This is a genomic window from Nocardia sp. NPDC004604 (assembly GCF_040609795.1).
GTDB lineage: Bacteria > Actinomycetota > Actinomycetes > Mycobacteriales > Mycobacteriaceae > Nocardia.
In genome coordinates this window covers 1-57039 of sequence record NZ_JBEXLC010000029.1, presented here as the reverse complement: position 1 = coordinate 57039, position 57039 = coordinate 1, and the positions used below count along the sequence as shown (strand labels likewise).

The 57039-nt window shown below is 66.2% G+C and carries 58 protein-coding genes and 1 riboswitch; of the genes, 36 read left to right on the top strand and 22 right to left on the bottom strand.

The genetic code is table 11. From position 1 onward, the window contains the following. Positions 1 to 53 precede the first annotated feature (53 nt). The gene (locus ABZW16_RS13615; RefSeq protein ID WP_354955546.1) at positions 54 to 326 is read right to left on the bottom strand and encodes a GlsB/YeaQ/YmgE family stress response membrane protein; all 273 of its coding nucleotides are present in this window, start codon (positions 324 to 326) and stop codon (positions 54 to 56) included. Positions 327 to 549: 223 nt separating this feature from the next. Between ABZW16_RS13615 and ABZW16_RS13610 the strand changes: the two genes are divergently transcribed. Beyond that, positions 550 to 1578 (top strand): beta-ketoacyl-ACP synthase III, encoded by a 1029-nt coding sequence (locus ABZW16_RS13610; RefSeq protein WP_354955543.1) that lies wholly within the window; start codon positions 550 to 552, stop codon positions 1576 to 1578. A gap of 18 nt (positions 1579 to 1596) precedes the next feature. Here the strand turns inward: ABZW16_RS13610 and ABZW16_RS13605 are convergent, their stop codons facing one another. Together ABZW16_RS13605 and ABZW16_RS13600 are read right to left on the bottom strand one after the other, a co-directional pair. Continuing rightward, positions 1597 to 2289 carry an SIMPL domain-containing protein gene (locus tag ABZW16_RS13605; protein WP_354955541.1) on the bottom strand — a complete coding sequence of 231 codons (693 nt, stop codon included), beginning with the start codon at positions 2287 to 2289 and terminating at the stop codon, positions 1597 to 1599. 54 nt (positions 2290 to 2343) lie between these two features. Then, positions 2344 to 2799 (bottom strand): SRPBCC family protein, encoded by a 456-nt coding sequence (locus ABZW16_RS13600; RefSeq protein WP_354955539.1) that lies wholly within the window; start codon positions 2797 to 2799, stop codon positions 2344 to 2346. A gap of 190 nt (positions 2800 to 2989) precedes the next feature. On the opposite strand from ABZW16_RS13600, the gene ABZW16_RS13595 reads away from it, so the two are divergent. The 13 genes from ABZW16_RS13595 (at position 2990) to mnhG (ending at position 17398) form a co-directional block, all read left to right on the top strand. Beyond that, on the top strand, positions 2990 to 3181 hold the full coding sequence (locus tag ABZW16_RS13595; RefSeq protein ID WP_354955537.1) for a hypothetical protein: 192 nt from the start codon (positions 2990 to 2992) through the stop codon (positions 3179 to 3181). 21 nt (positions 3182 to 3202) lie between these two features. Next, a complete protein-coding gene (locus ABZW16_RS13590) occupies positions 3203 to 4870 on the top strand; it encodes an FAD-dependent oxidoreductase (RefSeq protein ID WP_354955535.1) in 1668 nt (555 codons plus the stop codon). 14 nt (positions 4871 to 4884) lie between these two features. After that, positions 4885 to 6390 carry an ATP-binding protein gene (locus ABZW16_RS13585; RefSeq protein WP_354955533.1) on the top strand — a complete coding sequence of 502 codons (1506 nt, stop codon included), beginning with the start codon at positions 4885 to 4887 and terminating at the stop codon, positions 6388 to 6390. Then, complete coding sequence (locus tag ABZW16_RS13580; RefSeq protein ID WP_354955531.1) at positions 6387 to 6740, top strand: UBP-type zinc finger domain-containing protein; 354 nt, start codon at positions 6387 to 6389, stop codon at positions 6738 to 6740. Before ABZW16_RS13585 ends, ABZW16_RS13580 begins: the two co-directional genes overlap by 4 nt. Before the next feature lie 132 nt (positions 6741 to 6872). After that, positions 6873 to 7319, top strand: coding sequence for a hypothetical protein (locus ABZW16_RS13575; RefSeq protein WP_354955529.1), 447 nt, complete (start codon positions 6873 to 6875; stop codon positions 7317 to 7319). A 229-nt stretch (positions 7320 to 7548) separates the two neighbouring features. Further along, on the top strand, positions 7549 to 9816 hold the full coding sequence (locus tag ABZW16_RS13570) for an AAA family ATPase (RefSeq protein ID WP_354955527.1): 2268 nt from the start codon (positions 7549 to 7551) through the stop codon (positions 9814 to 9816). Positions 9817 to 9917: 101 nt separating this feature from the next. Beyond that, entirely contained in the window at positions 9918 to 11249 is a 1332-nt protein-coding gene (locus ABZW16_RS13565) for a hypothetical protein (RefSeq protein ID WP_354955525.1), read from the top strand. Positions 11250 to 11359: 110 nt separating this feature from the next. Then, a complete protein-coding gene (locus ABZW16_RS13560; RefSeq protein ID WP_354955523.1) occupies positions 11360 to 14212 on the top strand; it encodes a Na+/H+ antiporter subunit A in 2853 nt (950 codons plus the stop codon). Continuing rightward, positions 14209 to 14592, top strand: coding sequence for a Na(+)/H(+) antiporter subunit C (locus tag ABZW16_RS13555; protein WP_354955521.1), 384 nt, complete (start codon positions 14209 to 14211; stop codon positions 14590 to 14592). The genes ABZW16_RS13560 and ABZW16_RS13555 overlap by 4 nt, the downstream gene beginning before the upstream one ends. Next, on the top strand, positions 14589 to 16208 hold the full coding sequence (locus ABZW16_RS13550; RefSeq protein ID WP_354955519.1) for a Na+/H+ antiporter subunit D: 1620 nt from the start codon (positions 14589 to 14591) through the stop codon (positions 16206 to 16208). Before ABZW16_RS13555 ends, ABZW16_RS13550 begins: the two co-directional genes overlap by 4 nt. A gap of 28 nt (positions 16209 to 16236) precedes the next feature. Continuing rightward, complete coding sequence (locus tag ABZW16_RS13545; RefSeq protein ID WP_354955517.1) at positions 16237 to 16812, top strand: Na+/H+ antiporter subunit E; 576 nt, start codon at positions 16237 to 16239, stop codon at positions 16810 to 16812. Then, complete coding sequence (locus tag ABZW16_RS13540) at positions 16809 to 17069, top strand: monovalent cation/H+ antiporter complex subunit F (protein WP_354955515.1); 261 nt, start codon at positions 16809 to 16811, stop codon at positions 17067 to 17069. Before ABZW16_RS13545 ends, ABZW16_RS13540 begins: the two co-directional genes overlap by 4 nt. Next, entirely contained in the window at positions 17066 to 17398 is a 333-nt protein-coding gene (gene mnhG / locus ABZW16_RS13535) for a monovalent cation/H(+) antiporter subunit G (RefSeq protein ID WP_354955513.1), read from the top strand. The genes ABZW16_RS13540 and mnhG overlap by 4 nt, the downstream gene beginning before the upstream one ends. A 6-nt stretch (positions 17399 to 17404) precedes the next feature. Here the strand turns inward: mnhG and ABZW16_RS13530 are convergent, their stop codons facing one another. From ABZW16_RS13530 to ABZW16_RS13510, 5 genes are all read right to left on the bottom strand, one after another. After that, positions 17405 to 18709, bottom strand: coding sequence for a DUF5933 domain-containing protein (locus ABZW16_RS13530; protein WP_354955574.1), 1305 nt, complete (start codon positions 18707 to 18709; stop codon positions 17405 to 17407). Positions 18710 to 18870: 161 nt separating this feature from the next. After that, positions 18871 to 20016: a glutamate--cysteine ligase gene (locus ABZW16_RS13525; protein WP_354955511.1), complete on the bottom strand. Its 1146-nt coding sequence runs from the start codon at positions 20014 to 20016 to the stop codon at positions 18871 to 18873. A gap of 14 nt (positions 20017 to 20030) precedes the next feature. Next, positions 20031 to 20717 carry a superoxide dismutase family protein gene (locus ABZW16_RS13520; RefSeq protein ID WP_354955509.1) on the bottom strand — a complete coding sequence of 229 codons (687 nt, stop codon included), beginning with the start codon at positions 20715 to 20717 and terminating at the stop codon, positions 20031 to 20033. 207 nt (positions 20718 to 20924) lie between these two features. Beyond that, a complete protein-coding gene (locus tag ABZW16_RS13515; protein ID WP_354955572.1) occupies positions 20925 to 21461 on the bottom strand; it encodes a LytR C-terminal domain-containing protein in 537 nt (178 codons plus the stop codon). A 118-nt stretch (positions 21462 to 21579) separates the two neighbouring features. Next, complete coding sequence (locus tag ABZW16_RS13510) at positions 21580 to 21924, bottom strand: DUF3263 domain-containing protein (RefSeq protein WP_354955507.1); 345 nt, start codon at positions 21922 to 21924, stop codon at positions 21580 to 21582. 179 nt (positions 21925 to 22103) lie between these two features. Between ABZW16_RS13510 and ABZW16_RS13505 the strand changes: the two genes are divergently transcribed. The 7 genes from ABZW16_RS13505 (at position 22104) to fahA (ending at position 28333) form a co-directional block, all read left to right on the top strand. Continuing rightward, positions 22104 to 22694, top strand: a complete 591-nt coding sequence (locus tag ABZW16_RS13505) for a peptide deformylase (protein WP_354955505.1) — start codon at positions 22104 to 22106, stop codon at positions 22692 to 22694. Then, positions 22687 to 23718: a GNAT family N-acetyltransferase gene (locus ABZW16_RS13500; protein ID WP_354955503.1), complete on the top strand. Its 1032-nt coding sequence runs from the start codon at positions 22687 to 22689 to the stop codon at positions 23716 to 23718. Before ABZW16_RS13505 ends, ABZW16_RS13500 begins: the two co-directional genes overlap by 8 nt. A 54-nt stretch (positions 23719 to 23772) precedes the next feature. Further along, entirely contained in the window at positions 23773 to 24588 is an 816-nt protein-coding gene (locus ABZW16_RS13495; RefSeq protein WP_354955501.1) for an exodeoxyribonuclease III, read from the top strand. Beyond that, positions 24576 to 24803, top strand: coding sequence for a type II toxin-antitoxin system prevent-host-death family antitoxin (locus ABZW16_RS13490; protein ID WP_354955570.1), 228 nt, complete (start codon positions 24576 to 24578; stop codon positions 24801 to 24803). Before ABZW16_RS13495 ends, ABZW16_RS13490 begins: the two co-directional genes overlap by 13 nt. A 271-nt stretch (positions 24804 to 25074) precedes the next feature. Continuing rightward, a complete protein-coding gene (locus ABZW16_RS13485) occupies positions 25075 to 25701 on the top strand; it encodes a TetR/AcrR family transcriptional regulator (RefSeq protein ID WP_354955499.1) in 627 nt (208 codons plus the stop codon). Positions 25702 to 25898: 197 nt separating this feature from the next. Next, a complete protein-coding gene (locus ABZW16_RS13480; protein ID WP_354955497.1) occupies positions 25899 to 27155 on the top strand; it encodes a homogentisate 1,2-dioxygenase domain-containing protein in 1257 nt (418 codons plus the stop codon). Then, a complete protein-coding gene (gene fahA / locus ABZW16_RS13475; RefSeq protein ID WP_354955495.1) occupies positions 27152 to 28333 on the top strand; it encodes a fumarylacetoacetase in 1182 nt (393 codons plus the stop codon). Before ABZW16_RS13480 ends, fahA begins: the two co-directional genes overlap by 4 nt. A gap of 205 nt (positions 28334 to 28538) precedes the next feature. On the opposite strand, the gene ABZW16_RS13470 is transcribed toward fahA, so the two are convergent. Together ABZW16_RS13470 and thiC are read right to left on the bottom strand one after the other, a co-directional pair. After that, complete coding sequence (locus tag ABZW16_RS13470; protein WP_354955493.1) at positions 28539 to 28973, bottom strand: VOC family protein; 435 nt, start codon at positions 28971 to 28973, stop codon at positions 28539 to 28541. Between the two features lie 165 nt (positions 28974 to 29138). Further along, positions 29139 to 30797, bottom strand: coding sequence for a phosphomethylpyrimidine synthase ThiC (thiC, locus tag ABZW16_RS13465; RefSeq protein ID WP_354955491.1), 1659 nt, complete (start codon positions 30795 to 30797; stop codon positions 29139 to 29141). Further along, positions 30790 to 30916, bottom strand: a riboswitch (TPP riboswitch). Its footprint overlaps the gene before it by 8 nt. Positions 30917 to 31023: 107 nt before the next feature. Between thiC and ABZW16_RS13460 the strand changes: the two genes are divergently transcribed. Next, a complete protein-coding gene (locus tag ABZW16_RS13460) occupies positions 31024 to 31218 on the top strand; it encodes a hypothetical protein (protein WP_354955490.1) in 195 nt (64 codons plus the stop codon). 3 nt (positions 31219 to 31221) lie between these two features. Here ABZW16_RS13460 and ABZW16_RS13455 read toward each other — a convergent pair whose 3' ends face one another. Then, positions 31222 to 31629, bottom strand: coding sequence for a VOC family protein (locus ABZW16_RS13455; RefSeq protein ID WP_354955488.1), 408 nt, complete (start codon positions 31627 to 31629; stop codon positions 31222 to 31224). A 58-nt stretch (positions 31630 to 31687) separates the two neighbouring features. On the opposite strand from ABZW16_RS13455, the gene ABZW16_RS13450 reads away from it, so the two are divergent. After that, positions 31688 to 32149 (top strand): MarR family transcriptional regulator, encoded by a 462-nt coding sequence (locus ABZW16_RS13450; RefSeq protein ID WP_354955486.1) that lies wholly within the window; start codon positions 31688 to 31690, stop codon positions 32147 to 32149. Between the two features lie 206 nt (positions 32150 to 32355). Here ABZW16_RS13450 and ABZW16_RS13445 read toward each other — a convergent pair whose 3' ends face one another. Then, on the bottom strand, positions 32356 to 33846 hold the full coding sequence (locus ABZW16_RS13445) for an MDR family MFS transporter (protein ID WP_354955484.1): 1491 nt from the start codon (positions 33844 to 33846) through the stop codon (positions 32356 to 32358). A 128-nt stretch (positions 33847 to 33974) separates the two neighbouring features. Here ABZW16_RS13445 and ABZW16_RS13440 point away from each other — a divergent pair, with 128 nt between their 5' ends. Together ABZW16_RS13440 and ABZW16_RS13435 are read left to right on the top strand one after the other, a co-directional pair. Next, a complete protein-coding gene (locus tag ABZW16_RS13440) occupies positions 33975 to 34559 on the top strand; it encodes a helix-turn-helix domain-containing protein (protein ID WP_354955482.1) in 585 nt (194 codons plus the stop codon). A gap of 538 nt (positions 34560 to 35097) precedes the next feature. Further along, on the top strand, positions 35098 to 35574 hold the full coding sequence (locus ABZW16_RS13435; RefSeq protein WP_354955480.1) for a DUF1772 domain-containing protein: 477 nt from the start codon (positions 35098 to 35100) through the stop codon (positions 35572 to 35574). Positions 35575 to 35665: 91 nt separating this feature from the next. Here the strand turns inward: ABZW16_RS13435 and ABZW16_RS13430 are convergent, their stop codons facing one another. Further along, positions 35666 to 36226 (bottom strand): TetR/AcrR family transcriptional regulator, encoded by a 561-nt coding sequence (locus tag ABZW16_RS13430; protein WP_354955478.1) that lies wholly within the window; start codon positions 36224 to 36226, stop codon positions 35666 to 35668. A 39-nt stretch (positions 36227 to 36265) separates the two neighbouring features. On the opposite strand from ABZW16_RS13430, the gene ABZW16_RS13425 reads away from it, so the two are divergent. The 3 genes from ABZW16_RS13425 (at position 36266) to ABZW16_RS13415 (ending at position 40315) form a co-directional block, all read left to right on the top strand. After that, the gene (locus tag ABZW16_RS13425; protein ID WP_354955476.1) at positions 36266 to 37510 is read left to right on the top strand and encodes a KasA/KasB family beta-ketoacyl-ACP synthase; all 1245 of its coding nucleotides are present in this window, start codon (positions 36266 to 36268) and stop codon (positions 37508 to 37510) included. Between the two features lie 90 nt (positions 37511 to 37600). Further along, positions 37601 to 38392, top strand: coding sequence for a thioesterase family protein (locus ABZW16_RS13420; RefSeq protein ID WP_354955474.1), 792 nt, complete (start codon positions 37601 to 37603; stop codon positions 38390 to 38392). A 411-nt stretch (positions 38393 to 38803) separates the two neighbouring features. Next, positions 38804 to 40315, top strand: a complete 1512-nt coding sequence (locus ABZW16_RS13415; RefSeq protein ID WP_354955472.1) for an SH3 domain-containing protein — start codon at positions 38804 to 38806, stop codon at positions 40313 to 40315. A gap of 50 nt (positions 40316 to 40365) precedes the next feature. Here ABZW16_RS13415 and ABZW16_RS13410 read toward each other — a convergent pair whose 3' ends face one another. Beyond that, a complete protein-coding gene (locus ABZW16_RS13410) occupies positions 40366 to 40773 on the bottom strand; it encodes a VOC family protein (RefSeq protein ID WP_354955470.1) in 408 nt (135 codons plus the stop codon). A 77-nt stretch (positions 40774 to 40850) separates the two neighbouring features. Then, positions 40851 to 41498: a TetR/AcrR family transcriptional regulator gene (locus ABZW16_RS13405; protein WP_354955468.1), complete on the bottom strand. Its 648-nt coding sequence runs from the start codon at positions 41496 to 41498 to the stop codon at positions 40851 to 40853. Positions 41499 to 41582: 84 nt separating this feature from the next. Between ABZW16_RS13405 and ABZW16_RS13400 the strand changes: the two genes are divergently transcribed. Beyond that, the gene (locus ABZW16_RS13400) at positions 41583 to 42668 is read left to right on the top strand and encodes an epoxide hydrolase family protein (protein ID WP_354955466.1); all 1086 of its coding nucleotides are present in this window, start codon (positions 41583 to 41585) and stop codon (positions 42666 to 42668) included. A 400-nt stretch (positions 42669 to 43068) separates the two neighbouring features. Next, positions 43069 to 43692: an SDR family oxidoreductase gene (locus tag ABZW16_RS13395; protein WP_354955464.1), complete on the top strand. Its 624-nt coding sequence runs from the start codon at positions 43069 to 43071 to the stop codon at positions 43690 to 43692. An 82-nt stretch (positions 43693 to 43774) separates the two neighbouring features. On the opposite strand, the gene ABZW16_RS13390 is transcribed toward ABZW16_RS13395, so the two are convergent. Beyond that, positions 43775 to 44923 carry a GTP-binding protein gene (locus tag ABZW16_RS13390; RefSeq protein ID WP_354955462.1) on the bottom strand — a complete coding sequence of 383 codons (1149 nt, stop codon included), beginning with the start codon at positions 44921 to 44923 and terminating at the stop codon, positions 43775 to 43777. Between the two features lie 54 nt (positions 44924 to 44977). Further along, the gene (locus tag ABZW16_RS13385; RefSeq protein WP_354955460.1) at positions 44978 to 45880 is read right to left on the bottom strand and encodes an LLM class flavin-dependent oxidoreductase; all 903 of its coding nucleotides are present in this window, start codon (positions 45878 to 45880) and stop codon (positions 44978 to 44980) included. A gap of 43 nt (positions 45881 to 45923) precedes the next feature. Here ABZW16_RS13385 and thiD point away from each other — a divergent pair, with 43 nt between their 5' ends. Beyond that, complete coding sequence (gene thiD, locus ABZW16_RS13380; RefSeq protein ID WP_354955458.1) at positions 45924 to 46766, top strand: bifunctional hydroxymethylpyrimidine kinase/phosphomethylpyrimidine kinase; 843 nt, start codon at positions 45924 to 45926, stop codon at positions 46764 to 46766. Positions 46767 to 46922: 156 nt separating this feature from the next. Here thiD and ABZW16_RS13375 read toward each other — a convergent pair whose 3' ends face one another. Next, positions 46923 to 47645 carry a TetR/AcrR family transcriptional regulator gene (locus ABZW16_RS13375; RefSeq protein WP_354955568.1) on the bottom strand — a complete coding sequence of 241 codons (723 nt, stop codon included), beginning with the start codon at positions 47643 to 47645 and terminating at the stop codon, positions 46923 to 46925. Positions 47646 to 48146: 501 nt separating this feature from the next. Between ABZW16_RS13375 and ABZW16_RS13370 the strand changes: the two genes are divergently transcribed. From ABZW16_RS13370 to ABZW16_RS13360, 3 genes are all read left to right on the top strand, one after another. Further along, entirely contained in the window at positions 48147 to 48803 is a 657-nt protein-coding gene (locus tag ABZW16_RS13370) for a class I SAM-dependent methyltransferase (RefSeq protein WP_354955456.1), read from the top strand. A gap of 70 nt (positions 48804 to 48873) precedes the next feature. Beyond that, positions 48874 to 50181: a bifunctional glycosyltransferase family 2/GtrA family protein gene (locus ABZW16_RS13365; protein ID WP_354955454.1), complete on the top strand. Its 1308-nt coding sequence runs from the start codon at positions 48874 to 48876 to the stop codon at positions 50179 to 50181. Further along, positions 50178 to 52235 carry a glycosyltransferase family 39 protein gene (locus tag ABZW16_RS13360; RefSeq protein WP_354955452.1) on the top strand — a complete coding sequence of 686 codons (2058 nt, stop codon included), beginning with the start codon at positions 50178 to 50180 and terminating at the stop codon, positions 52233 to 52235. The genes ABZW16_RS13365 and ABZW16_RS13360 overlap by 4 nt, the downstream gene beginning before the upstream one ends. A gap of 92 nt (positions 52236 to 52327) precedes the next feature. Here the strand turns inward: ABZW16_RS13360 and ABZW16_RS13355 are convergent, their stop codons facing one another. After that, a complete protein-coding gene (locus ABZW16_RS13355; protein ID WP_354955451.1) occupies positions 52328 to 53110 on the bottom strand; it encodes an NAD(P)H-binding protein in 783 nt (260 codons plus the stop codon). 232 nt (positions 53111 to 53342) lie between these two features. Here ABZW16_RS13355 and ABZW16_RS13350 point away from each other — a divergent pair, with 232 nt between their 5' ends. Both ABZW16_RS13350 and ABZW16_RS13345 read left to right on the top strand, forming a co-directional pair. Further along, entirely contained in the window at positions 53343 to 53735 is a 393-nt protein-coding gene (locus tag ABZW16_RS13350) for a hypothetical protein (RefSeq protein WP_354955449.1), read from the top strand. Positions 53736 to 53775: 40 nt separating this feature from the next. Further along, positions 53776 to 54807: a hypothetical protein gene (locus tag ABZW16_RS13345; protein ID WP_354955447.1), complete on the top strand. Its 1032-nt coding sequence runs from the start codon at positions 53776 to 53778 to the stop codon at positions 54805 to 54807. Positions 54808 to 55092: 285 nt separating this feature from the next. Here the strand turns inward: ABZW16_RS13345 and ABZW16_RS13340 are convergent, their stop codons facing one another. The 3 genes from ABZW16_RS13340 to ABZW16_RS13330 all read right to left on the bottom strand — a co-directional run. Further along, complete coding sequence (locus ABZW16_RS13340; protein WP_354955445.1) at positions 55093 to 55707, bottom strand: TetR/AcrR family transcriptional regulator; 615 nt, start codon at positions 55705 to 55707, stop codon at positions 55093 to 55095. 4 nt (positions 55708 to 55711) lie between these two features. Further along, entirely contained in the window at positions 55712 to 56500 is a 789-nt protein-coding gene (locus ABZW16_RS13335) for an enoyl-CoA hydratase family protein (RefSeq protein WP_354955443.1), read from the bottom strand. Positions 56501 to 56565: 65 nt separating this feature from the next. Further along, positions 56566 to 57039, bottom strand: a 474-nt coding sequence (locus tag ABZW16_RS13330; RefSeq protein ID WP_354955441.1) for an acyl-CoA dehydrogenase family protein, incomplete at its 5' end; no start/stop codon positions are given.

Here is a 57039-nt window from a genome sequence, read left to right as displayed (position 1 = left end):
GGTCCGGCGCAAGCGTTCACACCTTACGGGAACAGAGCCCATGGCACCCGCGCTCAGCGCAGGGCTTTACGGCCGGTGAACAGCTTGACCAGGAACAGCAGAATCACCGCGCCACCGAGGCAGGTGAAGAAGCTGAACCAGAGTCCGCCGCCTTCGACGTCGACACCGAGCAGCTTCAGTAGAAATCCGCCGAGCAGGCCTCCGACGACACCGACCACAACATTGAGGAGGATGCCCTGTTGCGCATCCGTCTTCATGATCTTGCTGGCGATCCAGCCTGCGAGACCGCCGATTATGATCCACCCGATAATCCCGAGTCCGAGCATGGTGTCCTCGAATCACTAGTTGGGCGCAGCGCCGCAGCACAGGGCGTGCTTCGAGGGTATACCCGCCGAATGTGAGAATACGCACGCCCATTCCGCGCACCTCGGGCTAATATGAGGGGGCCTCATGTCTATGCGGACGTAGGCAGTGGGCCGATGAGGGACTCATTTCGATGCTTCGGGGTACAACCCGGCGGCGCCGCCGCAGGTACATAGGAGACGCACAATGGCCGCTCGAATCGCCCAGACAACGGGGTCAGAGCACACGGCGATCCTCGGGCTCGGCGTATACCGCCCCGCCCGAATCGTCACGAACGACGAAGTGGCCGGGCCGATCAACTCGAGTGACGAGTGGATCCGCACCAGGTCCGGCATCAAGACCCGGCGGTTCGCCTCGGCGGAGGAGACCATCCAGTCCATGAGTGTCGCCGCCGCGCGCGGTGCGCTCGAATCCGCAGGCGTCGAGGTCGACCAGGTCGATTGCGTCATTGTGGCCACCTCCACCCACCTGCTGCTCACCCCGGCCGCCGGACCGCGGATCGCGACCGAGCTCGGAATGAACGGGGCGGCGGCCTTCGACGTCTCGGCGGGCTGCGCCGGCTTCTGCCACGCACTCGCGATGGCCTCGGATCTGGTGCGCTGCGGGACCGCCCAGCATGTGCTGGTGATCGGGGTCGAGAAGTTGACCGACACCGTGAATCCGACCGATCGCTCCACCGCATTCCTGTTCGCCGACGGCGCGGGGGCGGTAGTGGTCGGCCCATCGGAGGAGCAGGGCATCGGCCCGACGGTATGGGGTTCGGACGGCACCCAGCACCACGCGATCCGCCAGGACAAGGACTGGATGGAGTACTTCCGGGAAATCGACGAGAAGGGCCTGGACGCGGTGCGGCCCTATCTCGCGATGGAAGGAACGGCGGTATTCCGCTGGGCCGCACATTCACTGGAGAAGGTGTGCCGCGACGCCATCGATCGCGCGGGCCTGTCCACCGATGACCTGGACGCGATGATCCCGCACCAGGCCAATGGCCGGATCATCGAGATCATGGCCCGGGTGCTGAAGCTGCCCGAGCACTGCGCGCTGGCCAACGATATCGAGGAGACCGGAAATACCTCGGCCGCCTCGATTCCGCTGGCCATGGAGGCGCTGCTGCGCAATGGCGAGTCCAAGCCAGGCGATACCGCGCTGCTGATCGCCTTCGGCGCGGGTCTGTCCTATGCCGCACAGGTTGTCACGCTGCCGAACTGGCAGTAGCAACCTCGCGGTAGGAACTCAGCCCAGGCCCCAGGTGACCTTCACGGTGAAGGTCACCGTCTGGGTGCCGGGTTCCAGCTGAAACGACTCGGCGGCACCGGCCTTCGGGTTGGTGTCTTCGCGGCTGCTGGCCTCGTTGATGGTGATGACATCGGTCAGCTTCATCCCGGCCAGCACCGCGTACTGATCGGCCCTGGACTTGGCGTCGGCGAAGGCGCGCGAGCGCGCGTCGGCAACCAGCTTCGAATCGTCCTCGATCGCGAAAGACACCCCGCGCATGCGGGTTTCATTGCCGCCCGCCTTGGTTCCGGCGTCCAGGATCGCCGAACCCTTGGACAGATCGCGGATCACGATATGCACCGAGTTGGTGGCGCGGTAGCCGGAGATGACGTGTCCGTCCGGACCGTACTGCGGCTGGATGGAGACGTCCTTGGTCTGCACATCCTCGCGGGCGAGTCCGGCGGCGACCATGGCATCGGTCATCGCCTTGGACTTTTCATTGGCGCCGGAGATGGCCGCGGACACATTGTCGGCGTTCACCTCGACACCGAGATCGGCGTTCAGGGTGTCCGGGGCACCACGGACCTGACCGGTGCCGACCACCGTGACCTCGCGCTCGGGCGCCGAATCGGATTTACCGCATCCGGTGAGCAGCAGGGCCGAACCGACTACGGCGACAATGACTACCGAATTACGCGTATTGGGTCGCATAGTCGCAACCTACGCATTCAGCGCGGCCGAGCGCGGGAAAACACACTCCGCTGACTAGACCGACGCCTCGACCACGGTCTTGATCTTGTCGAGGGTTTCCCGCATTCCGCGCTCGAGCAGTTCCTCGAACGGCGCCTCGCCGCCGAGCGCGGCATCGATGGCCCGGCGGGAGAACCAGCTGGTGCCATTGGGCACATCGCGGCGTTCGATCAGCCGGGTGCCGGTGGCTGTCGGCTCCAGCGTGTAGCTCCAGATGCTGTAGTTCTCGTTGATGCGAAATGCGAAGGCCTGGTTGGGCTCATAGCGCACAATGCGCGCGGTGGTCGGCCAGTACTTCTTGCCGTCGGTGTTGAGGTTGATCGTCCAAGTGCCCGCCTTCGGCGTGCCGAGCGCGACCATGCGCACACACTGCGGGCTGAACTCCGGCATCCGCTTCAGATCGGATACAACGGCCCACACCCGTTCCGGCGGAGCCGCGATGTCGACGGCGGCTTCGATATTTTTCGGCAACGCTGCCTCCGGGAACCTCTAGCACGACTTGACGATTAGGCAACATCGTAGACGGCGGCTGTTGGAAGACAAATGGGTCACTTTTTCGCGATATGTTTACCGACCCTTGTAATAGCGCGCGCACAATATCGGATAGACGAAGCAACAGACACTGCCACAGGCTTTTCCGTCCAGCGTGAGGTGATCGGCCGTGAAACTGCGCTCGCTCTTACATCGTCGACATGCAGACCAGGTCCCGCTGCTTCCCGCTAACGAACCCGAACGCACAACCGCCAAGGGCATCGCCGCGCCGCGCGGCAGGCGCAAGATCGTGCAGGAAGAACGACTGGAGCGCCTGCTCACCCCCACCGAACTCGACTTGGTGCGCGAACATCGAGTTTGACGAACGTTCCATACTCAATAGGTGACTTCACCCGCTGCTACGAAGCCGGCCATCCTCAGTGTCGACGACGATCCGGGGGTTTCCCGCGCGGTCGTGCGCGACCTGCGCCGCCGTTATGGGGCCGATTACCGGATTCTGCGCGCGGAAGCGGGCACGGAAGCGCTCGACGCCCTGCGTGAGATGAAACTGCGCGGCCAGCCGGTCGCGGTACTCATCGCCGATTTCCGGATGCCGGGCATGGACGGCATCGAATTCCTCGAGCAGGCCATGGATCTGCACCCGTTCGCACGTCGGGTGCTGCTGACCGCCTATGCCGATACCAGCGCCGCGATCGATGCGATCAATGTCGTCGACCTGGACCACTACCTGCTCAAGCCGTGGGATCCGCCGGAGGAGAAGCTGTATCCGGTGCTGGACGGTCTGCTGGAGGCCTGGCGCAGCAATGACCACAAACCCGTCACCGAGACCAAGGTGGTCGGCAATCGATGGTCGCCGCGGTCATCGGAGGTGCGCGAGTTCCTGGCGCGCAATCAGCTGCCCTACCGCTGGTATCTGGCCGAGGAGCCGGAGGGCGCGCGGCTGCTGGAAGCGGCGGGTGCCGACCCCAATATCTGTCCGGTGGTGATCACTCCGGCCGGGCAGGCGCTGGTGCAGCCGAGCGACGGCGAACTCGCCGAAAGTGTCGGTCTCAATACCAATCCGACCGGCGACTTCTATGACCTGATCGTGGTCGGCGGCGGACCGGCCGGACTCGGCGCCGCGGTGTACGGCGCGTCCGAGGGACTGCGCACCGTGCTGGTGGAGCGCACCGCGACCGGCGGACAGGCCGGACAGAGTTCGCGCATCGAGAACTACCTCGGCTTCCCGGACGGTCTGTCCGGTGCGCAGCTGGCCGACCGGGCGCGGCGCCAAGCCGCCAAATTCGGTGCCGAGGTGATCACCACGCGCGAGGTGGTCGGGCTCGAGGTGAACGGATCCGCGCGCACCGTGCGCTTCGCCGACGGCGGGCGGCTCTGCGCGCATACGGTCATCATCGCCACGGGTGTGGACTACCGGCGCCATCCCGCGCCGGGTGTGGACGACTTCACCGGGCGCGGGGTCTATTACGGATCGGCCATGACGGAGGCCTCCGAATGCGCCGACCACGATGTCTACATCGTCGGCGGGGCGAATTCGGCGGGTCAGGCGGCGGTGTTCCTGTCCCGCAATGCGCGCACGGTGCATCTGGTGGTCCGCGCGGATTCGCTGGACAAGTCCATGTCGCACTATCTGATCCAGCAGATCGCCGCGATACCGAATATTCGCGTGCACACCAATACCGAGGTGACCGCCGCCGACGGCGAGGATCACCTGCAGTGGATCGTGCTGCGCAATAACACGACCGGTGCGGAAGAAAAAGCCGAGGCCGAACGGTTGTTCCTGTTCATCGGCGCCGCACCGCAGACCGACTGGCTCGACGGGGTGATCAAGCGGGACGAGGCAGGCTATGTGCTCGCCGGTCCCGATCTGCTCATCGACGGAGCCAGACCGATGGGCTGGGAGCTACCCAGACCGCCCCACCATCTGGAGACCAACGTGCCAGGGGTTTTCGTGGCGGGCGACGTACATGCCGACTCGGCAAAGCGGGTGGCATCGGCGGTCGGTGAGGGCGCGATGGCGGTCATGCTCGTGCACCGGTACCTGGCGTGATAGGAGGCTGGACCATGAATTCGAGGGAGACGGCGGATCGCAGCAGCCATTTGGTCTGTGATCCCGACGAACTGCGCAGTCTCTTTCTATTCGAGAAGCTCAACGATGCACAGCTGGAGCTGCTGTGTACGGACGGGCGCATCGAGATCGTCGAGCCGGGCCTGGTCTTCCGCGAGGGCGATCCGGCCACCTGCTTCTACGTCATGATCGACGGTGAGGTGCAGCTGACCAAGCTCTCCGGCGGTGCGGAGATCGAGATGTCGCGCACCGACTATCGGGGTGCGTACGCGGGTGCGTGGACCGCCTACCTCGGCGACAAGGTCGACCAGACCTACACCAGTTCGATGTATGTGACCCGGCAGTCGCGGTTCTTCGTACTCGATGCGGGCACCTTCGCGCGGATGATGCACGAGTGGTTCCCGATGGCGGTGCACCTGCTCGAGGGCGCGTTCTTCGGTAACCGCAACAATCTCGAGCGGATCAACCAGCGTGAGCGGCTACTCGCCTTGGGCTCGCTGTCGGCGGGCCTGACCCATGAGCTGAACAATCCGGCGGCCGCCGCGGTGCGCGCCACCTCCGGGCTGCGCGATCGGATCGCTGGCATGCGGCACAAGTTGGCGATGATGGCCCAGGGCAAATTCGACACCGCATCCCTGGAGGCGTTGGTGCGCCTGCAGGAGGAGGCCGCGGCCCAGGTCGCGAAGGCACCGGAGCTGACGACCCTGGAGGCCGCCGAGCGCGAGGACATCCTCAGCGAATGGCTGGAGGACCACGGAATCGACGACGGCTGGAATCTGGCGCCGAATTTCGTGCAGGCAGGCTTCGATGTGGATTGGCTGGAACGGGTTTCGGCCACCTTGGACAGCTGCCCCGACCAGGTGTTCCAGGGCGCGATCCGGTGGCTGAACTACACCATCGAGACCGAACTGCTGATGAACGAGATCGCCGACTCGACCACCCGCATCTCCACCTTGATCGGTGCGGCCAAACAGTATTCGCAGATGGACCGGGCGCCGTTCCAGGTGGTCGACATCCATGACCTACTCGACAGCACGCTGGTGATGCTCAGCCGCAAGATCGGCGACGGTGTCAAGGTGGTCAAGGAGTACGACCGCACGCTGCCGGAAGTGCCCTGCTACGCCGCGGAATTGAATCAGGTGTGGACCAACCTGATCGATAACGCGGTGTACGCGATGAACGGCAACGGTAAGCTGACCATCCGCACCCGGCACGAAAACGATTGCGCCGTCATAGAAATCGGCGATACCGGGCCCGGCGTGCCCCCGGAGGCGCGCAGCCGTATCTTCGAACCGTTCTTCACCACCAAGCCGGTGGGCGAGGGCACCGGTCTCGGCCTGGATATTTCGTTCCGGATCGTGGTGAACAAACACCACGGCGATATTCAGCTCGACTCCGAGCCGGGCAACACCAGATTCACCGTGTGGCTCCCGCTGCACCGCCCGGAGGAAACCGACGACATCGAGGCGCAGTCCGTAGCCGATACAGGAGGTCAGCGATGACGCAGGAACTGGATGGCATCGACCCGACGATCGCGCCCAGCGGTCCCGGCTGTATGGAATGTGAAGCGACCAGTGGCTGGTGGGTCCACCTGCGCCGGTGCGCGCAGTGCGGGCACATCGGCTGCTGTGACACCTCACCGCAGCAGCACGCCTCCAAGCATGCCAAGGACACCGGGCACCCGTTCATCCAGAGCTATGAGCCGGGCGAGGATTGGTTCTTCGACTTCCGCTCCGACGAGATGTACAGCGGCGGACCGGAGCTCGCGGCGCCGACGCATCATCCGGTGGACCAGCCGGTACCGGGCCCGCGCGGCCGGGTGCCCGCCGACTGGCAGGAGCATATCCACTGACATCAGGGATCGTTCGGAAAACCGCCAGGGGCGCACCGCACTGTGGGCTCCATGACACCGAACCGATCCAACCCGGTACCCTGCACCGGACGCGCCGGAGACTCCGGTGCCGCGAGTTACCGGGGAACGCACGTGATCAAGCGAGTTACCGCCATCGCCCTGGCCACCGGGGCGGTGGTCTTCGCGCTGGCCGGATGTGGCAGTTCGGACGATTCCAGTACCGACGCGAACGGTCTGCGCAAGGGCACGACGGGCACGAGTACGCCCGCGAGCACCACGGCCGCGCACCCGACCGGTACCGCACCGACCGCGAATACCGACGCACCGACCACCACCAAGACCACGGCGAGCAATTCCTCGCTCGGCCCGGCGTCGAGCACCAGCTGCGGTGAGTTCAAGAAGTTGGATAGCACCGAGGAGAAGGCGCTGATCGAGAAGGTGCTCGCGGAGAATCCCGGCAGCGCGTTCGAGGGCAGCCCGAATGTCGCACTCGGCACCGCCAAACTCGTCTGCCTGGCCCCCACCTACGCCGACACCCCGGTCGCGGTGGCCGCCGGGATCGTCGAAAAGGACAAGTAGGCGCATCAGCGCCATCAGCATCAACACAGAACGCGCGCACACGGTTACGTCATCTCGTCCGCACGGCGACGAAGTAATGCCGTTCTCGGTTCCGTGAGCACATTTCACAAAGGTCGATTGCAGGGCGAAATCAGCGGACCGAGGCACTCAGCCGCCGACTTTCCGCACGTCCAGCCATCGATCCGACGGTCCGGCGCCAACCGCACGCGCGCGCGGGCAGAATGGCACGGTGGCAGAACTGGCGCTCACCGCGCGACTGAACCCCTCCGCCGCCGATGCCAGGCGCGGGGTGGTCCGACTGCATCCGGAGGCGCTGACCGCGCTCGGGCTGCGGGAGTGGGACGGGATCGCGCTGGTCGGGTCGCGGCGCACCGCGGCGGTGGTCGGGGTGGCCCCGGCTGGCACACCGGCCGGGGTGGCGCTGCTGGATGACGTCACGCTGTCCAATGCCGGACTGCGCGAGGACGCGAATGTGGTGGTGTCGCCCGCGACGGTCTACGGCGCCAGACAGATCTCGGTGAGCGGTTCGGTCCATGCGACCAGGACCATTCCGGCCGCGACGCTGCGGCAGGCACTGCTCGGCAAGGTGGTGACCGTCGGCGACGCGGTATCGCTGCTCCCCCGCGATCTCGGCCCCGATATCAGCTCTTCGGCTGCCACCCAGGCGCTTTCGCGCACCTTCGGCATTGCGTGGACCACCGAACTGCTGACCGTCACCGCGACCGATCCCGGACGCGCTCCGGTGAGTGTGCAGCCGAATACCGCGGTCGTATGGGGTGCGGGTGCGGTGGCGGCCCGGGATTCCGCCGATCGGGCAGCGGCCGGGATACCGAGCCCGACCGGTGAGACCGCGCGCGGCGTCACCGAGGCCGCGGCCATGCAGACCATGGCCGCGACCGACGGCGCGGGCGCGGGCTGGGGTACGACGATCGGTGCATCCGCCATCCCGGTCGAGGATCTGGCGGGCGCGCACGGGCAGGCCGCGAAACTGCAGGAATGGCTCAGCCTCGCACTCGATGAACCGGAGCTGCTGAAAGCCCTCGGCGCCACCCCCCATCTCGGGGTATTGATCACCGGTCCGGCCGGGGTCGGCAAGGCCACCGTGGCACGCGCGGTGGCCGCGCCACGGCGCATCGTCGAACTGGACGGCCCGACGGTCGGCGCGGCCGAGAGCGGCGCGCGGTTGCGCGAGGTCGCCGCCGCGGTGGCCGAAATCTGTTCCGGACGTGGCGGAATCCTGCTCATCACCGATATCGACGCCCTATTGCCCACACCGGCCGAACCGGTCGCCACCCTCATCCTGGATCAGCTGCGCGCGGCCATCGCCGCACCCGTCGTCGCCTTCCTCGCCACCACGGCGCATCCGGCCGGTATCGATCCGCGACTGCGGGCGCCGGATCTCTGCGATCGCGAGCTCGCACTCGCGCTGCCGACCGCGGCGGTGCGCAGGGCGCTGCTGGAGCAGTTGCTGCGCAAGGTGCCGACCAAGGATCTGAAGCTCGACGAAATATCAGCGCGCACACCGGGATTCGTGGTCTCGGACCTGGCCGCGCTGTGCCGGGAGGCGGCGCTGCGGGCGGCATCGCGAGCCAGTAAACAGCATTCGGAGCCGGAGCTGACGCAGGCGGATCTGCTCGGCGCCACCGAGGTGATCCGGCCGCTATCACGTTCCGGCACAGAGGAACTCGCGATCGGCAGCCTCGGTCTCGATGACGTCGGCGATATGGTCGAGACCAAAGCGGCACTGACCGAAACCGTGCTGTGGCCGCTGCGTCACCCGGATTCGTTCGCCCGCCTCGGCATCCATCCACCGCGCGGCGTACTGCTCTATGGCCCGCCCGGCTGCGGCAAAACGTTCCTGGTGCGCGCGCTGGCGGGTACCGGCCAGCTCAGCGTGCACGCGGTCAAGGGTGCGGAGTTGATGGACAAATGGGTCGGCGCATCCGAACGCGCGGTGCGCGAATTGTTCCAGCGCGCACGCGATTCCGCACCATCGCTGATCTTCTTGGACGAGGTGGACGCGCTCGCGCCGCGCCGCGGTCAGAGCAGTGATTCCGGTGTCGGCGATCGCGTGGTCGCGGCACTGCTCACCGAACTCGACGGTGTGGAACCGCTGCGTGATGTGGTGGTCCTCGGCGCGACGAATCGCCCGGAACTGATCGATCCGGCACTGCTGCGGCCCGGTCGGCTGGAGCGCCTGATCTTCGTGCCGCCGCCGGATGCCGACGCCCGACTGGAAATCCTGCGAGCCGCGGGAAAGTCGGTGCCGCTGGCCGCCGATGTCGACCTCGCCGCGCTCGCCGCCGACCTGGACGGCTATTCCGCGGCCGATTGCAGTGCCCTGCTGCGCGAGGCCGCACTGGCCGCCATGCGCCGCGATGTGGCGGCCGCCGATGTCACCGCCGCGGATATTGCCGCGGCCATGGCGGTGGTGCGGCCGTCACTCGATGCCGATCAGGTCGAGTCGCTGCGCCGGTACGCCGATAGCCGGCGATAGCCGTTGCCGATGGCAGCAAACCCTCGGTAAGCGGCGCCTTCCTGGCGTTTCCGCAGATCCGACATGTTCGGGCGATGTGAGTGCAATCACAGTATCCCGGGTTGCGCGGGGGTAAGTTCGACGAGGTGCACAAGATCGGCAATGCGGTCGATACGATCACGGCCTGCCTCGGGGCCGCGGTCGCGGGCGTTGCGATGTTCCTGCCGATCAACTTCAGCTGGACCGTGGAGACCTCGCCGTATCGGCTGGCCAGCCTCAACAACAGCGTTCCGCGCGGGGCCGCGATCGGGGTGATCGTGGCGGTCGTGGTCGCGGTGCTGGTGACCACCTACAGCAAGCCGATGGTGGCGTGGGCAGTGGCGCTCGGCGCCGCGTTCAGCATGGATATCAACCACTTTGTCGGACGCCATGTTTCCTCGGCCGACACGCTGACCACGCAGAACTATCTGGATTCGATCCTGGCCGGTGTGCTGCTGGGTGCACTGGGCGCCGCGGTACTCCGACGACCGGGTCCGGCAGCGGGATTCGCGATCGGCGGCGCGGGATTCTTCGTCTACGGTGATCTGGCCGAGTTGTTGGAGTCCACCGATGGCGATCCGTATTCGGTGCTGGAGACACCGCCGCGCTGGCTCCTCGGGGTGGCGGTGGTGTTGCTCATCTTCAGTACGCTGCGCAACCGATCCCAGCCCGCGCATCCGAGTTCAGTGACAACGGTCATCGAACTTCCGGTGACGCCGATCCTGGCCGCGACGGTGCTGGCACTGGTGATCCTGGCGGTTACCGAATGGCTGGCGCGGCAGTATCAGCACGCACCCGATGTCGGTCACGCGGTCGAGATCGGGATGGCGGTGGCCGCGACCCTCATCGCCGCCACCGCCGCGGCCATGCTGCTGCCCGGCCGGGACGGGTCCGGGGTGTATCTCGCGGTGAGTCTGGTCGCCGCCGCCGACGCGGTCGGCGGTGACTCGCGGCCCGGTTGGAGTATCGCCGCGCTGCTCGTGCTCACCGCGCTCGGGCTGCTGGTCGGGCGCCGCCTGCCCTCGATGTTCATCGCCATCTCGCTGATTGCCGGGCTCGCGGTATTCGCGCTGGTGAAATCGGCCAACAACCAGGGCTTTGTAATCGCGGCCAGCAGCGCCGTCGTCGCCCTTGCGGCCGGTTACTGTTGCGGCGCCGCCTGGCCCCGCTACGCGCCGAGCGGCGTACTCGCGATCGCGGCGCTGTATCTGCCCTCGATAATCACCGCACTGCCGCACGACTCCGCCGAATGGCCACCGGCCGGGAGCGCCAACCACCAAACGCTGGCGGGCCGGACCGCGATCGCCATCGTCTGTGGCTCGGCCCTCGGTCTGGTGGTACTGCGCCGAATCCGGCCGCGCAGTCGACGGAAACCGGACCACCCAGTCGAAGGCGAATCGGTAGCGGACATATAGCCCAATCGCGCGGAGATGGCATACGCCATACCCGCTCGGCCGATGAAAGTCCCAGGCCCTGGGTAACATCGTTCGCATCACGCCGCCGCAACTACCCGCCGGAGTGCAGTTTGCTCGCAATCCTGCTCGCGCTCGCGATGGCCGCACTGGCCGCTCCCCTGTGCGTGCGGATGTTGGGGCGCAACGGTTTCTATGTACTCGCACTGGTGCCGTTCGGCTGCCTCGGCTGGGTGATCGCGAATTGGGGTAGTACGCAGCGGGTTCGGGTCAGCTGGGCGCCGAGTATCGAGATGAACATCGATCTGCGCTTCGACACGCTGGCCGCGATCATGTCCGCGCTGGTACTCGGCATCGGAGCGCTGATTCTGGTCTATTGCGCCCGGTATTTCGAGGACGACGAACCCCGGCTCGGGGTATTCGCCGCACAGCTGGTCGCCTTCGCCGCGGCCATGTTCGGGCTGGTCACCAGCGATAATATGTTGCTGCTCTTCGTCTTCTGGGAAATGACGACGGTGCTGTCGTTCCTATTGGTCGGCCACAATGCCGAACAGGCCGTCAGTCGACGGGCGGCGATTCAGGCACTGTTGGTGACCGGCGCGGGTGGGCTGGCAATGCTGGTCGGGATCGTCATCCTGGGGCAGGTCGGCGGCAGTTATCTGCTGTCGAATCTGCTGGCCGGGCCGCCGACGGGCCGCGCGGCGACGGTCGCGGTGGTGCTGCTGCTGGTCGGGGCGTTGAGTAAATCGGCCATCGTGCCGCTGCACTTCTGGCTGCCGGGCGCGATGGCGGCACCGACACCGGTCAGCGCGTATCTGCATGCGGCGGCCATGGTGAAGGCGGGTGTGTATCTGGTTGCCAGGCTCGCACCGGCATTCGCCGGTAGCCCGGCCTGGCATCCGCTGATCCTCACCCTCGGCGTGGCATCGATGGTGCTCGCGGGGTTGCGGTCGCTGCAGGTGACCGATCTGAAGTTGGTGCTCGCCTTCGGGACGGTGAGCCAGTTGGGGTTGCTGATCCTGCTGGTCGGGATCGGCACACCCGATGCGGCCTTGGCCGGAGCGGCATTGATCGTGGCGCACGCGCTTTTCAAGGCGTGTTTGTTCATGGTGGTCGGGATCATCGACCACGGGGCCGGGACGCGTGATCTGCGGGAGTTGTCGGGGCTGGGTCGTCGGGCTCCGGTGCTGCGCGCGATCGCGGTGCTCGCCGCGCTCAGCATGGCCGGAATACCGCCACTGCTCGGATTCGTCGGCAAGGAGAGCGCGCTCGGCGCGCTCCTGGACGCGGATATCCTCGCCGAACCCGCCAGGTTGGTGCTGACCGCCGGTGTGGTGCTCGGATCCATATTGACGGTCGGCTACAGCATCCGATTCATCTGGGGCGCCTTCGCGGACAAGGAGCTACCACCCCTGGCGCCGGATGCCGATAGCGGTTCGCACGGGCGCGGTCACTGGCATGCGCCGGGCGTGACATTGCTGGGCGCGCCCGCGTTGCTCGCGATCGGCAGCCTGGTCGCCGGCCTTGTCGCACCATGGCTGGATCGGCTGCTGAACCCCTATGCGAAAACCCTTCCCGGCGTGCTCGACTCGCATCCAGCACTCTGGCACGGGTTCAATACCCCACTGGCACTGACGATTCTGGTCATCTGCGCGGGCATCGTGTTGTTCCGCATGCGCGGTCGCATCGGTGAATCCGCGACTCTGCTCGGCAATGCCGACCGCGCCTACGACGCCACCCTGCGGGGCATGGACCGGCTGTCGTTGCGGATGACCGGTGCCGTACAGCGCGGTTCGCTGCCGCTGAGTCAGGCGGCGATCCTGGTGACGCTGATCCTGCTGCCTGCGGTGCTGCTCGCGGTCGGTACCCGCACCGGTATTCGCCTGCGCCTATGGGATTCGCCGTTCCAGGCGGCAATCGCCGCGATCATGGTCGCCATGGCGTTGTGCGCGACCGTGCTGCGCAACCGGTTGGCCAGCGTGTTGGTCGTAGGTGTCACCGGCTACGGCTGCGGTGTGATCTTCGCGCTGCACGGTGCGCCCGATCTGGCGCTCACCCAATTCCTGGTCGAAACACTGACTCTGGTGTTCTTCGTGCTGGTACTGCGCGCCTTTCCAGCCGAGATCGAGGCAAGCCGCACGGCCGCATTCAAAATACGCAGGGCCATCCTGTCCGTGCTGGTCGGTACGACGGTGGCGGTGCTGGCCGCCTTCGCCATCGCCGCGCGCTCGACCGAACCCATCTGGCACCTGATCCCCGATGCCGCATACACATTCGGAGGCGGCAAGAACGCGGTCAATGTCCTGCTGGTCGATATCCGGGCCTGGGACACCCTGGGCGAGATCTCGGTGCTCGTCGTGGCGGCGACCGGTGTCGCGTCGCTGGTATTCCGCCATCGGCGCTTCGGCAGCGCCCCGCGCGCGGTGGATGCCCCGAACTACGATCCGGACCTGGTGAGCTGGCTACCCGCGGGCCGGTTGGTGGATCGGCGCTACCGATCGATGGTCCTGCAGATCACCACCCGGTTGGTCTTTCCGACCATCATGGTGCTGTCCGTGTACTTCTTCTTCTCCGGCCACAATGCCCCCGGCGGCGGTTTCGCGGGCGGGCTCACCGCCGGACTCGCGCTGACGCTGCGCTATCTCGCGGGTGGCCGCTATGAACTCGGCGAAGCACTACCCGTCGACGCGGGACATCTGCTCGGCGCCGGACTTGCGCTGGCCGCCGGAACCGCGGCCGCCTCGCTGCTGGTCGGCGCGCCGCCGCTGTCCTCGGCGCTGCTGGAGGTGACGCTGCCGGTGATCGGGCACGTCAAGGTGGTGACCGCACTGCTGTTCGATCTCGGTGTCTATTTGATCGTGGTCGGCCTGGTCCTGGACGTGCTGCGCAGCCTCGGCGCCCGTCTGGACAGCGAACTTGCCAGCGCCGAGGACGAATCCGCCTCGCCGCGAGGAGGTTTCCAGTGAGTGTGAATCTGACCCTGCTGATGCTGATCGGGATTCTCGTCGCGTGCGGGGTCTATCTGATCCTCGAACGTGCGGTGTCGAAAATGCTGCTGGGCATGATCCTGTTCGGCAATGCGGTGAATCTGCTGATCCTCACCGTCGGCGGGCCGCACGGGCGACCACCCATCCGCGGCGAGGCCGACCAGGCCGGCCAGGAGATGGCCGATCCGCTGGCGCAAGCGATGATGCTCACCGCCATCGTGATCACCATGGGCCTGGCGGCCTTCGTGCTCGCGCTCGCCTATCGCTCCTACATCCTCACCACCACCGAGAACGTGCAGAACGAACCGGCGGACGTCGAGGTCGCCGCCCGGCGCGAGGGCGAGGATCCGGAGCATTGAGCGATCCGCTGACCACGCTCGCACCGCTGCCGGTCCTGGTGCCATTGCTCGGGGCCGCAGGCACATTGGTGTTCGGACGACGGCCCCACATCCAGCGCACGCTGATGTTGGGCGCGCTCGCCGCTGTGGTCGTCATCTGCGCGATGCTGTTGTATCTGGTAGACCGCGATGGCACTACCGCCCTACAGGTCGGCGGCTGGGCCACGCCGATCGGCATTACGCTGGTGGTCGACCGGCTCTCCGCGGCAATGCTGCTCGTCTCCGCGATCGTCTTGCTCGCGGTCTCGACCTACGCTGCGGGCCAGCATATTCGCGACGGTGACGAGCGGCAGCCGACCTCGATCTATCGGCCCACCTATCTCGTACTCACCGCGGGTGTTTCGGCCGCCTTCCTGGCTGGCGATCTGTTCAACCTGTTCGTCGGCTTCGAAATCCTGCTCGCCGCATCCTTTGTGCTGCTCACCGTCGGCGCGACCGCGGACCGGATCCGGGCGGGTATCGCATACGTGATGGTCTCGATGGTGTCGTCGCTGATCTTCCTGACCGGTATCGCGCTGGCCTACGCGACCACCGGAACACTGAATCTGGCCCAGCTGGCCGTACGAATGGGCGAGGCGCCCAATGGCATTCGGATGGCCGTCTACGCGGTGCTGCTGGTCGCCTTCGGCATCAAGGCGGCGGTCTTCCCGCTGTCGAACTGGCTGCCCGACTCCTATCCCGCCGCCCCCGCCCCGGTAACCGCCGTATTCGCGGGCCTGCTGACGAAGGTCGGCGTGTACGCGATCATCCGGACCCACACGCTGTTGTTCCCCGACGGCGGCTTCGACGACATACTGCTCGTCTGCGGCCTGCTCACCATGCTGATCGGCATATTGGGCGCGATCGCGCAGAGCGATATCCGACGGCTGCTGTCGTTCACGCTGGTAAGCCATATCGGGTACATGGTGTTCGGCATCGGACTTTCCACCGCCGCCGGACTGTCCGGCGCGGTGTTCTATGTGGCGCACCACATTCTGGTGCAGACCGCACTATTCCTGGTGGTCGGCCTGATCGAGCGGCAGGCGGGCTCGGTATCGCTGCGCCGACTCGGTGGTTTGGCGACGGCGAGTCCGCTGCTGGCCATCCTGTTCCTGGTGCCCGCCTTGAATCTCGGTGGCATACCGCCGTTTTCGGGGTTCATCGGCAAGGTCGCCCTATTGCAGGCGGGCGCGGCGGATGGCAGCGTACTGGCCTGGGTGCTGGTCGGGGGTTCGGTGGTGACCAGTCTGCTCACGCTGTATGCCGTCGCGCGGGTGTGGAGCAAGGCGTTCTGGCGGCCGCGCGCCGAGGCACCCGAGGGGCATCTCACCGCGGCGAAACCGCCGACCCTGGTGGAGGATTCGACCGATGTGCGCTATGACGAGCGCACCGATCCCGGACGGATGCCGCTGCTGATGGTGCTGTCGACGACAGCACTCGTGGTGGCCGGTCTCTGTCTGACCGTCTTCGCCGGTCCGGTCCTGCGCATTGCCGATCGAGCGGCAACGGACCTGAGCGATCCCACGGTGTACGTCGGTGCGGTGCTGGGCAGTTCGTCTGCCGAACACGGCAAAGTGAGCAAGGGGCCGATCCGATGAGCGAGCGAAGCATATGCGTGGTGCGGTTATGAGTACCGGCGCGGCACGCTTGCTGCCCAGCCGGACGACGGCGGTGCGGATCGGCGTGCTGCTATGGCTGACGATCGTCTGGTTGATGCTCTGGGGCGATCTCAGTGTCGGCAACCTCTTGGCCGGACTCGGCGTCGGCGCATTGATCATGCTGACCTTGCCGCTGCCCCGGGTCCCGGTATCCGGGCGGTTGCATCCGGTGTCGCTGGCCGAATTGATCATTGTCAGTGCGTATTACGCGCTGGAATCCAGTCTGCAGGTGGCCTGGTTCGCGGTACGTCCGGCGCCACCGCCGGTCTCCGGCGTGCTCCGGGTGAATTTGAGTATGCGATCGGATCTGGTGCTGGTGTTGTGCGCCGATGTGCTCAATCTGATCCCCGGCACGATGGTGCTGGAGATCGACCGTCAGCGCTGTGTCATCTACGTGCATGTGCTGGATGTGAGCAGCGAGGCGGCGGTCGATACGTTCTACCGGACCACCCGGCGGCTGGAGCGGCTGCTCATCTCGTCGTTCGAGCGCCCCGCCGAATGGCGTTCGGGCAGCAGAACTTCCGATCCGGAGGTGGAATCGTGATCGTTGTCGCCATTGTGGCGGGCATCATGCTGACGGTCGCCGGCGTACTCGTCAGCTACCGCATTCTCGCCGGTCCGGACACCCTGGACCGGGTCGTCGGCATCGACGCGCTGATGGCCATCGCCGCCTCCGGACTCGCGGTCTGGGCCGCCTACACCGACGACACCACGGTCGTGCCGGCGATCGTGGCGCTGGCCCTGGTCGGCTTCCTCGGCTCGGCCGCGGTCTCCCGATTCCGGGTCAGGGATGACGTATGAACCTGTGGCACTTGGCCGCCGGAGCCCTCATCCTGACCGGCGCGACACTCGCACTGACCGCATCCATTGCCATCGTGCGCTTCCCCGACACCCTCTCGCGCATGCACGCCGCCACCAAACCTCAGGTGGTCGGTCTGGTCCTGGTGCTGGCGGGCACTGCGATCCAATTGCGCGGCCACGGCAATATCGGGCTGCTGGTGCTGGTCGGCCTGTTCACCCTGCTCACCGCCCCGGTGATCGCCCACTTGATCGGCCGCACCGCCTACCGGGAACAGCGCTACCGTGACGGGCTGCGGCGCGTCAATGAACTGCCCGACGACACCCGCTGAGCCGCATCAGGATCGGACCGGAATCGGCTCCTCGGCTGCGCTCACCGGCACCACCGCGAACCAGGTCGCGTGGAATGCGGCGGCCATGGCGGCCAGCAGCGCGAGTACGACAGTCCCGGCCAGCACCGGATATTCGGCCATCGAGACCGCGAGATAGCGGAAGGCCAGCAGCAGTGTGCCGAGGATCGCCGCGCCGAACAGGACCAGTCGCACGCGGAACCAGCCCCAACCGCGTTCGGGATCGCGCAACACGGAGTCGACGGTCAGGCACAGCACGGCGCCCGCGACCAGGTCGACGCCGTAGTGATAGCCGAAGCCGAGGGTCGCGGTCAATGTCGCGAGCAGCCAGAACGCGCCGAGGCAGCGCAACCACAGCGGAGCGCGGGAACCGTCGGTGTCGCGGCGGGTGTGCAGAAAGACCGACAGCGCCCATGCGGTGTGCATGGAGGGCATGCAGTTGCGCGGTGTGAAGGCGTCGAAGGGCATCGGCGCCGGATTGCGGTCGACCGGTGGGATGACACCGGGCCAGAAGTTGCCCACCTGCAGGCCGTGGCCGTCCGCGCCGAAGGCGAACATCGGACCGACCACCGGGAAGATCACATAGATGACCGGGCCGAGCAGTCCGAGCACCAGGAAGGTGCGCACCAGATAGTGACTCGGCCATATACCGGTCGAAACCACCCGGCGCAGCTGCCACACCGCGACGACGATCGCCGCCACCGGAAGTTCGATATAGACCCAGTGCAGTACCGCGTAGACGGCCGGTCCGAGTGCGTCCACCACCCGACCCATCACCCAGGATGGATCACCGAGCGCGTGGTCGGCGAGCGCCACATAGACGTCGTAGACCTGTGGGCGGCTGACCACCGTAATGTGCAGCCACACATCACCGACCTTGGTGGCCAGGACCAGCAGTGCGCCGAGGGCGGCGGCGTGCAGCGCATTGCGCCGCTCGACCCCGCGCCAGCGCAATCCCGCGACCAGCGCCAGACCGGTCAGCACAATGGTCGGACCATTGCCGATGGCGAACGATGCACCGCTGAGCAGGCGAATACCCGCCCACACCGCATCGATACCCGCCGCGATGCCGACCGCGATCATCCTGCGGCGCTGGGAGATTCCGACCAGGGCCAGGATCAGTCCGGCCCACGGCAACGACATGGACTTGGGCGTGCCGACGTAGTCGTGCCACAGACTGCCGAGCGGACCCTCGAAATCGTGCCCGATCGAACCCAGCTGCAGGGCGATGAGCAGCACCGGCACCGCCGCGATCGCGGCCACCACCCAGATCCGCGAGCGTAGCGCGCGCACCCGCTCGATGCGGCTGCCACGGCTGTCCTTTTCGAGCGCTTTGCGAGCTATCGCTACGCGTTGACCCGGATCTTCGACAAGCACATCGACCATAGTAAACGGGGGATGAACGCCATCCCCCTGGCCAACTGAACGTCAGCCGACCGTTCACCCCGGCCGAACTACTGGTCCAGCTCCTTGACCAGGGCATCGACGACCGCGACCAGATCGCCCTGTGTGCTCGCGGCCACTTTGCGCTGGCGCTGATAGGACGCACCGCGCTGCGGGATCTCCGCCACGAGCGCGAGTTCGTCCACACATCCCAGCCGCTTGGCGGTCGGCTCCAGCCGGTGCAGCAGATCCGTCAGATCGTCGGTGACCAATCGCTCGTTGCTGTCGTCATCGACAATGACGATCGCGTCCAGGCCGTAGCGGGCGGCCCGCCACTTGTTCTCCTGGACATGCCACGGCGGAATGGACGGCAGCACTTCACCGTTCTCGAGACGCTGATCGAGGTCGACGATCAGGCAGTGGATCAGCGCAGCCATGGCCGCCAGCTCCGCGCGGGTCGAAATCCCATCGCAGACCCGCACCTCGATGGTGCCCCATTTCGGCGCCGGCCGGATATCCCAGTGCATGCCGCCGAGCTGCTCGAAGACCCCGGTCTTCATCTGGTCGTGCACGAAATGCTCGAACTGCGTCCAGTTTTCGAATTGGAACGGCAGACCGGCGGTCGGCAGCTGCTGAAACATCAGCGTCCGGTTGCTCGCATAACCGGTATCCGCACCGGCCCACATCGGCGAGGACGCGGATAGCGACAGCAGATGCGGATACGACAGCAGCAGCGAGTTCAGAATCGGAAAGACCTTCTCGCGGTGCGAGACTCCGACGTGCACGTGCACGCCCCAGATCATCATCTGGCGGCCCCACCACTGGGTGCGATCGATCAGCTCGTCGTAATGCGCTGAGCGCGTGAGCTGTTGGGCCGACCACTGGGCAAACGGATGGGTGCCCGCACAGAACAGATCGACGCCGAGCGGATCGGCGGCATGGCGCACGGTATCCATGGTGCCGCGCAGATCATCGACCGCCTCGCCGACCGAGTTGTGCACACCGGTGACGAGTTCGACCGTATTGCGTAGCAATTCCTTGGTGACCTGCGGTGTGCCGTCGTAGGCGCGCAACTCGCCGAGCGAATCGAATACGGCCGCAGCGGTATTCGACAGATCGCGGGTCACCTTGTCGACGAGCGCGATCTCCCATTCGATCCCGATAGTAGGCCGGGGCGAGCCCTTGAAGGGAACTCGCGCGATTGCTGTCCCGGCCATATCGGTGAACCTTGCTACTGGATGACGCCGCAAGCGACGCGGCCACCCGCGTCGCCGGTCGCAAGAGTGGTCTCGTCCGGACCCGCGACACCGTCGGCGCGGACATAACGGTTGGGGATATTGCCGAAGTTGTCGGCGTCGGCGTGGATCATCAGGGCCTTGCCCTTGATGTCGTCCAGGGTCACCGCATCGGTGGTGGTGACCAGCTTGGCCGAACCGTCCGCACGGACCTCGAGCGAGGTCAGATCGCCGCTGGCCGGATGCACATTGGCACTGCCGACCTGCAGGTGGCCACCGGCGGAGAGGAAGTCACCCGCGGGACCGCCGGTGGGCGCGACCGAATTCGGCTCGCACTTGCCGACCTGGTGGATGTGCAGGCCATGGAAGCCCGGACGCAATCCATGCGCCTCGACGCTGACCTGCAGGTGGTTACCGTCCTTGGTGATATTCGCGACGGCGACCGAGGCGCCAGCGGGGTCCTTCAGGTCGACCTTCACCCCCGGGTTCGCGTTCGGCGCGCCCGTCTCGGTGCCGAACTCGCCTGCGGGCGGGGCGGAAGCACCCGTCCACACCGGGGGCGTCGTTCCCTTGACTTCGCTCGATTCCTGACTGTTCGAACAGGCGGCAAGGCCGAAGACCGCGACAGCGAGCACCGGGGTCACAGTCCGCCAGGACGGGCGACGAGATGTGTACGGGGCCATCGGGGGAACTCCTTTACGAGTACCGAGTTTACGAGTAAAGCTGGGTGGACACGTTCGTTACCGGACAAGATGATGCCACGCCCGCCGTGTCGTACCGTGACAGGGCCGTGTCGCGGCGAGGCGGTATTCATTTCGCGACGCTCCCGGGACCTCATGGTCACGCTCGGGCTACCGCCTCCCGGCCCATCACTCGGGCCGAGATACACCTCAGTTGCCCGTGACAACCACCGTGACACCCGAACCCGAACCGGCGGCTCGCGGCTCGGCGGTCACGCCCAGTTCGTCGGCAATGGCCAGTGCGGCCTCTTTCTCACCGGGGCTATTGCCGTAGTACACAGTCGTATTCGAGATATTCGGGCCGGGATAGTTGCCGACCTCGGCGACCGTCCAGCCGTTGGTGGTGAGCTCATTCGCCGTGCGCGCGGCCAATCCGGGGACCGTGCTGTTGTTCAGAACCCGTACCGGCACCGCGCGATTCGCCGTTGTGGTCGACGGGGTCGTCGTCGGCGTTGTGGTCGACGACGTAGCGGCCGGTTTTGTGGTCGACGCCACCGGAGTGGTCGTCGCGACCGCCGTGGTTGCCGCGGCCTGACCCGTGGTTGCCGCGGCCTGACCCGTGGTCGCGGTGGTCTGCCCCATTGCCGCGGTCGAGGATTCACCCGCCCCCGAGGTATCGGAGTCCGAACTCGACAACGACATCGCGCCGAGTCCGGCGAACACGATGGCCAGCGCGATCAACACCATCGCCAGCGCGCGCAACGGCGGCCCGCCGGGGGTGGGATTCGAGTTGCTCACGTAAAAGACCCTATCCGCAAACCGGGCCCTGTGGTCGTTGCGCGGGGCCCGCCTTTACGGCGGCGCGTCATACCTGGAAGCCGAGCCTTCGGGCGGCTCGGGCCTTCTGCCTGCTCGCCCGCAGTCGCCGCAGCCGCTTCACCAGCATGGGATCGGCGGCCAGTGCCTCCGGCCGGTCCACCACCGCGTTGAGCACCTGGTAGTACCTGGTCGGCGACATGCCGAACAGCTCACGAATGGCCTCTTCCTTGGCACCGGCGTACTTCCACCATTGCCGTTCGAAGGCCAGAATGTCGTGCTCACGACGGCTGAGACCGTCACTGCCATCGCCGACCTGCGCGGCCGTGACATCTTCGCTCGCAGAATGGCCGTCCTGGATCGCGGACAGATTCCGAGCCGCTGCGCCGTCCATCTTGCTCCCTCGCCGAGTAAGAACCACCAGACGAAAAATGATGCTTATACGTCGCGGATCATTCAACCACGGGCTCCAGGGATTGCCCCACCTTCGGTGCGGCGTGTCCCTACCGGTCGGTAGCGAGTCGCAACGACGCGTTGTCGGGCGCGCGAACGCCATCGGCAATAATTGACGCCATGGCAATCCTCCCCATCGTGATCGTCGGTGATCCCGTACTGCACAATCCGACCGAACCGGTCACCCAGACGCCGGAGGAGCTGGCCGAGCTGATCGCGGATATGTACGACACGCTCGATGCCGCCAATGGCGTCGGGCTGGCCGCCAACCAGGTCGGCGTGCCGTTGCGGCTGTTCATCTACGACTGCCCCGATATCGATGAGAAGGGTGCGACCGTACGGCGCAAAGGTGCGGTGATCAACCCGGTGCTGGAGACCTCGGAGATTCCGGAGACCATGCCGGATCCCGACGATAACGACGAGGGCTGCCTGTCGGTGCCCGGCGAGCAGTTCCCCACCGGCCGCGCCGACTGGGCGCGCGTCACCGGAACCGATGAGCACGGCAATCCGGTCGATATCGAGGGCAAGGGTTTCTTCGCCCGCATGCTGCAGCACGAGGTCGGACATCTCGACGGCTATCTCTATGTGGATGTGCTGGTCGGCCGCAACGCCCGCGCGGCGAAGAAGGCGATCAAGCGGAACGGTTGGGGCACACCGGGACTCAGCTGGATTCCCGGTACGGTGCCCGATCCGTTCGGACACGATGACTGATCCTGCGGGAGCGGAGTCGGCGCAGCGACCAGATCGGGCGGGCCAACCGGGCGATTCGCCATTGCCCGATATCCAACTGGGTCGGCGCGTTGTACTGCGGTATCGGTTGCCAGCGGGTTATCCACAACCACTCACCGATGTGATCGGCGAATTGGTTTCACTGGATCCGCCGACGGTGCGCGGCGCGGACGGACAGGTCGTCGCGGTTGCCCCCGATCGCGTGGTGGCAATGAAAGCGTTGGGGCCCAGGCCGATTCGCACCAGGGAGATTCGCGCGCTGGAGGCCGCCGCGGCATACGGCTGGCCCGGAATCGAGCAGGCATGGATCGACGGGTGGCTGTTGCGTGCCGGGCACGGATACACCTACCGCGCCAATTCCGCTGTGCCGCTCGGCAGTTCGGACGGTCCGGCGGCGCTCGGCGCGGATACGCTGCAGCGGATCGGCGAGTGGTACACCGCGCACGGGCTGCCGGTCCAACTCGCACTGCCCGATCGACTCGCCCCACTGCCGCCGGGCTGGCGCAGTCGACGGGAGACCCGGCTGCTCGCCATCGATATCGAGAATTTCGTACTGCCGCAGGGACCGCCGATGGTGCGCATCGCACCCGCGCCCGATGCCGCGTGGCTATCGATGCACCGGCACGGCGGCGAAGCCCCTGCGGCACAGGCGGTTTCCACACCGCCGGTGGTCGAGGTACTGACGGCGGTGCACGACGGCGAGGTGGGATTCGCCTCGCTCGGCCTGCCCCGGCCCATCGCGATCGGCCGCGGCGCGCTCACCACCGCGCCGGATGGTCGCCGCTGGATCGGTCTGACCTGCGTCGCGGTGGCGGCCGAACACCGCAGACACGGACTGGGGTCGCTGGTGTGCGCGGAGTTGATCCGCTGGGGGGCCGACCGCGGCGCCACCCACGCCTACCTCCAGGTCGAGGCCGAGAACACCGTGGCCATCGCGATGTACCACGAATTGGGTTTCCTCGACCACCACACCTACCGCTACGCCACGCCGGACGGGCCTCGCTGAACCAATGGTCCTGCGGTAGAACAGAGCTATAACCCATTGTGAAGGAAGGCATCCGTGCGTCTCGCGACCTGGAACGTCAATTCGATCCGCTCCCGCCTCGACCGGGTCGCGGACTTCCTCGACCGCCAGGACATCGATGTGCTCGCGATGCAGGAAACCAAATGCCGTGATGACCAGTTCCCGTTCGAGCGCTTCGACGAACTCGGCTACGAGGTCGCCCATATCGGGCTGAACCAGTGGAACGGCGTGGCCATCGCCTCCCGCATCGGCCTGGACGATGTGGCCGACGCCTTCCCGAATCAGCCCGGCTTCGATAAGGACGCAGGCGAATCGCTGATCAGCGCGCCGATCGTGGAATCGCGCGCACTCGGGGCGACCTGCGGCGGGGTCCGAGTCTGGAGCCTCTACGTCCCCAATGGCCGCACCCTCGACGACCCGCACTACACCTACAAACTGGAATGGCTTGCCGCCCTGCGCGATAACGGCGCCCAATGGCTCGCCGACAATCCACAGGCCCAGATAGCCCTGGTCGGCGACTGGAATATCGCGCCGACCGACGACGATGTCTGGTCCGTCGAATACTTCGCCGACAAAACCCACACCTCCCAGCCCGAACGCGACGCCTTCAACGCCATTGTCGAAACCGGCTTCGCCGACATCATGCGCCCGTTCGCCCCCGGCCCCGGCGTCTACACCTACTGGGACTACACCCAGCTGCGCTTCCCCCGAAAAGAAGGCATGCGCATCGACTTCATCCTCGGCTCCCCCGCCCTCACCGCCCGCGCCAAGGACGCCCTGGTCGACCGCGAGGAACGAAAAGGCAAGGGCGCCAGCGACCACGCCCCGGTAATCGCCGAATTCACCGACTGACGTTCAACGAGCCAGAGGAGGTCGTCATCACTCGAGCGGGACGTGAATCTGCCGTCGTGATCTCGCTGCGTGAGTACGAGTCGTTGAAGGAAACCGCCTATCTGCTCGGATCCCCGGCCAATGCGCGTCATCTCGAGCGATCCATCGAACAGCTACGGTCCGGTGACGTCGAGCACCACGAACTCGATGAAACCGACGATGGGGACGACGCGTGAAGATCCTCTTCACCCCAGAAGCCTGGGCCGAGCTCGACGGTGGTGCGCAGCAGTCTGCGTGGTCTCCGCGTCGAATTCGGCGAATTCGCAGGTTTTCGGGTTGAAGAGAGTTTCGGTCAACGATGACTCCTCGGCTGTGATCAGCCGTCCGGTTGCCGCTCCGGCGACTTTCATCCGCGACCGTAGAATTATTGTGCACTGACGTAGGAAAGCCATCTTCAGGCTCGGGACCAGCGCGAATCCACGGTGAAACGCTGATATCTTGGTCCGCATGGGTAGCGAGACGGCGGTGCGGCCACGGCAGCGGGCTCAGCATCTGGGCCCCGAGCGTCGCCGACCCCAGGTGCTCGACACCGCACTGGCGATCGCCGTCGAACACGGCATCGCGGCGGTCACCATGGCCGCGATCGCCGAGCGGATGAATGTGACCCGGCCCGTGGTGTACGCCTGCTTTCCGGATCGCGTCGAACTGATCGAGGCACTGATCCAGCGTGAGGAGAGCTTTCTCGTCGGCGGACTGCTCGAGGTGCTGCCGCCCCGCGATGTCGACGCGGGCGAGACCGTATTCATCGACGGCTTCCGCGCACTGCTGGAGAAGGCGGCCGATCGGCCCGATGCGTGGCGACTGCTGTACGGCAATCCCGATCCCGCCGTTGCGGATTCATTCGGGCGCGGCCGCAAACTCGCCGTCGAGCGCTGCACCGCACTGCTGCGACCGACACTGCACGCATGGGGCACCGCGGACGCCGACCATAAACTGCCGGTGCTGGTGGAACTGTGGGTGTCCGCGGGCGAGGGCGCGGTGCGCACCCTGCTCACCGGCGAGGGCGACTGGGATCCGCAGCGCCTCGGGGCATTCGTCGGCTCGGCCGTATACCGCGCGCTGCGCCACGCCTGAGCAAACGCCACCGATTGCGCCATGCGCTCGACTGGCCCGACCGGCGGTCGACAATTGTTCAGCAGTTGGCCCTATCACTAGACGGAATGCCGCAGAAGGCGGCCCTGGACCGGCAAAATGTCCACCGATCCGGCCCTGTACCCCACCACCGGGCACTACGATGGGGGCATATTCAGCGGTCCGGCGGAGGTGCGGTCATGGCGTTTTATCGGCAGGTGGGAGCGGTGCCGCCGAAGCGACACACGCAGCATCGAGACGACCAGGGACAGCTCTATTACGAAGAGCTGATGGGCGAGGAAGGCTTTTCCGGCGATTCCTCGCTGCTCTATCACCGCGGTCTGCCGCCCGCCATCGTCGACTCGACGGTCTGGGAGTTGCCGGACCAGTCCCTGACCCCGAATCATCCACTACGCCATCGCCATCTGCGGCTGCACCAGCTGTTCCCCGGCGATACTCCGGCCGAAACCGATCCGGTCACCGGCCGACGGCTGCTGCTCGGGAATGCGGATGTGCGGATCTCCTATGTCGCGGCCAAGGGCGCCTCACCGCTGTACCGCAATGCGATCGGCGATGAGCTGGTGTACGTGGAATCCGGTGCCGCCGTTGTCGAAACGGTCTTCGGTACCATCCCCGCCCGACAGGGCGACCAGGTCCTGATTCCGCGGGCGACCACGCACCGCTGGCTACCGACCGGCCCGGAACCGCTGCGCGCGTATGTCATCGAGGCGGCCGGCCACATCACGCCACCCAAGCGCTATCTATCGAAATTCGGTCAGCTGCTGGAACATTCGCCGTACTGCGAGCGCGATCTACACGGCCCGTCGCAGCCGTTGATGGCCACCGGAACCGATATCGAGGTGCTGGTGAAACACCGTCCCGGCGGTCGCGTGGTCGGCACCCGGATGATCTACGCAACGCACCCCTTCGATGTGGTCGGCTGGGACGGCTGCCTGTATCCGCTCACCTTCAATATCTCCGATTTCGAACCGCTCACCGGCCGGGTGCACCAGCCGCCGCCCGCCCATCAGGCCTTCGAGGGCGTCAACTTCGTGGTGTGCAATTTCGTACCGCGCAAGGTCGACTACCACCCGCTATCGATTCCGGTGCCGTACTACCACTCCAATGTCGACAGCGACGAAATCATGTTCTACTGCGGCGGAAACTATGAGGCGCGTAGGGGTTCGGGCATCGGCCAGGGGTCGGTGTCGGTGCATCCCGGCGGCTATGCGCATGGTCCGCAGCCGGGCGCGTACGAGCGCAGTATCGGCATCGACTTCTTCGACGAACTCGCGGTCATGGTCGACACGTTCCGGCCGCTCGAACTCGGTGAGGGCGCGCTGGCCTGTGAGGATCCCGGATATGCGTGGACCTGGTCGGGTCGCGGACCACAGTCCGACGGACACCGGCGATCCGATCAGCGCCCGCACGCGGACCAGCGTCGTGGGCCCGCATGAAGACCCGCGTCGAAGTAGCCGACGACGACCTCTTCGGCCCCCGCAATCTCCCCTACGGGGTCTTCGCACCCGAGGGCGAGGATTTTCGCGTCGGCGTCCGGATCGGCGAGTACGTCATCGATCTGGCTGCGGCACTGGAGGATCCGGTATTCGCCGAGCCGAGCCTCAATGCCTTCATGGCGCAGGGACCGCGTCGTTGGCGCGAGGTGCGCAACCGGATCCGCGAGCTGATCGATACCGAATTGCCCACGGCCGCCGTGCACCTACTGCATGATGTGCGGACCGAACTGCCGGTGCAGATCGGCGATTACGTCGACTTCTACGCCAGCATCGACCATGCAACGAACCTCGGCAGACTGTTCCGTCCCGATTCCGAACCGCTGCTACCCAATTGGCGATATCTGCCGGTCGGATATCACGGACGCGCCGGCACCGTGGTGGTCTCCGGGACCGATATCGTGCGCCCGCGCGGCCAACGCCGAACACAATCCGGCACACCGGATTTCGGACCGTCACAGCGTCTCGATATCGAGGCGGAGCTCGGCTTCCTGGTCGGGGTCGGTTCCGAGCTGGGCACCCCCATCGATATCGACGAGTTCGCCGAGCACGTCTTCGGCGTCGCGCTGGTGAACGATTGGTCCGCACGCGATATCCAGGCCTGGGAGTATCAGCCGCTCGGCCCCTTCCTCGGCAAATCCTTCGCGACGTCGCTGTCGGCCTGGGTCACCCCGCTGGCCGCGTTGGAGGAGGCCCGCATACCGCTGCCGGAGCAAGTGCCCCAGCCGCTGCCCTATCTGCGGGGCAGCCAGCCATGGGGATTCGATATCGATCTGGCCGTGCGCTGGAACGGCCAAACCGTCGCGCACCCACCGTATGCCCGGATGTACTGGTCACCGGCGCAGATGCTGGCGCATCTCACCGCGAACGGCGCCGCCACCCGCACCGGCGACCTCTACGCCTCGGGCACCATCTCCGGACCTTCCCCCGACCAGCGCGGTTCGTTCATCGAATTGTCCTGGGGCGGAGCCGAACCCCTCACGGTGAACGGCCTGCACCGCACCTTCCTCGAGGATGGCGACGAGGTGGTCATCACCGCCTCGGCCCCGGGTCCGAATTCGCATCGCATCGGCCTCGGCGAGGTCCGCGGTCGCATCTGGCATGCCCGCACCGCACCATAACGCGATCCCACGCGTGCATTGTCGGGTGCCACGAGGGCAGGTCGAGTGGCGCATAGCTCGTGGCGACCTCGCACACGGTACGGCCTACGAGGTAGCCAATGGTTATGCGGCAAAGTACCGAGGTGGCGGGGTGAGGGACTGCGTAGGTTTGCGGAGTGATGCGGTGGACGGGTGGCTGCGTCGACTCGGACGCCGGCATCGACTTTCAGTCCAGGCAGAACTCATTGCCCTCCGGGTCGGTGAGCACGATGTGACCAGCGTCCAAGCCGCCCGGCTCGGTACGGCTGAGTCGCGTTGCACCGATCGCGACGAGTCGGGTTGCCTCGGCTTCCAACGCGGTCATCCGTTCGTCGCCGGTCAGTCCGGGCGCGGCGCGGATATCCAGGTGTACACGGTTCTTCGCGGTCTTCGGTTCGGGCACCTTCTGGAAGAACAGCCGCGGCCCCGAGCCATCGGGATCGAGGATGGCCGACCGGTCGTTGTGATGCTCCGGCGGTACGCCCCAGGCAGTCAACGCGGTCGTCCAATCCGGAAAGCCCGCGGGCGGCGGTTGCAGGTGATAGCCCAACGCCTCCGCCCAGAACGTCGCCTGCGCACCGGGATCGGCGCAGTCGTACGTCACCTGGAACTCCTTGCCCATCACGGCTCCAATCTGTCGGCGACCTGTTCGGCCTGGATTCAACCGGCATCTTCGCACCGACCGCTGACAAACTCCGCGTGAGCGAATAAGTCGGGCCCGATCCGCACGTTCGGATCGGGCCCGCTCACGTCCATAAGTGCGGCAAGGTCACCGCCGCGGACGAAACTACGAGACCACGGGCAGGTACACCTGGGCGCCGTGGTCGGCGAACTCGGCGGACTTCTCCGCCATCCCCGCCTCGATCGCTTCGGTTTCCGAAAGTCCCTGGCGCGCGGCGTATTCCCGGACGTCCGCGGAAATGCGCATGGAGCAGAACTTCGGTCCGCACATGGAGCAGAAGTGGGCGGTCTTGGCGGGTTCGGCGGGCAGGGTTTCGTCGTGGTACTCGCGGGCGGTATCCGGGTCCAGCGACAGCGCGAATTGGTCGCGCCAGCGGAATTCGAAGCGCGCCTTGGACAACTCGTTGTCCCGGTCCTGGGCGTGCGGGTGGCCCTTGGCGAGGTCGGCGGCGTGGGCGGCGATCTTGTAGGTGATCACGCCGACCTTGACATCGTCCCGGTTGGGCAGACCCAGATGCTCCTTGGGGGTGACATAGCAGAGCATCGCGGTACCGGCCTGGGCGATGATCGCGGCACCGATGGCCGAGGTGATGTGGTCGTAGGCGGGCGCAATATCGGTGGCGAGCGGGCCGAGGGTGTAGAACGGCGCCTCCTCGCACAACTCCTCTTCCAGCCGCACGTTCTCCACGATCTTGTGCATCGGCACGTGCCCCGGACCCTCGATCATCACCTGCACGCCATGGGATTTCGCGATCTTGGTCAGCTCGCCGAGGGTGCGCAGCTCGGCGAACTGCGCCTCGTCATTGGCGTCGGCGATGGAGCCGGGACGCAGGCCGTCACCGAGGGAGAAGGTCACGTCGTAGCGCGCCAGGATCTCGCAGAGTTCGGCGAAGTTGGTGTACAGGAACGATTCCTGGTGGTGCGCCAAACACCATGCGGCCATGATGGATCCGCCGCGCGAGACGATGCCGGTGACCCGCTTGGCGGTCAGCGGCACATAGCGCAGCAGCACACCGGCGTGCACGGTCATATAGTCGACGCCCTGCTCGCACTGCTCGATCACGGTGTCGCGGTAGATCTCCCAGGTGAGTGCGGTCGGATCGCCGTTCACCTTCTCCAGCGCCTGATAGATCGGCACGGTGCCGACCGGGACCGGGGAGTTGCGCAGAATCCACTCGCGGGTCTCGTGGATGTTCTTGCCGGTGGACAGATCCATAATGGTGTCCGCGCCCCAGCGGGTGGCCCACACCATCTTCTCGACCTCCTCCGCGATCGAGGAGGAGACGGCCGAGTTGCCGATATTGGCATTGATCTTCACCAGGAACTTCTTGCCGATAATGGTCGGCTCCAGCTCCGGATGCTTGTGGTTGGCCGGGATGACGGCGCGGCCGGCGGCGACCTCGTCGCGCACGAGCTCGGCGCGCACGCCCTCGCGCGCGGCGATAAAACGCATCTCGGGGGTGATGATGCCCTGACGTGCCCAGGCCAGCTGGGTCGGCGGACCGTCGACCTCGGGCTCGGCCCAGCCGTCGCGCAGCTTGGGCAGCCCCGCGTCCAGGTCGATGGTCGCCGCCTCGTCGGTGTACGGGCCCGAGGTGTCATAGACGTCGAAGTGCTCGCCATTGGTCAGATTGATCCGACGCACCGGAATGCGCAGGTCATCGACCTGCTGGTAGTGCTTGACGCTGCCTTCGATCGGACCGGTGGTCACGGAGTCGACAGGAGCGGAGCCTGCGGAGCGACCCGCGGACGCAGTTGTGCCCATTTGATTTCCTCCCTACGCCAGCATTACCTGGTCAGGTTCATACGGTCGACGGCCCTGAACGCCCGAATTGGGCTAGCCGTCCTCTCAGCCCGCTGGTGCGAGCCCCCGTTGGGTGTGAAATTTTCCCGCCCGACGATACCTTTCCACGTCCGCATCCCGCCCGGCGATCGGAGGAACATACAGCGAAGCGCGGGACGGGCGAGGGCGCGCCGGTAGATTCGACAAGGTGAAATTCACCCTGGAGGTAGATCTGGATGTCCTGCCCGAGGGCGTCCGAGCACCTGCCGATCTCGCCGATGAGCTCGGTCGCATCCTGCGCTACTGGGGCGGCAACGTAAAGCACTACCAGCTGATCGAGGGCGACGGTTCGGCCATCTACAACTCCGGATACCGCGAGGTCGGCTCCTGGCAGATCAGCTGATTCTCAGTAGGACTGGAGTTCGATAAGTGCGCCTTCCGGATCGCGCAGATGCGCGGTCCGCAGATTCGGCCCCCACTCCGGACGATCCACCGCCCCGGCGACCAGCGTCGCGCCGTTGCGCAGACACAGCGCGACACCGGCGTCGACATCGGCCACTCGGCACACGAACATCACCGCGTCCTGCGCGGGCGCCGGGGTGACCGGCAGATCGGTGGTGCCAGCGACCTGGGCCATGGCAGCGCGGTCGAAGAGCACCAGGACTGCCTGGTCGTCCACATCCCAGTTCGCGTACGGGCCCGCGGCGGTGCCCTTGATCAGCTTCGCGCCGACCAGCTCCGGGAGGACGGCGCGGTAGAACTCGAAGCATTCGGCGAAGCGGGTGACGAGCAGTCTCGGGTACAGGGCGTCCACGATATCTCCTATTTAGTAGGTGCCCACCTATCGTAGGACCGGCCCTATAATTTGTCGCATGGAATTCGCGCGGGCCCTGCCGCCGAGCCTGCTCGGGCTCGACACCTACCTGCTGTCACGTGTCGGCAAGGTCGCGCGCGGCCGATTCGCCGAGCGGCTCGCGGCGCGCGGACTTCGGTTGTGGCATATGGCCGTACTCGCCGCGCTGGCTGATTTCGGCCCGCATGTGCAGCGCGATCTGGGGATCCGGCTCGATATCCATCCCAGCGATGTGGCGAAGATCGTCGATGAATTGGCCAGCGCCGGTCACGTCGAACGCACCCGCGATCCCGCCGATCGCCGCAGAATGTCGGTGCGGATCACCAGGTCCGGCCGGACGGCACTGCGGGCGCTGGACAAGGAGGCCGGGCAAGTGCGCGAGGAAATCCTCGCACCGCTCAGCCGGGAGGAACGAATCATGTTGTCGGACATGCTGCGTCGACTGTTCGAGCACACCCACCCGGACGCCGTCGCGGATTGACACCGGGCACCGGTACGCGTGGGGGCCCGGCCACAGTGGATTCAACCGGGATCGCGCCGCGACACGCGCCACCGCGGCACACGCGCCACCGCGGCCGATGGGCACTACGCCGACACCGCAGGCCCACAGGCACAACACCCACACCGCAGCCCCACAGGCACAACACCCGCCCGATCCCGGTGTGATCGAGCGGGCGTCGCACCGCATCAGACCGCGGTCTGCTTCTCCGACGCAACCGGTGCCGGCCCGCCTTGCGCAGCCGGTTCAACAGCCTTGCCGCGCAGCGGAACTTCCTCGATGAACCAGGAGATCACGAAGCCGAGCGCACAGATCACCGAGGCGGCCAGGAAGACATTCCCGACGCCGGAGGCAAAGGCGGCCAGATATCCGGGACCGTCGGCGGGCGCATGCCCCTGAAGTGCCCTGGTGAACAGGGATCCGAAGGCCGCGACACCGATTGATCCGCCGAGGGTGCGGAACAGGGTGACCGCGCCGGATGCCGCGCCGATATACGATATCTCCACGCTGTTCTGCGCGATGGCGGTGGACAGCTGCATCGAGAAGCCGAGTCCGGCTCCCATCAGCGCCATCGCGAATCCCGTTGCCAGCCGCCCGGTTTCGGCATCGACGGTGGCCAGCAGTACGGCACCCGCGGTGAGGAACACCCCGCCGAGAATGAAGAAGATCTTGTACTTTCCGGTGGCGGTCATCCGCTTGCCGACGATCTGGGACACGATGAGCAAGGGGATCATCATCGGCAGCAGCAGCAATCCGGAGTTGGCCGCCGAGGCACCCTGCACCGTCTGCTGGAACAGCGGCAGATACAGCACCGATCCGAACATGATCACGCCACCGACCAGAGCCGTCAGCGCGGCCAGGGTCAGATTGCGGGCACGGAAGATCTCCAGCGGAATCACCGGATCGGCGGCCCGGCGCTCGATGACGAGGAATGCGGCAAGAGCGGCCACCGCGAGCACGGCGAGTCCGATGATCCGGGCCGAGAGCCAGGCATAGTCGACACCGCCCCAGGTCGCGATCAGCACCAGCGCGGCGATCGCGACGGCGAGCGTGCAGATGCCCGTGTAGTCGATGGTCACCTTCCTGCGCGCGACCGGAAGCTCGAGCCGCCACCACGACCAGGCGAAGGCCACCAGGCCCAGCGGGATATTGATGTAGAAGGCCCACCGCCAGTCGAGTCCGTCGGTGATAACACCGCCGAGCAGCGGTCCGCCGATGGTGCCGATGGCCATCGTGGTGGCGGTCATGCCCTGGTACTTCCCGCGTTCGCGCGGCGGGACCAGCGCGCCGATGACGGCGAACGCGGTGACGGCGATACCGCCCGCGCCGAGCCCCTGCAGTGCGCGGAATCCGATCAGCGCCGACATCGACCACGATGCACCCGCCAGCACCGAACCGATCAGGAATACGCCGATAGCGCTGAGGAATACGGTCTTTCGGCTGTAGAGGTCGCCGAGCTTCGCCCATACCGGCGTCGAGATCGCCGATAGCAGGGTGTACGCGGTCACCACCCAGGCAACCTGGGACAGTCCGCCCAATTCACGCACGATCGTCGGCATCGCGGTGCCGACGATCGCGTTGTCCAGCATTGCCAGCAACATCGCCAGCAGCACCCCGGCCAGCACCAATCGGATCGATCGCGTTGGCGCGGTTCTCATTTCGGTCATTTCTGCGGACATGACCGCTCACCTCCTTCGGACTTGTCATCGGCAATCCCGAGCCGACCGATCCAGAAAAGCATAGCCGCTACAAAAGTACAACTGCTCCGACTTTGGTGCAGATAGCCAAATCGAGTAGGGTCGGCAATATGACCGCGACGACCGGACGCCGTGAGCGCAAGAAGGCCCAGACGCGCCAGGCCCTGGCCGACGCCGCGATGCAGCTGTTCACCGAACGCGGCTATGACAATGTCGGCGTCCGGGAGGTCGCCGAGGCGGCAGACGTATCACTGAGCACGCTGTTCAAACATTTCCCCAGCAAGGAATCGTTGGTCTTCGACCTGGACGCAGATGTCGAGGCCGATCTGGTCGCGGCCGTCCGCGATCGCCCCTCGGGACAACCGGTCATGCACGCGCTGCGCGACTATCTGATGCGCAGTCGCACCGCGCGCAGCGATGATCCCGGCATCGTCGCCTTCCATCGCCTCATCGACTCGACGCCAGCACTGCGCGAATACGCACACCAAATGCTGCTGCGGCACGAGTCCGCGCTGGCGGCCGCGATCGCCGAGGCGACCGGCAAACCGGATGGCGATCTCGCCGCCGCGGGATTGGCCCACTTCGCCCTGGAAAGCTCCAAAGTCGCCAGTACACGGGAGGATCCGCCGCGCGCGCTCCGGGAGCTGTTCGACCTGCTCGAACACGGCTGGGGCACGGACGCCGCAGGTCAGTGACTTCCGGTGACCCGAAATCCGTTGGGCACCAACCACATCGCAAGCACATTCAGTTCGCGACAATGCCCGCCGAAAGGCATGGCGTAGCAGCCGGTGCCACATCGAACGCGTGTCGCGCGGCGATACGCCGTTACGGAACGACCGACATCGAGCAGTAGGTCGGGCGAGGCGAGTTGACGGCGCCCAGCCGGAGCGCTCGACCGCAGAACCGCCGACGATCGAACCGATGGCCGGCCCGCCCCAGCCGCCGCGGACCAGATAGGGCGGACCGGCTCCGCATATTCCGACTCCACACCGACACGCTCCGAGTCAAGGCTCTGCACCTCCGCACTTGCGGCAGCAATCCCACAGACATCGTGCGCTCCGCTGATCCATCGGCATCCAGCCAGCATTCGTCGCATCTCAGCTAACGGAAAGCCACTGAGGCGATCAGGGGTAGCGGCAGAGGGAAATCCACGCATCGGCAGCAATCGGTTGACGCACAGATCTAGCGCTGCTAGATTCTCTATCAACGCTAAAACCAAGAACGGAAGCCATCATGATCACCACCGCCATTCAGGTCATCGCCATCGCCTCGGTCCTCGCGAACGCCGTCGTCTACGGCACCGACGCCTGCTTCGCGCTGATCACGCGTTCGGTGTACGACAAGCTGGACGACCGGACCGTGACCACCTCGGCTGGCTGGGGCCACTACTACGGCGATCGCCGGATGCCGATCGTCGGCATCGGCGGTGTGGTGACCGCCGTCGCGGCAACGCTGCTCGCGGCCATCGGCGGTCACGTCTCGGCGGCGATCGCGGCGGGTATTGCCGTCATCGCGCTGGTGACCTGGCTCGGGATCTATGTTCGGGTCGCGAAGCCGGTGAACACCCAGCAGACGGCCGCCGCGAAATCCGGCATCATCCCATCGAATGCGCGTGCGCTGCAGGATAAGTGGAACAGCGTCATCAACGGCCGGGTCGCCCTTCAGTTCATCGCCGTCGGCGCACTCTGCGCCGCCATCGCCCTTGCCTGACGCTCCTCATCGAAACCCTGTGTCGAACGCACATCGGATGTGCGCTCGACACAGGGTTTCGCTGGTATATGGCCATCTCGAAATGCGTTGCCTAGCGGATGATCTGGTCGATCAGCAGGCGCGCGGCCCGGTCGGTGCGTTCGACGTCACCGGTGATCAGCCGATCCTGAATAATGCCGCGTAGACCCGAAATCAATAGCGTGGCAACGGCTTCCGGATCGTCAATGGTGGTATCGATCCGGCACAGCGCATCGGTGAGTGTGCCGATGAAGGTCGCGATCGCGGCATTCGCGTATTCGCCATAGGGGCTCCCCGGCGCACACGCCGCGCCCAGTACTTGCAGCAGCACGCGCACACTCGTCGTGGCCTCCCCCGCGATATTCACCGAGCAGAATGCGCCGAGCCGCTCGCGCAGCGCCGCCGCATCGGTGACATCGGCGAAGATGGCGGGGATATCCGGGCGCTGCGTAGTGAGCGCCTGGACCAGCAGCTCCTCCTTGGTTTTGAAGTAGTGGATCAGCATGCGGGAGCTGGTGCCGAGTTCGGCGGCGAGCGGGCGCAGCGACAGATCGCCGAGGCCGTGTTCGGCGATGTATTCGACGACACCAGCCAGCAGATCGGCGCGTTTCGCGTGGTCGAGGGGGCGGGCCATGAGTTGACTGTAGCGATTGGTACAGGTATCCATGACATCGTGACTGTAACAATCGCTTCAGAAACTCGGCCGTCGGTCGTGGTCACTGCGGTCGCCGCGACCACATCGATTGCCGATGACATCGACGCGACCTGGTCCGGCCTGCTCGCCGGACGCAGTGGTATCGGCAGACTCACCGACGATTTCGTCGCCGAATATGATCTGCCGGTCCGCATCGGCGGCAAGTTGACCTCGCATCCGGGCGCCGAACTCACCCGCGTCGAACAGCGACGCCACTCCTATGTCGAGCAGATGGCCCTGGTGCTCGGCCGCCAGGTGTGGCGCAATGCAGGCACACCCGAGGTCGAGGGCGAACGGCTCGCGGTGGTCATCGGCACCGGCCTCGGCGGTGGCGATGCGCTGATCAATGCCGTCGACTCGATGCGCGACGGCGGCTATCGCAAGGTGTCGCCGATGTCGGTGCCGATGGTGATGCCGAACGGCCCGGCCGCCACGGTCGGCCTCGAGATCGGCGCAAAGGCCGGGGTCTTCGCGCCGGTCTCGGCCTGTTCGTCCGGTTCGGAGGCGATCGCGCACGCGTGGCGGCTGATCAGCACCGGCGAGGCCGATGTCGTGGTCGCGGGCGGCGTCGAGGGTCATATCGATGCGGTGCCGATCGCGAGTTTCGCGATGATGCGTGCGATGAGCACCCGCAATGACGAACCGGAGCGGGCGTCGCGGCCGTTCGATCGGGATCGGGACGGCTTCGTCTTCGGCGAGGCCGGAGCATTGCTGGTGCTGGAATCCGAGCGGCATGCGCGGGCGCGCGGCGCGCGGATCCATGGGCGCGTACTCGGCGCGGGGATTACCTCCGACGCCTACCACATCGTCGCCTCGGAGCCGGACGGCATCGGTGCGGCCCGTGCCATGCGCAAGGCGATAAGCACTGCCGGACTTCAGGTTTCGGATATTCAGCACGTCAATGCGCATGCCACCTCGACATCGATCGGCGATGCGTCGGAGGCCAATGCCATCACCGCCGTCACACCCGAGGCATCGGTCTACGCACCCAAATCCGCACTCGGCCATTCGATCGGCGCGGTCGGGGCGCTCGAATCCATCCTCACCATGCTGACGCTGCGCGACCAGATCGTCCCGCCCACACTGAATCTCGACAATCGCGATCTGGAGATCGACCTCGATATCGTCGCGGGCGCGCCCCGCGAGCAGCGCATCGACTTCGCCCTCAATAACTCCTTCGGCTTCGGCGGCCACAATGTCGCCCTCGCCTTCGGCCGGGCGTAGTGACGCCCAGCCGGTTACCCGGGAGTAGCGTCGTAGCAGAATCGTTAACCGGACGAACAATTCGCCGGGCAGCTTTGATGGGACAACGACGTGGCCGACGCTTTCTACACACCGGATCCGACGAATCCGAATCGGTTCGTCTCGACCGAGCTCACCCGCGGTCCGTGGTCACCGGACGCCCAGCACGCCGGACCGCCCTCCGCGCTGCTCGGGTATGCGATCGAGCGCTGTGAGCCGCGGGCCGGATTCCAGGTCGGGCGGGTCGCGGTGGAGATTCTCGGCCCGATTCCGCTGGAGCCGCTGACGGTGGCGGCGCGGGTGGCCCGCCCCGGCCGCAGCGTCGAACTGATCGAGGCGACCCTGTCCACCGATCGCGGGCCGGTGCTGCGGGCAAATGCCTGGCGCTTCAAACTCGCCGAGCCGGAACTCGAACTGCCCGAACAGATTCTGCCGACCGGTGCGCGCCCCGGCCCCGATCAGGGTGCGCCGTCCCCGTTTCCCTCGGATCAGCCGGTCGGCTTCCACACCGGCATCGACTACCGCTTCGTCACCGGCTCATTCGCCGAACCCGGCCCGGCGATCTGCTGGATCCGGCTGCGGTATCCGATCGTCGCCGGAACCATCCCCAGTCCACTGGAACGCACACTCGCGGCGGCGGATTCGGGCAATGGCGTCAGCTCGGTGCTGGACTGGTCCCGATACCTGTTCATCAATACCGATCTCACGGTCACCCTGCACCGGCAGCCGGTCGGCGAATGGGTCTGCCTGGACGCCGTCACCTATCCGCAACCACACGGCATCGGCCTGGCGGAGTCGGCACTGTTCGATGAAAAGGGCCCACTCGGCCGCAGCACCCAAACTCTGTTCCTCGGACCGCGCTAGCGTCCGCGCGGGCCGAAGTTCGCGGCCTGCGAGATGCTCGGCGCACGCCGTCGAGTGGGATTGCGCGGCAGCTGAGACTGCGGCCGCACGGCACAAACTTCGCAGGTAGAGACCACCGGTCGACCTGTTGCTGAGCAATCGCCGCATGTGAAACCATAAATGTGATTCGGTCGACCCAAGAACTCTGATGACTGGACACCCGGCAGCAAACCGCGCACCGCGGACACCGGGCCCGGCGACCGACACCACTCGCGCAATGGTTTCCGGTCCGGGTCTTGCTGGTTTATGTGCCCTGCTCGGGCTGCTTCCGGTCGCGCCGCTGCCGGCCTGGGCATACGCGCCGGGACCTTTCCGAATCTGGTTCTGGAGGCCAGCGCGCAGGGCCCCGGACGCGGGAAGGAGTTGAACCCGATGCGTTTCCGACTGAACCCGGACCAACTCGCCGCGGCCCTGTCCATCGCTGAGGTGCAGCCGGGGCCGCGCTCCACGCTGCCGATGCAGACCCCGCCGACCGACCCAGCGGCGGCGCTGCAGGACACCGGACTGCTCGAAGATGACGGCCGACTCATCGGACCGACGATGCGAGCGTTGCGAATCGCCGCAGATCCCGCCCGCACCGTCGTCATCACCGCCAACCGCGCCGGACAGGCCAACTGGAAGTCGGCGCTGCTGCTGCACGGGGACGAAAACGACACCTTCGTCATGCAGGCCGGGACCGGCAATGACGGCTTCGATTTCGCCGTCGTGCCCACGCTCGCCCAGGCCACCGTGCTGGTGGACGAACTGCTCGATCTCACCTCCTACGGCCCCGGAGCCTCATCGCCCCCCATCGACCTCGATCTCATCGCGTTCGCCGCCCTGCTCGCCGCCACCGACACGGCGCAAGAGGCCCGCCTGGCCGGGGTCCTGGGTCGAAAGGTCACACCCGGACCGCCCGAACTGCGGGCGCTCGAACTGGAGGAGCAACTCGCCAAGGGGCTCGCCAGCGGCGACACCCGTTGGGCCCTGCCCGCCGCCCAGGGGGCCGCACCGGTGTCACTCGCGGCCGCGGCCGGTCGGATGACCGAGGGGCTGGCCAGGCTGGCCCTGCTGGGCCTGGTCCGACTGGAGGCGCTCGGCAGCTACCGATTCACCCATGCCGGGACCGCGGTGGCGCGGACGTTCGGTCAGCTATTGACGACGGGGAGCATTGCCGTGTTCACCGGTGCCGCAGCGGAACGGACCGCACTCGCCCATTTCACGGTGTTCCGATCGACGTTCACGACGCGGTTCGCGTTCTGGAGCGAGCTGGCGGCGCGAAACCCGCGCGTGGAATTGTTCGAGACCACAGCGGAAGTCGCACTGCGTCTGGTGCACGACGTGCTCGATCCTGCCGTGGTCACGTTCGCCGGTGGCACAGCGGCATTCGACGCGGCCTCCGCCCCAACGGAGGCCGTACCGGTGGTCGAGCGCGGTGGCGCAGCGGCGTGGTATCCGACCCACCAGGTGCCCGATAACGGCATGTCCGCCTGGGCCACACCCGACCCGTCCCAACCACCCGTCGCCCACATCGATCCCGGCGTCGAACTCCAGATCCTCGAACGCGCCGGCGACTGGGCACATATCGCCTGCAACAACGGCTGGACCGGCTGGGTCGACGGCCGCGCCGTCGAACCCCTCGCGGCCCCCGCCGCAGCACCCTGGTACCCCACCCACCGGGTACCCGAGGGCGGAATGGCCGCGTGGGCTTCGCCGGATCCGAGATTCGGACCCATCACCAGCATTGATCCCGGCGTCGAACTCCAGATCCTCGAACGCGCCGGGGACTGGGCACATATCGCCTGCAATAACGGCTGGACCGCATGGGTCGATGGCCGCGCGATCCAACCCCTGACACTGCCCCCCACCGCGCCAACGACATCCACCGACAACAGGCGAGTCTGATGTCTCGGCACGAGTCGGACAGGGCGTGAAATGGCAAGGGGCCGAACGCATCAGGGGCGGGTCGAGATCTGCTGAACCGCCCAGCCGTTGCCGTCCGGATCGCTGAAGAAGCAGAAGCCGACATTGTCGAGCGGGTCGGGCATCGGGGTCGGGTTCGTGCCGAGGACCTGGACATCGCTGACCTCGACACCGCGTTCGACCAATTCGGCGTGGGCCTTGTGGATATCGGGGACGACGAGCTGCAGGCCCTGTATCGAGCCCGGTTCCATCTTCGGGACCGCGCCCTTGCCGATCACGATGGAGCAGCCGGAGCCGAGCGGGGTCAGCTGGACGATGCGCATATCGTCGCCGACCGCGGTGTCGTGGTCGAGAACGAAACCTAGTTTGTTCGAGTAGAAGTCCTTGGCCCGGTCGATATCGGATACCGGCACGATGACTACCTCGAGCGTCCAGTTCATTGCACATTCCCTTCGCTACGGCGGACAGGGCCATTCGTAACAGTGCAGACGGCTCGCCGCGGCCGAATTCATCGGCGCTACGCGCGCGGCTGCCAGCGCCAGGCGAATTCACCCGGCTGCGGCGCCGGACCCGGCAGCTCGCCCTTTCCCGAAAGACCCGCGATCAGCATGGCCAGCACCCGCCTGCGCAGCTGCGCGGTTCGGATCTGATCCGGCATGGCGATGGCCGCACACGATTCCAGGATGAGACCGAGATCGTTGGCATTGACATCCGCGCGCAGCCGACCGGAGGCGTGCGCTCGCCGCACCAGTTCCTCGGTGACCTCACCCGAATGCGTGATGTCCGGAAGCATCGAGTCCTCCGGGGTGAAGGTGCCCGCCAGATGCACGGCCAGCGAGTGCACGTCGGCGTCGACCACTCGTTCCAGGAATCCGACCAAACCGCGCCAGCCATCCGAATCCTCCAGTGCGGCATCGGCTTCCGCGTTGTAGCGGCGCAGGCCCTCATGGCAAAGGGTGCGCAGCAGCACCTCCTTGCTCGGATAGCGGCGATAGAGGGCGCTGATCCCGACGCTCGCGCGTTCGGCGACGGCGGCGATCGGCGCGTTGACATCGGCCAGGAAGACCGCGCGGGCGGCCTCCAGGATGAGTCCGTCATTGCGGGCGGCCTGGGCCTTGCGACCCGGCAGACCCTTCTGAGCTGGGGCGTCGGATGTTTTCGGCATGGGTTCAGCTTAGCACTTGAAACGGAATGATCCGTTCTGTTACGTTCAAACAGAACGAAGCATTCCGTTTCACAAGGAGTAGAGATGACCGCCATCACCCCCTTCACCATCAACATCGACCAGGCCGAGCTGGACGACCTGCAGGACCGGCTGGCCCGCACCCGTTGGGCGGATCAGATCCCCGGGTCGGATGACACCTACGGGGTGAGCGTCGAGCGCGTGCGGCATCTGGTGAACTACTGGCGCGACGGATTCGACTGGCGCGAGGTCGAGGCGAAGCTCAATGCGTACCCGCAGTTCAGCACCGAGATCGACGGGCAGAACATCCACTTCCTGCACATCGAGTCCCAGCGGGACAACAGCTTTCCGCTGATCCTGACCCACGGCTGGCCGGGTACCTTCGTCGAATTCCTCGGCGTCATCGAGCCGTTGACCGCGGCCGGATTCGATCTGGTGATCCCATCGGTGCCGGGCTACGGATTCTCCGGTCCGACAACCGAATCCGGCTGGAACGATCAGCGCATCGCCAAGGCTTGGGCCGAACTCATGCGGCGGCTCGGGTACACCGAGTACGGTGCGGTCGGCAATGACGGCGGCGCGCAGATCTCGCCCGAACTCGGTCGAGTCGCGCCGGACAGTGTTGTCGCCATTCAGGTTTCGCAGGTGTACTCGTTTCCGTCGGGTGATCCGTCGGAACTGGTCGATCTGACCGAGGACGAGCAGCAGTCACTGGCGACGCTGGATTGGTTCGTCAAGAACAAGATGGGCTTCAATATCCTGCAGTCGCAGCAGCCGCAGACGCTGGCGCACGCGCTGATGGATTCGCCGACCGGCCTGGTCGGCTGGAACAGCCAACTGCTGGGCCCGGATCTGGACGATGACTTCGTGCTGACCAATATCGCGATCCACTGGCTCACCGGCACCGCGGGTTCGGCCATCCGGCACTACTTCGAGAAGGCCAGGGCGCAGCAGCCGACCGAGCCGACCACGGTGCCGCTCGCGCTGTCCGGATCCAATGGCGACTTCCACGGAATCCGCCGGTTCGCCGACCGCGATCACACCCACATCGTGTCGTGGCGCACCCACGACGTGTACACCCACTACCTGCACCACGTCGCCCCCGCGCTGATGGCCGGTGAGATCACCGAATTCTTCGCGCAGTACCGCTGACGCCCGGGTTCCGTGCGGTACCTCGCATCGCCATGAGGTGCCGCACGGATATCGCCTTCGGGCTCGGTGGTCGGCGGCCCGAACGATGCCGCGGGCCATTTCGCCGCGCATGCGGCCCCCGAGCTGTTGGTCGGCGATATCCGCCAGTTCTTTGCGCAGCTCAGCTGACAGGAAACCGCTGCGCACCGGCCCGCGTTCGGTACATGGGAACGCGGGCCGATGCGCGTAGACCCACTCTTATGTCTGCGAGACTCACGGCCATGGTTCGTCTCGCTCTCCGTTGATGTACTGGATTCACCAACAGCTCAACAGCTTTCCGGAAACCCCCGCGATGCAAGCGTCAGGGCCTGCATAACCACGTAGGGCCCGGGAGCATCGCACATTCAACAAGGAGAGAACAATGCGGATCGCAGTCTTCGGAGCAACCAGCACCGTCGGTCGTCTGGTCGTCGAGCAGGCGCTCGAACAGGGGCATGAGGTCACCGCCTTCACCCGCAATGCGGCCAGCGTCGGGCAGCGGAACGAGCGGCTGCACATTGTCGAGGGCAATGTGCTGGATACGAATTCGGTCGAGCGGGCGGTCGTCGGTCAGGACGCGGTGCTGATCTCGCTCGGCGCGGGCCGCAAGGGCGTCATCCGGGCCGGGGGCACCCGCGCGGTCATCGAGGCGATGAACCGGACCGGTGTCAAACGCCTGATCTGCCAGACCACCCTCGGTGTCGGCGACAGCGAAGGCAACCTGAACTTCCTCTGGAAGTACGTGATGTTCGGGATGCTGCTGCGCCAGGCCTATGCCGACCATGTCGCGCAGGAGGAATACGTCCGCGCCAGCAATCTGGACTGGACCATCGTCCGCCCGAGCGCGTTCACCGACGGCCCCCGCACCGACGCCTTCCGTCGCGGCTTCGGCGCCGAGGAAAAGGGCCTGTCGCTGAAGATCGCCCGTGCCGATATCGCGGCGTTCATGCTCGAACAGCTCACCGACGCCACCTACACCCACCGGGCCCCCGGCATCTCCAACTGAGCCACGATGCCGCGCGAACTCGGCAGGTTCCCCCAATCGACCAGAAACCCACGCCCCGATCCGGTGCGTGGGTTTCTGGCGCTCAGTGGTGGTTGTGGAGCTCGCCCCAGGTGGGGAACGGGTCGGGGTAAGTGGACCAGGCGGTCGGGCCAGCGGCGAATTCGGCGTCGGTCAAGACCGCGGCATCGAGGAGTCGGCGAATCTCGTCGAGGTCGAGTTTCACGCCGATGAAGACGATTTCCTGGCCCGCGGGGACTTCGAGGGCGGACCACCAGGTGGCGGGCTCGAAGGTCAGGTTGGGACCGGCCTGGGACCAGATGGCGGCGAACTCGGGGCGGGTGGCCAACCAGCAGAAACCCTTGCTACGCAAGATGCCGCGGAGTCGGGCGAGGGCATCGGCCAGGCGTTCGGGATGGAAGGGCCGCTCGGCGGTGTAGGTGAGGCTGCGGATGCCGTATTCCTCGGTTTCAGGGGTGTGGCCGCCAGCGAGTTCCTCGGCCCAGCCCTCGGATTCGGCGGCGACGACCGGGTTGTAGCGGCCGGTAGCGAGGACTTCCGCGAGATCCACCACACCCTTTTCGGTGCGCAGCACATGGGCGCGCGGATTGAGCCGTCGCACCGTCGCTTCCACGGTTCCGACGGCATTCGCGCTGACCAGGTCGGTCTTGTTGATCAGCAGCACGTCCGCGAATTCCACCTGGTCGACCAGCAAATCGGCGATGGTGCGCGTATCCCCGTCGCCCGCTTGCAGATTCCGTTCAGCGAGTGCCTGACCGCGGGCGATCTCGGCGAGGAAGGTCGAGGCGTCCACCACCGTGACCATGGTGTCGAGGCGGGCGATATCACCGAGTTCGAAGCCGTCCTCGAACTCCCAGTCGAAGGTCGCGGCCACCGGCATCGGTTCGGAGATCCCGGTGGATTCGATGACCAGTTGATCGAAGCGACCAGCCCTGGCGAGCCTGCCGACCGCTTCGATCAGATCCTCGCGCAGGGTGCAACAGATACAGCCGTTGGTCAGCTCGACCAACTTCTCCTCGGTGCGGTCGAGCTGGCCCTGCCCCGCGACGAGCGCGGCATCGATATTGACCTCGCTCATGTCATTGACGATGACCGCGATGCGGCGGCCGTCCCGATTGGCCAGGATGTGGTTGAGCAGGGTCGTCTTGCCCGCGCCGAGGAAGCCGGAGAGCACGGTCACGGGCAGCAGATCAGGAGACGATGCAGTGGTCACGAATTAATGATAATGGTTTTCATTTAGATGTGGCCGGGTGGGTCGTCCGGGACATCAGGACGACGCGACTTCGAGACCGCGCTGCGCCGCCACCGGCGCATCCGGATGCCGCCACAGCCCACGCGCAGCCAGCCGCGGCAGCACGCCCTCACCGAACCAGTACGCCTCCTCCAGATGCGGATATCCGGAGAGCACGAACTCATCGATGCCGAGGTCGTGGTATTCGAGAATGCGCTCGGCCACCTCCTCGTGACTGCCGACCAGCGCCGTGCCCGCGCCGCCGCGCACCAGTCCGATGCCCGCCCACAGATTCGGGTAGATCTCCAGCGCGTCGCTGGCGCCCGCGTGCAGCGCGAGCATTCGGCGCTGCCCCTCGGATTCGCTGCGCGCCAACGATTTCTGGATATCGGCGACGGCCGCCGGATCGAAACCGGCCAGCAGCCGGTTCGCCTCGGCCCAGGCCAGTTCCGAGGTGTCGCGGGTGATCACATGCAGTCGGATACCGAAACGCACGGTGCGGCCCGCACGGTGGGCCAGTTCGGTGATCCAGGCGATCTTCTCGGCGACCTGCGCGGGCGGCTCACCCCAGGTCAGGTAGACATCGGAGTGCGCGGCCGCAACGGTGCCCGCGATCGGCGAGGAGCCGCCGAAGTACACCTCGGGCACCGGATTCGGCACCCGGGCCAGTTTCGCGTCGGCGATGTGGATGTGCTCGCCGGTCAGGCTTACGGTGTCGCCCGCCCAGAGTCTGCGCACCACCTCGAGGAATTCGCCGGTGCGCACATAGCGGGCGTCCTTGTCGAGGAAGTCGCCATAGGCGCGCTGCTCGGCGGACTCACCGCCGGTCACCACATTGATCAGCAGGCGGCCACCGGTCTGGCGCTGGAAGGTGCTGGCCATCTGCGCGGCCAGCGTCGGCGAGATGAATCCGGGCCGCAGGGCCACCAGGAACTTCACCGGAATGGCGAGGTCGGTGCGGCCGCTGAGTAGGGTCTGGGGTGTGAAATTGCTGCCGCTTGTGCCCGACGGGCAGACTCCGGTTCGTGTCCTCACCATTGCCGGAACCGACTCCGGGGGCGGCGCGGGTATTCAGGCCGATTCGCGGACCATGGCCCTGTGCGGCGTGCACGCGTGTGTGGCGGTGGCCGCGGTGACGGTGCAGAACTCGGTCGGGGTGAGCGGGTTCCATGAGATTCCGCCGCAGATCGTGGCCGATCAGGTGCGTTCGGTGGTCGGGGATATCGGGGTCGGGGCGGCCAAGACCGGGATGTTGGCCTCGACGGCCATTATCGAATCCGTCGCGGCGGTCTGCCAGGAGGTGGGGATCGGGCGGGACCGCACGCCCCTCGTGGTCGATCCCGTCGCGGCGTCCATGCACGGTGATGCGCTGCTGCACGCCGAGGCGCTGGATGCGGTGCGGCATACGCTGATTCCGCTGGCCACGGTGGTGACACCGAATCTCGACGAGGTGCGGCTGATCACCGGCATCGAGGTCACCGATGACGCCTCGGCGCGGCGGGCCGCGCGGGCGCTGCACGAGCTCGGGGCGCAGTGGGCAGTCGTCAAGGGCGGACATTTGCGATCCTCCGAGGTCAGCACCGATCTGCTCTTCGATGGCGATCAATTTCTGGAGTTCACCGCGCCGCGGATCAGCACCGGGAACGACCACGGCGGTGGGGACACCCTGGCCGCCGCCATTGCGTGCGCACTCGCCAATGGCTACTCGGTGCCCGACGCGGTCGCGTTCGCCAAGGACTGGACCTACCGGTGTCTGGCCGCGTCCTACGATCTCGGTGCAGGTCACGGGCCTGTTTCCCCGCTCTGGCGGCTGTCGGCGAGCTAGCGCCGAAACTTGTCGGTGGGTGGGTACATACTCGAGGTATCGCAGCCACCGTGGGCCGCAACGGAGCGGTTCAGTGAGAACAATGGGGTTCGATGTGGCTGTGGAAGCCGACCGCCACTGGCGCGCCCGCGGTCGGCGCCACCGGTGGTGCGCACATCACTCGCTGGAAAACGCAAGGTGCAGTGGCAGATCCGCGTCCATGCTGATGCCGTTCAGTCGCGCGTTGGCCTCGGCCAATGCGGAGACGATCTCGGCCAGATAGGCGACGAACTTCTCGATCGGCATCGCATGCGCCGGTAGTCGGTTCGCGCCGAGCCACCAGTCGGTGGCCGAGGCCACCGCGCCGAAAATGGAATAGTTGACCAGTTCGACGCTGGACACCTCGACGGAACTGTCCGCGAGCAATCCGGTGAACAGATCGGCCGCCCGCTTGGCCGACTGGCGAGCCGACTGCAGCGCGCGCTCGGAATCATCGGCGCGCCGGGTGAAGTGGCTGTGCAGCATGAAGCGGAAGACATTCGGATGCTCGGTCACCACGAGCACATATTCGGCCGCGCCACGCCGGATCACCTCGCGCGCCGAATCATTGGTCAGGTCGACACCGGCGACGATCCGCTCCCACAGCATGTCACCGACCCGGTCGACAATGGCGTTGTAGAGGTCGGTCTTATCCTCGAAGTGCCGATACAGCTTGGGTTTGGCCGCACCGGCCTCCTTCGCGATATCGCCCATGCTGACCTCGGGCCCGAACCTGTCGAGCGCCCGAAACGCCGCATCGACGAAATCCGCCCGAACCTTGCGCCGATGCTCCCGCCACCGCTCGGTCCGAGCATCCACCCGCTCAGGCGGCACCTCACCCACGCCCCGCCCACTACGCATCACACCCCGACGGTACCAACACCCCACCCGACCTCGGCCAACTCGGTCGAACCCCAACCCGCAACAGCCTGCGCCAGCGATCGACCAGAGTCAGGAGGTGTTCGGCGATAGCGGGTGTTGCCGCGATGGTGTCACGCGAACCGAAGCCGTGCTCGTTTCCCAGGGAATCGGTGACGCGTGCACCGCCCTCGCGGAACCGAACCACTCGGTGCCCCAGTGCTAACGGATGGACCGATCGAACAAGCCATCACGAAACACACCGTCAACGCAAAACTGATCCCGAAGCATCGTCCCGATGTCCGATCCGGACCCGACGCGCAATCCTGGACGAATGATCACCATGCACTCACGCCGGTAAACGTCGAGAGCACACCTGCATCAGCACATTCTCGAAAATGGGGAGCCAGTGTTGGGCTTTTGCTGAAGCGGCAAGAAAGTTGGGCTTGTGGATGGTGGGGGGACATCATGCGGTGAGGGCGGATATGGCGCGGGGCGAATTGGATGGGAGATCGACGGATGGGCGACGGGGCTGGATTGCGGACCGGGCGGGAATTCTGGGAGGAGTTTTATCAGGATCGGGATCAGGTTTGGACGGGGAATCCCAATCCGTTGTTGGTGCGGGAGGCTGTCGGGCTTGTGGTGGGGACTGCACTGGATCTCGGGTGTGGTGAGGGGGGTGACGCTGTGTGGTTGGCACGGAACGGGTGGCGGGTCACGGCGGTCGATGTGTCTGCGACGGCGTTGCGGCGGGCGGGGGCGCATGCCGCTGAGGAGGGGGTCGCGGATCGGATCTTGTTCGCGGAACATGATCTGGCGCAGTCGTTTCCGGCGGGGGAGTTCGATTTGGTTTCGGCGCAGTTCTTTCATTCACCGGTTGCGCAGGGGGACGAGCGGGCGAAGATTTTGCGGCGGGCCGCTGAGGCGGTGGCCGTTGGCGGGGTGCTGTTGATTGGGTTGCATGCGGGGTGGCCATCGTTTATGGAGCATCGGCATGACGTGCACTTTCCGACGATGGATGAGGTACTGGATGGACTCGCATTCGACGGAGATGAGTGGCGGGTGGAGACCGCGGATGAGGTCGAGCGGGTGGCGACCGGGCCGGAGGGGCAGGTCGGCACCCGCTCCGACACGATCTTGCGGATCCGCAGGCTCCAGTAGGCAATAGTCCCCAGGAACCTCACAGCCAGGGCCCAGCTGGGCTCCAGCGCGGTTGGCGAGGGTGGTCACCATGACCGAATCGACGACCGCCGCGCACCGGGCGGATATGACCGAAACGGTGATCACGCCCGTGCTGGACGTCGTGATCCCTGTCTATAACGAAGAGGCCGACCTGGGCATTTGCGTGCGGCGGCTGCACGCCTACCTGCGCGACGGGTTTCCGTTCCCGACCCGGATCACCGTTGCCGACAATGCGAGCACCGATGACACCATGCAGGTCGCGCAACTGCTCGCCGATGAGCTCGACGACGTGCGGGTGGTGCATCTGGATGCGAAGGGCCGGGGCCGCGCACTGCGCGCGGTGTGGGAGCACTCCGACGCGCAGGTCGTCGCCTATATGGATGTGGATCTGTCCACGGATCTGAATGCGCTGCTGCCCCTGGTGGCTCCGCTGATCTCGGGACATTCGGATCTGGCGATCGGCACCCGGCTCGACGCGTCGTCGCGGGTGGTTCGCGGTCCCAAGCGGGAGTTCATCTCGCGGTGCTACAACCTGATCCTGAAAGCCTCACTGCAGGCGCGGTTTTCGGATGCACAGTGCGGATTCAAGGCGATGCGCACCGATGTCGCGCGCCAGCTGCTGCCGCTGGTGCAGGACGGTGAATGGTTCTTCGATACCGAGCTCCTGGTGCTCGCCGAGCGGGCGGGCCTGCGCATTCACGAGGTGCCGGTCGACTGGATCGATGATCCGGACAGCCGCGTGGATATCGTCGATACGGCACGCAAGGACCTGCTCGGGGTGTGGCGGCTGCTGCGCGGACTGACGACAGGTGCGCTGCCGCTGGAGGAACTGCGGCGCGCGGTCGGACGCGAACCACTGGTTCCCGGTGTGCCTTTGGGGATGGTCGGGCAGGTCGTTCGGTTCGCGATAGTCGGCGTGATTTCTACGCTCGCCTATATGCTGCTGTACCTGATGTTGCAGCCCATGACCGGTGCCCAGGGGGCGAACTTCCTCGCACTGCTCATCACCGCGATCGGCAATACCGCCGCCAATCGCGCCTTCACCTTCGGAGTGCGTGGGTCGACCGGCGTGGTGTCGCATCAATTCCAAGGGCTGCTGATATTCGGCTTCGGCCTGCTGGTCACCAGCGGATCGCTGTTCGCCCTGCATCGCTGGGCCCCGGATGCGGCCGTCCACCTGGAGCTGTTCGTTCTGGTGGTGGCCAATCTGATCGCAACCCTCATCCGATTCGTCGGTCTGCGTTGGGTATTCCGAAACCCCACCGGCGGGGTCGAAACCCGAACGACCGCACCGGATGCGGTCACCCAGCCGATGCTGCGCGCTACGAAGACGACCATTGATGGAGTTCGCCGATGACAGCGACGCTGACCGCACCGACTGCGGCGACCCTGCCCGAACCACAACCGAAGCAGCAGATCCGCTGGGAATACCCGGCATTGGCCGCACTCCTGATCGGCACCGGTATCGCCTACCTGTGCAACCTCAGCGCCAACGGCTATGCGAACTCCTTCTATTCCGCTGCGGTGCAGGCGGGTTCGAAGTCCTGGAAGGCCTTCTTCTTCGGCTCCTCGGACGCGGCCAACTCGATCACCGTCGACAAACCACCGGCCTCGCTCTGGCTGATGGAGCTGTCGGTACGGGTGTTCGGGCTGAATTCCTGGAGCATCCTGGTCCCTGAGGTGCTGCTCGCCATCGCCTCGGTGGCACTGGTGTGGGCGACGGTGCGCAGGCCCTTCGGCCCGGCGGCCGGGCTCATCGCCGGACTCGTGCTCGCGCTGACTCCCGTCGCGGTGCTGATGTTCCGGTTCAACAACCCGGATGCGCTGCTGGTATTCCTGATGGTCGCGGCGGCCTGGGCGATGACGAGGGCGGTCGAGGACGGGCGCATCCGCTGGCTGGTGCTCACCGGTGTCTTCATCGGATTCGGGTTCCTCACCAAGCAATTGCAGGTGCTGCTGGTGGTGCCCGCGCTGGCGCTGACCTATCTCATCGCCGGTCCGCCCAAACTCGGCAAGCGCATTCTGCACCTGCTCGCGGCGGGCGCGGCCATGCTGGTCTCGGCCGGCTGGTGGCTGCTCGCGGTCGAGCTGTGGCCGGCATCGTCGCGGCCGTGGATCGGTGGGTCGCAGCATAATTCGATCCTGGAACTCACCCTCGGCTACAACGGGCTCGGCCGGTTGAACGGCAATGAGCACGGCAGCGTCACCCCCGGCCGGGGCGATATGCCGCCCGGTGGCGGGGGCATGTGGGGCAGCACCGGGATCACCCGGCTGTTCGAACCCGCACAGGGCGGTCAGATCGCCTGGCTGATCCCGGCCGCACTGGTCGCACTGATTGCGGGAATCCTGCTGCGCGGCAAGGCCACTCGCACCGATGGGCAGCGCGCGTCGCTGATCCTGTGGGGCGGCTGGGTGCTGGTGACCGGACTGACCTTCAGCTTCATGGCGGGCATCTTCCACCAGTACTACACGGTGGCGCTGGCCCCGGCGGTCGCGGCATTGGTCGGCATCGGCGCGGTCCAGCTGTGGCAGCAGCGGCATCGGCTGTGGGTCCGGTTGTTCGCGGCACTCGCGGTCGGCCTGACCACCGCGACCTCCTGGATGTTGCTGTCGCGCGACTCGCACTTCGTACCGTGGTTGCGCTGGACGATGCTGGTGGTCGGCGTGCTCGCGACCATCACGGTGCTGTTGCCCGCACCGCGCAAGCTGGCTCTGGTCGCGGCACTGGCCGCCGCCTTCGCCGGATTGTCCGGGCCCGTCGCGTATTCCGCCCAGACCATTGCGACCTCGCATGAGGGTGCCATCCCGTCGGCGGGACCGAATATCGGAATGTTCGGTCATCGACCCGGCGAAGGCGGCTTCGGCGGGCCGGGCGGCATGCCAGATGGGCGAAATGGCAACGGACGCAATATGAATGGTGCGCGGGGCATGAATGGCGCAATGGGTGCACCGCCCGGTGGCGCCGACCTGCTGCCCGGCGGCACCAATGGCCCTGCGGGCCAGGGTGGTCCGATGATGGGCGGCCCCGCCGGTGGGCTGCTCGGCGCGAGCAAGCCGAGCGATAAGGTCGTCGCACTGCTGGAAAACAATGGCACCGACTACACCTGGGTCGCCGCCGCCATCGGCTCCAATAGCGCCGCCGGATTCCAGCTGGCCACCCAACTGCCCGTCATGCCGGTCGGCGGCTTCAATGGCAGCGATCCGTCGCCGACGCTGGATCAGTTCAAGGCGTTTGTCGCCGACGGGAAGATCCACTACTTCATCGGCAGCGGCAACCGCGGCGGCGAGGAAGGCGGTTTCGGCCCGGGTCGCTCCGGCACCAGCGCCGAGATCAGCAAGTGGGTGCAAGAGCATTTCACCGCAACGGAGGTCGACGGCGTCACCCTCTACGACCTGACCACCGCCCACTGATCCACTGCGTAAGGTGATCCGCCCGGTGCGTGCGCACCGGGCGGATCGGTTTCGGCGGCTCGGACACCACATCGGAGTCGCCGAAGCTCAGGCTACTTCGCCGCGGGCTCGGTCGCATCGAGCCATTCCGCGAAGGTCGGGCCCGCGAGGACCGCGTGCGGACCGGCGAGCAGGGTGCCGTCCTCGAAGATCTCGCGGTCGGCATTGTCCGGGTCGCTCACCTCGCGGACCGCGGCCGGGGTGCCGCGGCGAGCGGCCAGCAGCGCAGCCGCACCCGCCATGGTCTCCGCGCGTGGACCGGCAATTTCCGGGAACCGGCCAGCCGAGGACTCCGGCGGCGGATTCACCGCGAGATCCACCAGCGCCTCCGCGACCGAACGAGCCGCAACCAGTTGGGTTTTCATATTCGCGACGTAGGAGACGTCCCCCTGGGTGCCCCACTGCATCATCACCTCGACCAGTTCATGGAACTGGGCGGCGCGCAGGATCTGTACCGGCAGTGGACCTTCGAGCAGCACCTTCTCGTGGACCAGCTTGGCGGCGTTGTAACCGGCGACGGTGTTGTCGATGCCGATGATGGAGACCACGACCAAGCGCTCGACACCGGCCTTCTGGCCCGCCTCGTGCAGGTTCTTCGCCGAAGCGGTGAAGAATTCGGTGGCGATGTCCTTATCCGCGGACGGCGTGCTGGACGCGTCGATGACAACCTGCACCCCTTCGAGCGCTTCCACGAGTCCTGCACCGGTTTCGATATCGACACCGTTGGCCCGGGAGAAGGCGACCACCTCGTGTCCCTGCTCGTTCAGCACATCCACCACGTGGCGGCCCAGCCGTCCGGTCGCTCCGGCCACTGCGATCTTCTTGGTGTTCGACATGTTTCCCGCTCCTGGTTCGTTGCGTTGTTTCGCGTTCACACAGACGACGAAGCAGGATGGGCGAGTGTGACATGCCCTCGCGGACAAGCTTCCTCGAAATCCTCTTAATGAGGCTTTCACGCGAAACTCTTTCGCACGCCGCGAACTCCGGCAATGATGAAGTCCCGCGCGGGACTCTACGGTCGGAATCCGCCATCACGTCACGCGCCAACTCCGAGCCATCAGGACAACTGTGAGAAGCATTTCGAGATTCGCCTTAACCGTCATCGGCGCACTGGTCGCCATCGCGCTCACCGTCGGATTCGCCGCCAACGCATCGGCGGAACCGGTCGAATCGCCAGCACCCGCCGCACCGGCGGCCTCATCGGAGCCGATCGCCGCGGCATCCGAACCGGCCCCGCAGGTGAACCTGATCAACGGCTGCCTGGCGCCCGGCGACAGCATCGAGCTCAGGACGGCGCTCGGCGGCCTGCTCGGCGCCACCATCGGCGGCATCGCGGGCCTGCCCATCTTCCTTTTCGGCGCGATTCCCGGACTGATCATCGGCGGCCTGCTCGGCGTCCTCATCGGTTCGTCCTCCTATGCGCTCGATGAGGGGCACGCGCAGCAGCAAGGTCTGTGCTAGTCACGAAAATCGTTGTGTGGCAGCGTGTTAGCGTGCAGGCATGAGCTCGACCACCGATCGATTCATTGACGCCGTCTTCGATTTCGAGCGCGCGGTGCACGCGCAGGACCCGCAGGAACAGCAGCAGGCTCATATGGAGATGCATCGCCTGTACCAATCGGCGACGCCGCAAGAGCTCGCACAGGGCGGAAAGCGGCTCGCCGACCTGTTGACCGATGTGCAGCCGGGACCGCGGGCGAGTATCGCGGTCCTCATCGGCGCGTGCGTCGAGGGTGGTGCGGATCCGGTGGCATGTGCACCCCGCGTACTCGGCAACCTCGCGAAAACACTCGACAGCGCCAAGGAATTCGCCGAGATGTGGGCGGCGGCCGATGTCGGCGACGCACCCGACCCGGAACAGGTCGAGCTGGACCCGGAGCTGTTCGAGGTCTTCGGATTCGACCAGACGCTGTCGTGGTGGACGCTGGACGACTGGAACCGCGCGGGTCTGGCCATGTTGCAGCACAAGTCGGTGCGGCAGAAGTTCGGACAGGTGGGGCGCGACATCATCCGCGAGCGTCACGATGCGCTGGGCGAGATCTCCGCCCGGTGGGACAAATGCCTCGGATACGCGCTGATCGTGCTGGACGACGAGCCGCTCATCGCGCTGCACCGCGAGACCGGCACCGGTTACGCGATGCGGATGACCGGCATCGGCGACAACTTCCAACTGCACACCCTGCTCGCCGATGCGCTCATCGGCGGTGGGCATATTCCCGGGGAAGCACCGACGGCGGAGGCGGTCGCCATGTGCCGCGATATGCCCGGCATGGTGCACACCACCGGATCGTTCAATCTGGTCGCGCCGGACGGCTCCTGGATCTGGAACGAGGGCACGCCCTCGGATATCCCGGTGGTCGACGGCACCCGCCTGCTGGTGCTGGATCCGCCACCGTACCAGCGCAATTGGCCAGCGGGCAGGTTCTTCCCGAATATGCTGGGCGATCTGACGCTGGAGCGGGTACTGACTCCCGAGGAGGCGGCCAGCTGGTTCCGGCACGTATCACCGGACAAGGGCCCGGCGCAGGACTAGCTGCACACAACCCACCGATGGACGCTCGAGCTGTCGTTTGACACACCTCGCGGCTCTGCGGCGGTTCGATCAGCCCACATGCGGGCGTATGTCTGGGGCGCCGCCTGGGCCGATGCCTCGGACCGGATACCACCGAGACGTTAGGCTAGCGGCATGAGCGAGGCTGTCGACTGGTCATGGCTGCGTACGCCGATCCCGATTGTCGACAGGTGGCCGGTGTTCGTCGAGTGCGGAATTGCCGCAGCCATATCCGCGTACGCGAGGGTGGGTGTCAAAACCGACGGATCACCGTGGGGCGTTCAATGCGGTGTGTAGTGTTGCCGCCCACTGCGAAATGATCTGCTTGCGGCGGGCCGAGTCATCGGTCAGCACATCGGCCAGACCGAGCCCGCGGGCCAGGTCGAGGGTGGCCTGGACGAGGTGGTGGGCAACGGGATCGGAGTCGTCCACTCCCAGCGCCTCCACCGCACGCCGATGGGAGATGCGACCGAATTTGGCTTCCAGCGGGACGATTCGCTCCCGCAGTGCCGGATCGGCCGCCGCATGCGTCCATACCTGCAGCGCCGCCTTGAACAGGGGACTGGTGTAGGACTCGACCAACCCGGCCACCACCGCCTCGGTGCGGCCGATCCCTTCGTCCATGGCGGTCACCACCCTGCCCTCGTCCACGGCCCGCTGGGTGCGGCTGTCGAACATGTACTCGAGTGCGGCCGTGATCAGATCTTCCCTGGTCGGAAAGTGATGCTGAGCCGCACCACGCGACACCCCCGCCCGTTCCGCGACGACCGCGACCGTGGCCGCCGCCCAGCCCGTTTCGGCCAGGCAGTCGATGGTCGCCTCGAGCAGGCGCTGCCGGGTGGCTCGGCTGCGGTCCTGCTTGGGTTCGTGGGGGGTCACCATGGCGCTATTCTGCCTCTGCCCAGCTCGGCGGACGGCGCTGCAAGAAGGCCGCCATGCCCTCGTACACCTCGGGAGTGCCGAAGAAGCTCGCCGAGCGGGTGGCCAGCTCCTCCGCGGAGCTGTCGAACTCGGCCAGGATGGCCGCGTTGACCAGTCGCTTGGCCTCGGCGAGGCCCTGCGGTGAGCCCTTGCGCAGCTCCGCGCACAGCCGGGCCACCTCCGCCACCGGATCGTCGGCCGTGACCGTGACCAGACCGATCTGCTCGGCGGTATCCGCGCCGAACTTCTCACCGGTCAGGTAGTACCGGCTGGCCGCGCGCGAGCTGAGCCGCGGCAGCAGGGTCAGTGAAATCATGAACGGCGCCAACCCGATTCGCACCTCGGTGAGGGCGAAACTGCTGCCGGGACCGGCCACGACGATATCGCACGCGGCGACGATACCCATACCGCCCGCGCGCACATTGCCGTCGATTCGGGCAATGATCGGCTTGGGTGTTTCGACGATTCTTCGCAGTACGCCGATCATCACGCGGGTGCGCTCATCGGCGGCCACCGCCGGATCGGCATTGCTGGCTTCGCTGAGGTCGGCGCCCGCGCAGAAGGTATTGCCGGTGTGCGCGAGCACGATGCCGCGTACGGCGGGGTCGGCCGCGGCATCGTCGAGACCTTGCAGCAGCTCGGTCACCAATCGCGAGGAGAGCGCATTGCGGTTGTGCGGTGAGTCGAGTGTGAGCGTCGCGAAGCCATTGGCGACCTCGTACCGCACATACGGCGCGGTGGATGTCTCGGGCATCGAACCTCCTTGAGTGGCCGCCCCTGCCCTCGTCGCCCGGAGCCGGGACGACGAGGGCGAGAGTGTCAGTAGGACTTGGGCAGGCCCAGCGAGTACTGGGCGACGAAATTCAGCACCATCTCGCGGCTGACCGGGGCGATGCGACCGATGCGGGCGGCGGCGAGCATGGCGGCCAGGCCATACTCCTTGGTGAGGCCAGCGCCGCCGTGAGTCTGGATCGCCTGATCGAGCGCCTTGATACTGGCTTCCGCCGCAGCGTATTTCGCCATATTCGCGGCCTCGGCGGCACCCATCTCATCGCCAGCGTCGTACAGGGTCGCGGCCTTCTGCATCATCAGCTTGGCCAACTCCACCTCGACCTTCACCGCCGCGAGCGGATGCGAAATGCCCTGGTGCGCACCGATCGGCGTCTTCCACACCGTGCGTTCCCTGGCGTACTCGACGGCGCGTTCGATGGCATAGCGGCCCAGGCCCACGGCCATGGCCGGACCCTTGATCCGGTCCGGGTTGAGTCCGGCGAACAGTTGCATCAGCGCGGC

Excerpts from the sequence above, each read along its gene's own strand:
- ABZW16_RS13615 (WP_354955546.1), bottom strand. The coding sequence starts at position 326 with ATGCTCGGACTCGGGATTATCGGGTGGATCATAATCGGCGGTCTCGCA.
- ABZW16_RS13610 (WP_354955543.1), top strand. The coding sequence starts at position 550 with ATGGCCGCTCGAATCGCCCAGACAACGGGGTCAGAGCACACGGCGATC.
- ABZW16_RS13605 (WP_354955541.1), bottom strand. The coding sequence starts at position 2,289 with ATGCGACCCAATACGCGTAATTCGGTAGTCATTGTCGCCGTAGTCGGT.
- ABZW16_RS13585 (WP_354955533.1), top strand. The coding sequence starts at position 4,885 with ATGAATTCGAGGGAGACGGCGGATCGCAGCAGCCATTTGGTCTGTGAT.
- ABZW16_RS13580 (WP_354955531.1), top strand. The coding sequence starts at position 6,387 with ATGACGCAGGAACTGGATGGCATCGACCCGACGATCGCGCCCAGCGGT.
- ABZW16_RS13545 (WP_354955517.1), top strand. The coding sequence starts at position 16,237 with ATGAGTACCGGCGCGGCACGCTTGCTGCCCAGCCGGACGACGGCGGTG.
- mnhG (WP_354955513.1), top strand. The coding sequence starts at position 17,066 with ATGAACCTGTGGCACTTGGCCGCCGGAGCCCTCATCCTGACCGGCGCG.
- ABZW16_RS13525 (WP_354955511.1), bottom strand. The coding sequence starts at position 20,016 with ATGGCCGGGACAGCAATCGCGCGAGTTCCCTTCAAGGGCTCGCCCCGG.
- ABZW16_RS13520 (WP_354955509.1), bottom strand. The coding sequence starts at position 20,717 with ATGGCCCCGTACACATCTCGTCGCCCGTCCTGGCGGACTGTGACCCCG.
- ABZW16_RS13515 (WP_354955572.1), bottom strand. The coding sequence starts at position 21,461 with ATGGTGTTGATCGCGCTGGCCATCGTGTTCGCCGGACTCGGCGCGATG.
- ABZW16_RS13510 (WP_354955507.1), bottom strand. The coding sequence starts at position 21,924 with ATGGACGGCGCAGCGGCTCGGAATCTGTCCGCGATCCAGGACGGCCAT.
- ABZW16_RS13505 (WP_354955505.1), top strand. The coding sequence starts at position 22,104 with ATGGCAATCCTCCCCATCGTGATCGTCGGTGATCCCGTACTGCACAAT.
- ABZW16_RS13500 (WP_354955503.1), top strand. The coding sequence starts at position 22,687 with ATGACTGATCCTGCGGGAGCGGAGTCGGCGCAGCGACCAGATCGGGCG.
- ABZW16_RS13485 (WP_354955499.1), top strand. The coding sequence starts at position 25,075 with ATGGGTAGCGAGACGGCGGTGCGGCCACGGCAGCGGGCTCAGCATCTG.
- ABZW16_RS13480 (WP_354955497.1), top strand. The coding sequence starts at position 25,899 with ATGGCGTTTTATCGGCAGGTGGGAGCGGTGCCGCCGAAGCGACACACG.
- fahA (WP_354955495.1), top strand. The coding sequence starts at position 27,152 with ATGAAGACCCGCGTCGAAGTAGCCGACGACGACCTCTTCGGCCCCCGC.
- ABZW16_RS13470 (WP_354955493.1), bottom strand. The coding sequence starts at position 28,973 with ATGGGCAAGGAGTTCCAGGTGACGTACGACTGCGCCGATCCCGGTGCG.
- thiC (WP_354955491.1), bottom strand. The coding sequence starts at position 30,797 with ATGGGCACAACTGCGTCCGCGGGTCGCTCCGCAGGCTCCGCTCCTGTC.
- ABZW16_RS13450 (WP_354955486.1), top strand. The coding sequence starts at position 31,688 with ATGGAATTCGCGCGGGCCCTGCCGCCGAGCCTGCTCGGGCTCGACACC.
- ABZW16_RS13445 (WP_354955484.1), bottom strand. The coding sequence starts at position 33,846 with ATGTCCGCAGAAATGACCGAAATGAGAACCGCGCCAACGCGATCGATC.
- ABZW16_RS13440 (WP_354955482.1), top strand. The coding sequence starts at position 33,975 with ATGACCGCGACGACCGGACGCCGTGAGCGCAAGAAGGCCCAGACGCGC.
- ABZW16_RS13435 (WP_354955480.1), top strand. The coding sequence starts at position 35,098 with ATGATCACCACCGCCATTCAGGTCATCGCCATCGCCTCGGTCCTCGCG.
- ABZW16_RS13430 (WP_354955478.1), bottom strand. The coding sequence starts at position 36,226 with ATGGCCCGCCCCCTCGACCACGCGAAACGCGCCGATCTGCTGGCTGGT.
- ABZW16_RS13415 (WP_354955472.1), top strand. The coding sequence starts at position 38,804 with ATGCGTTTCCGACTGAACCCGGACCAACTCGCCGCGGCCCTGTCCATC.
- ABZW16_RS13410 (WP_354955470.1), bottom strand. The coding sequence starts at position 40,773 with ATGAACTGGACGCTCGAGGTAGTCATCGTGCCGGTATCCGATATCGAC.
- ABZW16_RS13405 (WP_354955468.1), bottom strand. The coding sequence starts at position 41,498 with ATGCCGAAAACATCCGACGCCCCAGCTCAGAAGGGTCTGCCGGGTCGC.
- ABZW16_RS13400 (WP_354955466.1), top strand. The coding sequence starts at position 41,583 with ATGACCGCCATCACCCCCTTCACCATCAACATCGACCAGGCCGAGCTG.
- ABZW16_RS13395 (WP_354955464.1), top strand. The coding sequence starts at position 43,069 with ATGCGGATCGCAGTCTTCGGAGCAACCAGCACCGTCGGTCGTCTGGTC.
- ABZW16_RS13375 (WP_354955568.1), bottom strand. The coding sequence starts at position 47,645 with ATGCGTAGTGGGCGGGGCGTGGGTGAGGTGCCGCCTGAGCGGGTGGAT.
- ABZW16_RS13370 (WP_354955456.1), top strand. The coding sequence starts at position 48,147 with ATGGGAGATCGACGGATGGGCGACGGGGCTGGATTGCGGACCGGGCGG.
- ABZW16_RS13365 (WP_354955454.1), top strand. The coding sequence starts at position 48,874 with ATGACCGAATCGACGACCGCCGCGCACCGGGCGGATATGACCGAAACG.
- ABZW16_RS13360 (WP_354955452.1), top strand. The coding sequence starts at position 50,178 with ATGACAGCGACGCTGACCGCACCGACTGCGGCGACCCTGCCCGAACCA.
- ABZW16_RS13355 (WP_354955451.1), bottom strand. The coding sequence starts at position 53,110 with ATGTCGAACACCAAGAAGATCGCAGTGGCCGGAGCGACCGGACGGCTG.
- ABZW16_RS13345 (WP_354955447.1), top strand. The coding sequence starts at position 53,776 with ATGAGCTCGACCACCGATCGATTCATTGACGCCGTCTTCGATTTCGAG.
- ABZW16_RS13340 (WP_354955445.1), bottom strand. The coding sequence starts at position 55,707 with ATGGTGACCCCCCACGAACCCAAGCAGGACCGCAGCCGAGCCACCCGG.
- ABZW16_RS13335 (WP_354955443.1), bottom strand. The coding sequence starts at position 56,500 with ATGCCCGAGACATCCACCGCGCCGTATGTGCGGTACGAGGTCGCCAAT.